This window comes from Coleofasciculus sp. A1-SPW-01 (genome assembly GCF_040217205.1).
In the GTDB taxonomy this organism is placed as follows: Bacteria; Cyanobacteriota; Cyanobacteriia; order Cyanobacteriales; family Coleofasciculaceae; genus Coleofasciculus; species Coleofasciculus chthonoplastes_A.
Genome location: NZ_JAVJNP010000066.1, coordinates 1 through 55262, shown reverse-complemented (window position 1 = coordinate 55262; position 55262 = coordinate 1). Strand labels below are relative to the sequence as shown.

The following is a 55262-nucleotide window of genomic DNA, read 5'->3' as shown; positions in this document are numbered from 1 at the left end:
TGTCTATAAACCAGCCTGGAGGCACGGGGTTATCGTGCAAGCTAAACCGAACTCCCAGATATGTTCAGCTTAGCTTGTTCGATGACTTCAGGGCTACTGAAAACCCAGACCTCAGCCGTTAGGCAGGTCTGGGTAGTTTATACTGGTTAGTCACCAGAAGCTAAGCTAAGCTAACGATTATTAGCTATCCACACTGAGTTAGGGTTATGCTTTATTAGGTTGAGGTAAGGCATGATGGGAAAAATGCCGCTGCTTCTCTATTTGAAGCGTCAGGTGTGGAAATTGCGATCGCGTGAGTGAGAAAGATCCGAACTTAAACCCATGCTGGGGTTTGTTACTCTAGCTTTGAGGTAGAGACCTATTAGCCCAGTTTATCGATTAAATCCTTGGAGTAGAGGAGAAACCCTTCATGGCTGCAACTGACTTTAAAGACTACTATGCCGTCCTAGGAGTGAGCAAGACGGCTAGTGCGGATGAAATTAAAAAGAGTTTTCGACGTCTGGCGCGGAAATACCATCCAGACATGAACCCGGGTGACAAACAAGCCGAGGCTCGATTTAAAGAAGTGAATGAAGCCTACGAAGTCTTGTCTGACCCCGAAAAACGCAAGAAATACGATCAGTTTGGTCAGTACTGGAAGCAAGCCGGAGTTGGTGGATATCCTGGAGGCGGGGGGGCTAATGTTGATTTCGGTAATTTTGATTTTGGTCAATACGGTAGTTTTGACGAGTTTATTAACGAACTTCTAGGGCGCTTTAATACAGCCGCTACAGGGACGCCAGGAGGGACGGGAAGTCGTCGAACCTACACCTATCGCTCTACTCCAGGCGGTGCCACGGGTGCTGGCTTTAATGACTTTAGCAGTGGCTTTGGTGGCTTTAATGATTTCGCTGGCTATGAAAGTGGCAAAGCAGCAGCAGGAGCAGGAGCTGATCGGGAAGCTACAATTACATTGAGCTGGTCTGACGCCTTCCGGGGTACGCAAAAACGGATTAATTTGGGCAGTGAAGTCATCGAAGTGCGGATTCCGCCCGGTGCTAAACCAGGAAGTCGGATTCGGGTTCGAGGTAAGGGTCAAGTTAGCCCATACAACCAGCAACGGGGTGATTTGTACTTAATTGTAGACCTGAAACCTCATGCCTTTTTCCAGTTCGAGGGTGATAACCTCTTGTGTGAAGTGCCAGTGATGCCCGATGAGGCAGTCTTGGGTGCTACGATTGAGGTGCCGACTCCGGATGGTAAAGTGAGTGTCAATGTGCCAGCCGGGATTCGCTCAGGTCAATCATTACGGTTGCGCGGTAAAGGCTGGACTCAACCGAAAGGTGGACGCGGTGATCAACTGGTGCGGATTGTCATTGCTACACCAAAAGATATCACGTCAGTTGAGCGGGAGTACTATGAAAAAATCCGGGCAAGCCGTCATTTCGATCCCCGCAGCTATTTGTCTCAGGTACGTCTTTAGAGCGGTGTGGGGGGGAAGGTGTAAGGTTTGACCTGCTACAAGCCCTTCGCTCCGCTTATCGGGCATAGCGCGTGAGTTTTCTTCCTGGACTTCGCCCCGCTTCGCTAACGTGAACATCTCCCCCATCTCTGGATTTTTCCCAGACAAGGGTAACTGTTTAGACAGATATGATATAATAAAGAGTTTTAGGGTACGCAAATTTAGGGTGCATCCCTTTGGGGTTTGGTAAAGATAAATAAACTTAACCGGATAGTAAATCAAAATACGTAACGGATTTATAACGTTTTTTAAACTTATTCATGGATTCCGTCACAGTAATGGAAATTTGTATTAGCTTATGATTAGATAGCCCAAAAACTGTATGGATTGTCATATCATGTCTAATTGAACCTGTGAATGAGAAACGGACGCAGGAATCTGGAGAGACGGAAACAAGCCGTGTTTTTTTATTGGCAAAGTTTGACATGATATAATCACCAAGTTCAGTGCGTCTGGGAAAAAGAAAAAGTAGAGATAAATGGCGAGCGATAACCAGGTAAGAAAAATCGCTGCGCTTTAGCTTCTCTGAAGACAGGGGAAAAGGGTTTCGGAGCTAGTCTGGAATTTGACAGGAGTGAAGGAGGCTAACTCTTGTCTGAATCTCCCGTCAAAGTTAAATATTTTTTACAGCCATTCCTCTAAAGGTGAAAAAATAAATAATAATTTGAGGGTTATGATCGAGACAATGCCTCAATTGATCATCGAATTGGCATGAGTCAACTTATGAAAAGATTCGATTTAAAAAAGTCCCAATGGATGAACATTGCGAAAAAGAATTATCAGCCTGGAAAATTAACATGGACAGGCAGTAGTCCGGATCAACTAAAATGGATGCGGATATTGTATGAGACACTTCCCTGCATTTATTTCACCCTTAATTTTGATGGGGTGATTTTGGATGTAAGTCAGTTTGGTGCAGCCTATTTGGGGTATGATTTTTGGGAGTTAGTCCAAAAGCCAATTCATCGGCTTTTTGATCCAGAAAGCCAATGCCGATATCAAGCCCTATTGACTCATCTAAGCCAGAATCCGACTGAAATTCATCGCTGGGAAACTCGATTAATTGCTAAAGATGGCAGGATGATTTGGCTTAAGGCAAAAACCCGTTTGCTGCCGATAACCGCCTCGAATTCGGTGATCAGTCTCGTTTGTGAAGAGATGACAGAGGCTAAGTCACCAGCGTCGCTCCCAACTCCCGATCGCAATCATGATGAAGCTGTTTTAATCACCAATGACAACGGTGATTTTACCTATATTTGTCCTAATATAACCTCTATTTTTGGTTATTCTTTGTCGGAAGTCCGCGCTCTGGGTAATATTACTCACCTGCTGGGCAACTTACCCTGGAATTGGCAAGCTTTAGCTGTCGCGGGAAATGTTCGTAATGTTGAAGTAGAAATTACCGATAAGACAGGCAAACCCCGTACTGTATTGGTTAATGTTAAGCCAGTTTCTATCCAGGGAGGAACAATACTTTATCGCTTGCGTGATAGCACGAATCGCCAGTTCGTTGCAGACATATCGCAACCAAAAGCTGATCGGTTAACGCCTAGCATACCCGATCCAACTCCGGAACAACTGAGTGAGAACCCATACACCCAAGACATTCTGCAAGAGAGTGAAGCCCGATTCCGCACGATGGCAGATAATGCCCCTGTGCTGTTATGGATGTCCGGTACAGATGGGTTATGTACGTTTTTTAATCAGGGCTGGTTGCGGTTTACTGGACGCACTCTGGAACAAGAACTGGGTAATGGTTGGGCTGAGGGGGTACATTCTGACGACTTATCATCTTGTTTAGAGACGTATCAGCAGGCGTTTAATGCTCGTCAAGCTTTTTGTATGGAATATCGCTTGCGACGAGCAGATCAAGAATATCGCTGGATTTTAGATACAGGAACGCCTCGATTTACTCCTAGTGGTCAGTTTTTAGGGTATATCGGATCGTGCATCGATATTACCGATCGCAAGCAAACCGAAACAGCCGTGCAACAGCAATATCTGCGGGAGCGGTTAATTGGGGCGATCGCGCAACGGATTCACTATTCCTTAGACTTAGACGAGATTCTCAACACCACCGTCGCCGAAGTGCGGCAAATTTTGGCGTGCGATCGCGTGCTAGTCTTTCGCCTCTATGGAGATGGGAGTGGTGTCGTGGAAGTCGAATCCGTTGACGTGAACTGGAAACCGATTTCTGGAACCGTGATCAACGATCGCTATTTTGCCGAAGACTATATCCACCTTTACCAAAAAGGGCGCGTCCAATCCGTCGAAGATATTTATAACGCTGGGTTAACCGACTGTCATATTGAATTATTAGCTCAATTCCAAGTTAGAGCCAACCTGGTTATCCCCATTGTCCATGAGGAACGCTTGTGGGGATTACTTGTGGCTCAACAGTGCCAAACCCCCCGCAAATGGCAACCGTGGGAAATTGAGTTGCTGCAAAATCTTTCCACTCATACAGCAGTTGCCATTCAACAATCGGAACTCTATCAGCAAGCCCAAACTGAAATCCACCAACGCCAGCAAGCCGAAGCCACGTTGCGACAACAGGTTCAGCGAGAGCAGTTAATCGGCGCAATTACTCAACGCATCCGTCAATCGCTGAACTTAGAGGATATTCTCGAACGCACCGTGGCGGAGGTGCGACAAGTTCTGCAAACCGATCGGGTGATTATTTTACGCTTCAATCCCGACTGGAGTGGTGAGGTGGTTGTCGAATCCGTCGATCCGCGCTGGTGTTCGATTTTAGGTAACCGCATCTATGACCCCTGTTTTGAGAAAACCTACCTCTCACTCTACCAACAAGGTCGAGTCAGAACCCTAGACGATATCTATGCCGCTAATCTGAGCCAATGTTATATTGACTTACTCGCCAAGTTCCAGGTACGGGCTAACCTGGTTGTACCAATTGTCCACAGTACCAAATCCCTACCTATCCCACAGTCCCAAGCCGATGTCCAAACCCCCAGCCAAAGCCCAACCCGCTTGTGGGGACTACTGATTGCCCATCACTGTAGCCAACCCCGGAACTGGCAATCCTTTGAGATTGACTTACTCGACGGGTTAGCCTCTCAGGTGGCTATTGCCATTCAACAAAGTCAACTCTACGAACAGGCAAAATCTCTGTTCTGGCGAGAGCGAGTCCTCAATCAAGTGACTCAAGCCATCCGGCGTTCATTGGACGTAACCACGGTTTTTGAGACAGCCGTCCAAGAGATTGGCGAACTCTTACCCGTGGATCGGGCGGAAATTGTCCAATATGTGCCAGAACGCCAGTGTTGGTTATCGGTGGCAGACTATCGCCGCTCTCTAGAGGATAGCAGTACGCTGGGGCAGGAAATTCCTGATCAAAATCATCCTTTGGCTGAACGACTCAAGCGATTAGAAATTATTCGCATCGAGGATACAAGTGCATTTAACCAAGGTTTAGCTCAAGACTTTCCAGGAGCTTGGTTATGGGTTCCTTTACACTTTAATTCTCAGATATTAGGGAGTTTAACCTTAGGCAAAACCAATCATCCCGACTCCTGGCAAGACTCAGAGGTAGAATTAATCGTCGCCATTGCCGACCAAGTTGCGATCGCGATCGGTCAAAGTCAACTGTACCATCAGGCTCAGTATCACCTCAAACGAGAACAAGCGATCAATCACCTAACTCATGCGATTCGTTGCTCCCTTGACTTAGACACGATTTTTTCCACCGCCACCCAGGAAATTGAGAACCTTTTATATGTTGATCGCGCTCAAATTATCCAGTATCTTCCCGAACGCCAACTCTGGGTGAATGTCGCCGAGTCCTGTCGGGGTGACTGTTTGCCCAAAGCCTTGGGTGTAGAAATTCCTGATGCTAATAATCCCCTGGCTGAACGAATCAAACGCTTAGAAGTAGTGCGGATTAATGATACCCGCTGTTTTGTAGATGAAACCAATACAGCCGTCGCGCAACAGTTTCCGGGGGCGTGGTTGTTGGTTCCTCTGCACTGTGGTAACTCAGTTTGGGGCGCTCTAGGGCTGATGATGGATAATCGAGCCTACAATTGGCAAGACGCCGAGGTGGAGTTGATTTGTACCATCGCCGATCAATTAGCGATCGCACTCCAACAAGCGGAACTCTACGAACAAAGTCGCCAAGCGGAAGCCAAAGCCTTAACCCACGCCCAACAGCTTGAGCAAACTGTCGCCAAACTCCAGAAAACCCAAGCCCAGTTGGTGCAAAGTGAAAAAATGTCCAGCTTAGGGCAGTTAGTCGCGGGAGTTGCCCATGAAATCAATAATCCAGTTAACTTTATTTATGGTAATTTAGTCCATGCCAATGACTATGCTACTGATCTTTTAGGGTTAATCGAACTCTATCAACAGCAATATCCCCAGATCACACCCGAAATCCAGTCCGAAATGGACGCGATCGATCTGGAATTTTTGATAGAAGACTTGCCTAAACTTCTGGATTCGATGAAAGTCGGAGCCGAGCGGATTTGTGAAATTGTCTACTCCCTGCGGAATTTTTCTCGTATCGCTGAAGCGGAAATGAAAGCCGTAGATATTCATGAGGGTATTAATAGCACCCTGATGATTCTGCGAAATCGACTCAAAGCACGAGGCGAGAATCCGGGTATTCAAGTGATTAAAGAGTATGGTGATCTGCCGAAGGTTGAATGTTACGCCGGACAGATTAACCAAGTGTTTATGAATTTGTTAGTCAATGCTATTGATGCCATTGATGAGCAAAACACAAAGCGGTCATTAGACGAACTTAAAGCCAACCCTAGCACAATTCGAGTGCAAACTGAAATTGTAGATAACCAAGAGGTAGCGATCCGAATTATTGATAATGGTCCCGGAATGACGGCGGAAGTTCAGCAACAACTATTTCATCCCTTCTTTACGACTAAACCGGTGGGGACTGGGACAGGTTTAGGATTATCAATTAGCTATCAAATCGTTGTTGAAAAACATGGGGGTCAGCTTTTCTGTCACAGTAATTTAGGACAGGGAACCGAGTTTGTTCTCCAAATTCCAGTGCGTCAACATCTTTCGGGAAATAAGTGAAAGAAACCTGCTGGTTTAGAGAATAGCTAGCTTGTCGGGTCGATTAGTCATGAGATAGTCTGGGAGCATTCCGTTTTGGACAAAGCATTACCCAAAGTAACGCAATTTCAAGGGTTTCAGCCCTATTCAAAGAGCAAACGTGCCAAATTGGGATGCTCCCGATAGTCTGGCGTTGCGACTTCTAGTTTAGTACAAAGGAGCGATTGCGTCTTCCCAGTTTGTTGTCTCAATCGAAGAATAGATCACCATGGGATCAAATAAGTTTGCTTTTTATACACATTCTGTTCACTTTGTCAATGCGTAAGTTCTAAATTAAACTGGCGATACAATCAAACTAAACACCTTTTCGCTCAATCGCTACTATCATGACATCCACGCCAGCTCAAGGTAAAAATCTGCAAGCCCAAGTAGACAGTCTTCTGCAATTACTACATCAAGAGCCATCATTACGCGCATCCCAGGATATCACATCTGTGCAAGCCTCTCTACAAAAAGCCATTTCTCCCATATTTGAGATTGTCTTTGCGGGTGCATTTAGTGCGGGTAAATCGATGCTAATTAATGCACTATTAGAACGGGAACTACTTTATAGTGCCGAGGGACACGCCACAGGTACAGAATGTTATATCGCCTATGCGGATACAGATCAAGAACGAGTGGTGCTGACATTTTTGAGTGAAGCAGAGATTCGGGAACAGGGGGTAGCCCTATGTCAGAAATTGGGATTATCCGCCGCCGCAAAAGCCGCCGCTCATATTCATCAACCGGATGAAATTAACACTTTACGCCAAGGATGTCAAGAGATTATTCAGCAGGAAGGCGGAGAAAGTAAATCAGAACGCGCCAAACAAGCAAAGGCATTGGACTTGCTAATGGCAGGGTTTTTAGCAAACCGCGATCGCGTCCATTCTACCAGCCATGCGACGTATTCGATGGAACAGTTTGATTTTTCTAATCTCCAAGAAGCAGCAGGTTATGCGCGTCGGGGAAGTAATAGTGCGGTTCTCAAGCGGATTGAATATTATTGCCATCATCCCTTATTACAGGATGGTAATGTTTTAATTGATATGCCAGGAATTGATGCACCAGTTAAACAAGATGCCCAGTTAACCTATACCAAGATAGAAAATCCTGAAACCTCCGCCGTGGTTTGTGTGTTGAAACCCGCCTTAGCTGGGGATATGACAACGGAGGAAACGCAACTCCTGGAGACGATTCGTAGTAATCCAGGAATTCGCGATCGCGTCTTTTATATTTTCAATCGTATTGATGAAACCTGGTATAACAGCCAGTTGCGACAGCGACTCGATGATTTAATTCGTCGCCAATTCTGGGATACACCCAAGGTTCATAAAACCAGCGGATTACTGGGATTTTATGGCAGTCAAATTAAGCATACCACAGAACGCGATCGCTTTGGCTTAGATTCTATTTTAGCCCAGGCGGTCAGAGGGATAGGTAGTCAAAATGAAACGCCACAATTCGTGAATGAATTTAATCGGTATTGTGGTTCGGGTAAATTTGTGGGGAGTGAGTTTAAACCCTCTGTCCGCGGGTATGAAACCCCCGAAGAAAACTATGTGCGAATTCTTAGAGAATGGGGACTACCACTCCTGGATAAACTGATTCAAGATAGTGGAATTGAAGAGTTTCGCACATCCATTACTCGCTATCTTACCGAGGAAAAGCGTCCGCAGTTATTTGCCAATCTAGCTGATGACTTACAACCCCTATGCATTAATCTCAAGAAACATTATCTGGGGATTCAGCGAGATTTAGATAGTCAACCTCACGAAATAGAGGCGATGAAAGCCCAGGAGTTAGAACGGCTGAATCAAGAATTACAACAAGTGGGAAGGGAGTTTTGTATTCACATCGCTGAAGAAGTAAATCAGGCGGTAACCAATAGCTGTGATGCCTTTGAGATAGAATTTCGCCAACTTCAAACTCAAATGATTCAACGCCTTGATGAATTACTCAATACATTCTCAGTCGCCCAAGCCTATAGTCGGGCGACTCGCAGCCATCCCCGCAATGCAACCGCCCCCTTAATTGCCGTTTTAGTCGAGGCGCTTTATTATTTAGCGAATCAGTTAGAAGATGTTTTAGTCAAAGCATCTCAAAAGGTAGCCTCTCACTTTTTTGCTTATCTGATGGAACAAGTCCGCCGCAGTGATTATTACAGTCAACTCTATCGATTATTGGGCAATGATGGCGGAATTGATCAACAGTTAAAGGTAGTGGAAAAGCAAGTGTGTCAGGCGTTAGCCAGTGAAGCGCGAACCGAGTGTGACAGATATGTGCGAGAGAGTCCCCGTTTTTATGATGAAGGGACATTTTCAATTTATCAATTCCGGGAAACCTTACAGCAAACCTCTCAAGGGTATGATGCTGAAAGTATGATTGAAGCCGAACCCGCGATTCGACAGTTATTGAAATTAGATTTTGAACCCAAAGTCTCAAAATCTATTCGCCGCAATTTCCGCCAAACGGTTAATCAAACTCTAAAAACAATGTTATTACCAATGACCGATGAACAAGCGGATCGTATTTTACAGCAGTATCCCAATGCTCGTGCGTATTTAGAGCAAACCTTGGAAAAAGAAGCGGAGGATAAGATTCAACAGAATCAGCGAATGCAAGAGGAAGTTGAGCAAAAGATTGAGGTTTATAATCAAGCGGTTGCTGGGATTAATCGATGTTTACAGGCGATGAAATTAGACAGGCATCATCAACTACCGATGATTGAGGAGTCAGATTTAAGTGTAGTGCCAATTTCCGATGACGTGGATAACTTAGCTGAAAATACAGTAGTCTCAGCAGATTCCGATCTACAATAAAACAAAAATAACTTTGCTTAAAAGTAGAGAACTGGCTATGACCGATCAATGAAAATCAATCAGAAAACCAATAAATAAAACACCGCAACTTTCCATATCTTTTAGGGACGCAAGGCTTGCGCCCGCAAAACCCATGAACAGCGGCTAAGCAAAATTTAATTGGTATTTGACATGGACGATGATTTCAAGCTATTGAATCTTAATAATGAAGATGTTTTGTCTTTTGGTGATGATTCATTATTTAAATTTGGTTATTTTAAGGACAAGCTAAAAAATGAAATACAAACTAGAGCAACAAATCAAAACATAATAAATACTCTAAAAAATCAGTTGAAAGCCTGGAGTATAAATCCCTTTAAATTCCAGGGATGTCAGGCAAATGGTATAACTATAAAACTTTTATTGCCCAGTGATGCAAAAGAATGTGAAATTTTAAGATTGGGCTATCAAAGATGGCAAAAAGGAAAACTTCTGGTTGAAGTAGATTTAAACTATAGTGCTGTTTCTGATGAACCTAACAATCAACCACAATGGGAAATTCAGGAAATTAACTTCTATTTTCAGCCTGATGAACCTGAAATTCCTCAGCCAGAATCACCGCTTGATGATCTGCGTCAGAGGATCAACCAAGAAAATCAACCAGAAAACCAATAAAAAACGCCGCGAATTCCCATTCCTTGTAGGGGCGCAAGGCTTGCGCCCGAAATCCCCACCATGTTATCTTTGTAGGGTGGGTTGAGGAACGAAACCCAACTTTTCTGTTTAGCGTTGGGTAACGCTTACGCTCTACCGAAACGACAATCAATAAGGAATTCCAATAGTTTGGATTTAAAGCTTATTAAATGAACTGAATTTATTGCCAATTAATTAGCAAAATTGATTACCTAAATAAAATCAAGGATGAGCAATAAAAATAAATTTAAACCCTTACAGCAAGATGAAATAGTGTCTTTGCATGAAGATTCTTTGTCAATTCTAATTTCACATCCTACGTTTAAAGTAATTGAATTATTAAGAGCAACAATTAATTTGATTTTAAGTTATGATAATGTCCTTAATGATTCAGTCAAGAAAAAAAAACGAGATCAAAAAGAAGTAAATAATTGGTGGAATCAGGGAATACAATGTCAAGTTCTCACCCATGAAGGTAAGGGTTGGCAGAATGGCAAAGTTAGACTCACTCTTGAATTTTGTCCTGATGAACCTGAAATTGAAGAAACATCAGCAAGCAATGAACCTGAAATTCCCCAGCCCGAATCGCCCCTAGATGATTTGCGTCAGAGGATCAACCAAGAAAATCAACCAGAAAACCAATAAACAAAGTGCCGCCAATTCCCATTCCATGTAGGGGCGCAAGGCTTGCGCCCTAAACCCCCAGAAAACCCATGAAAAAAACACCGCGAATTCCCATTCCGCCAGAAGTGAGAAATTATGTCTTTGAACGCGACAATTACCAATGTAAAAGCTGCGGCAAAACCCACCTAGATACCCAACTCCAAATTGATCATATTATTCCCCTTGCCCGTGGGGGGCAAAATGATATTAGTAATTTACAAACTCTCTGCCGTTCCTGTAATCTAAAGAAAAAACATCATCTTGATTCTCGCTTCCGGCGTCACTTCAGTCGCTAAAATGCTTGCTTCTTGAAGAGCGAGTATGACATAAGACATAAGACTAACTACTCAAGGTTTGAGAGTAGCTTCTCCATCTCAGCATTTGGCGATAAGAATGAAAACAAATGTTTAAAGCAGAGTTTGCCTTGTTTATCGATCAAAAACTGAGCAGGTAAAGGCGCTCCAAGTGCCTGACCGACTTGATAGGCTTGAAAAGTTCGACAACTTGAATCACTCAACAGGGGCATTTTTAATCCTAAATCCTTGACCACTGTTTTGCTTTGCTGAAAATCGGTACTCGTTATCATTAACACCTCTACCCCCTTCTGGGTAAATTGCTCGTATTTCTCATTCATTTCCTGAATATGAGGATAGCAAAGGGGGCAATATTGCTTTTCGGTAAAAATGCGGGTAAATGCCAATAGTACAGGTTGCTGTTCTCGGTAACTGGATAATCTCACCTGACGATTATTCGTGATATCCGATAGTTCAAAATCCGGAGTCAGTTGTCCTAATCTCAAAGGATTGGTAGCCGGGATGGGAAAAAAATTACGCAGAAAACGCTCGTTGAATAAACCCCTAAAGTCAGTTGATGTTAGCATTAGCTGAATCTGATCCAACAACTTATTTTATAGTAAAAGGCAGATGGCAAATGGTTTTTTAATCTGTCCTAGCCTTTACAACAACAGTTATAACGGCAAAGGGCGCACGTCGGTCATCCGTGTCAACTTAAGGTGAAAACCAATACTGGCAAGCATTTCACCCTCATCCCCTAACCCCTTCTCCCTTCAAGGGAGAAGGGGAACCGGAATTATTAATTAAACAATGTAGCTGGCTATGTCTGGAATATAACATCTTTCTTCCTCCCCTCCTCCCGTGCAACAAAAGCGAAGCATCATAAGGCTTCCCCCTTTTGAAGGGGGATCTAAAAGGGGGGAACGAGGGGGGTAGGGAGGTAAAGGTTAAACGGCGGAGAAATAAACTTTGGACTTAACGGGATCGGGAACCATTGTTTTATCACCGGGTTGCCAACCTTGAGGGCAAACTTCGTCTGGATGCGCTTGAACGTATTGAATCGCTTTCAGAGTCCGCAACACTTCATCTACATTCCGACCAAAAGAGAGGTTGTTGATGGTCGATTGCTGAATGATACCATCTTTGTCGATAATAAACAATCCCCGTAGGGCTACACCTGCATCGGGGTCAAGAACGTTATAAGCGGTACTGATTTCTTTCTTGATGTCAGAAACTAGAGGATAATTGAGATCACCCACACCACCACTCTTGCGATCGGTTTGAATCCAAGCGAGGTGAGAGAATTCACTGTCCACGGAGATGCCGAGAACTTGAGTCCCAACTTCTTTAAATTCACTAAAGCGATCGCTAAATGCTGTAATCTCTGTGGGACAGACAAAGGTGAAGTCTAGTGGATAGAAGAATATGACTACATATTGACCCCGGTAGTCGGACAGTTTGATGGTCTTAAATTCTTGATCGATGACCGCCGTCGCGTTGAAGTCAGGAGCAGGTTGACCAACTCGCAGACATCCTTCCATGGAATTATCCTCCTTGAGTGTTTTGGTGTATGCGTTCGTTGTATATTATCAGTAAAGTTTTGACAACTCTACCACCGTCAATAAACACAAATTATTTACGAACTGTTACGACTATATCATAATCCATAGTCATAACGATTGTGAGAAAGCATGACGGCTAAAGTACGAATGATGAAGTCGGGGTATTTTATTGACGCCAGTGCAATCTAGGAAGACGCCAATATCCGCTAAACTAGACTATTTTAAGCAACATTTTTGGGTTTTTTGGCTTGATAAGCCGTGTATAAGCGACGCGGAAAGTTCTGCGACAACTGGTTAGGTGTTCTGTTGGGAGAAAAACGTTGTGGTGCATTATTTAGATCGGCGGGAATGGCTGCTCACGAATGGATTAGGCAGTTTTGCTAGTGGTACGGTATGTGATGCTCGTACTCGCACCTATCACGGCTGGTTGATTGCTGCACTCGATCCGCCCCGACAACGGACGTTATTATTCTCTCATTTGGATACCAGTCTAGAGATCGGGGGCAAGATTTGGACGCTTTCGACAAATTTCTGGAATGGGGGTAAGACGATTGATCCGGTAGGCTATCAATTTTTGCGTTCTTTTGACACTGATCCTGTTCCTCACTGGGTTTGGGGATACCAGCAGTGGCAATTGACACGTCAACTGGTTATGCCTTACGGGTTAGTTGAGGATGAGGAAGGGTTTCGGGAAACGCGCCAGTTTTGCCACCGGATTCTGATTCAGTATCGCTATCAAGGTAGTGAGGTGGCAACCTTAAGGTTACGTCCTTTGATTGCCGATCGCAACTTTCATCACCAGCAATTCGACGAAGAAAATTTACAATTCTCTCAATTAATTGGACATCAATGCCTTTACCTGCAAGCCATGCGCCCGGATCAAGTGGGTACGCCTTGGCAGTTGGGTTGGAGTGTAGGAGAGTATCAACCGGATGAATTGTGGTATTGGAATTACTACTATCCTGAAGAAAACCAGCGCGGGTTAGGCGATCGCGAAGATCTCTATAGTCCTGGCTATCTTACTATTTCTCTGGAACCCGGTGCAACAGTTACGTTAGAAGCACGAGTGGGATGTCCTCAAGATACAGCAGCGCTCGAGTTAAATGCTCAAGTGTTTGAGGCGGCGGTGCAAGGGGAACAAGACAGGCAAAATCAGTTAGTGGCTATAGCAGCAGGGGGAGCTGGGGAAGCTGGGGGAGCTGGGGGAGCTGGGGAAGCTGGGGGAGCTGGGGGAGCTGGGGAAGATGAAATTAGATATCCATCTCCGATTCAATCGCAGCAAGAGTGGGAGACGATTTGGCGTCAGTTACTCAAAGCTGGCGATCAATTTATTGCTTGGTGTGCTTCCATTAATAGCCCAACGGTGATGGCGGGTTATCCTTGGTTCAATGATTGGGGGCGGGATACACTAATTGCTTTGCCCGGATTGGCATTAGCGACAGGACGTTTTACTTTAGCTAGGGGACTACTCAAAACCTTTGGCAATTATTGTCGCGATGGTTTAATTCCCAATACCTTTCCCGATGCTGAGACTGATCCGATTTATAACAGTATTGATGCGTCTTTGTGGTGGCTGGAAACCCTGGGACTGTATTTGGAAATCACCCAAGATTGGGATTTTTTGATTGAGCAATATCCAACGGTGCGAAAAATCTACAAAGCTTATACCGCAGGTACTCGTTACAATATTCAAGTTGATGCTGTAGATGGATTGCTAACCTGGGACGCGCCGGATGTGGCGATTACCTGGATGGATGTGGTGCTGGATGGTCAACCGATTACACCTCGTCTGGGAAAAGTGATTGAAATTAATGCACTTTGGTATTCAGCGTTGTGTTGGATTGGTAAATGGACTGAAAAAATGGCAACGGGGGCGGTTAAGGATCGGGTGCGTTTGTTGCACCATACTCAACATTATATCCAGCAAGCACAACAGGTAAAAACGTCGTTGCAGCGGTTTTGGAATCCCGATAAAAAATACTTTTATGACACCATAGAACCCGATGATCACCGCAATTCTCAAATTCGCCCCAATGCGGTAGTGGCGCTGTCTCTGTATCATTGTGGTTTTGCAGAGAATCAAGCGCGACAGGCTTTGCAAGTAGCACGCGATCGCTTGTTAACTCCCTACGGTTTGCGAAGCCTTGATCCGGCTGACTCTGAGTACATTGGTTACTATAGCGGCGATCGCTGGCATCGGGATAGTGCTTATCACCAAGGAACGGTATGGAGTTGGCTGATTGGACCCTTTTGTCGGGCGTGGAAACGTTTCTATCCCACAGAACCGCTTCCCTTTGACTGGAAACCTTTGCTAGATCACCTTCAGCATCAAGCCTGTATTGGGTCTATTTCCGAGATTTTCGATGGAGACGAACCCCATCTCCCCCAAGGCGCGATCGCCCAAGCTTGGTCTGTTGCAGAATTAATTCGTTGCTTTAGGGAATAGGGAAGTAAATAGGTTGTAAAAATTAAAGTTAATGGCGAGGATTGTCATTCGTCATTCGTCTTATGTCATTCGTCTTATGTAGGGGCGGGTTTAGGGACTTCATTCACTTTGTTCCCATTAACTGAACAACAAAACCCGCCCTAACCCCACCATTAACTAGGCATGGCTCAACACAATGCATGGCATTGATATTGATGTCCTAATGACCCTGACGACTGCTATAACTTGAAAACTGCTGTAAGTAAACCTCATTTACAAGCCCAAGAAACCAGGAATAATAGAATTAGGCGTAAATCATTAAAACTGGCTCTAATTCGGGGATTGTACGAACGGGGCTATGAGCGAGAAGATATAATCAACTTATTCCATTTTATAGACTGGGTAATGAGCTTACCTCAAGAGTTGGAAAATGAATTCTGGACAGAATTAGGTCAGTACGAGGAGGAAAGGAGAATGCCTTATATTACCAGTGTTGAAAGGATTGGAATTCAAAAAGGTCGTCAAGAAGGTCGTCAAGAAGGTCGTCAAGAGGGAATCAGAGAAGGATTGTTGGCAGGAATTGAATTGGGCTTAGGCTTGAAATTTGGTAGGGAAGGGTTAAACCTATTCCCGGAAATTTTGCTAATTCAGAATGTGGAAAACTTAAGGGCAATTCTTACAGGACTAAAAACCCTAAATACTCTAGAGGAACTGCGTCCGTTGTGGCATAAGACTGAGGGAATACGGCAAGGACTATTAGAAGGTATAGAAATATGTTTAAGCTTGAAGTTTGGCAGCGAACCGTTAGATATTTTAGCCGAAATCTCGGAAATTCAGGATGTGGAACAGTTACGAGCAATCCTAGCAGCGCTACCAGCCGTCAACACAATTGAGGAACTGCGTCAAGTTTATCAACCTAAATAGCTCACAACGGTAATAAAATAACCTACACCTGTAAGCTCTCCCCACACCCCTGTCACCAATAATTTACTCTAAGCAAGATCCCCGACTTCTTGGAGAAGTCGGGGATCTGTCTGTGTAATATTTTTTAATCATAATATAGATATCATATAATACAATATAGACTTGCAGTCAGTTATTTGCTGTTTGTTTTTACTTTATATCAAATAATAAACAACCATGAAAGTCGCTGTTTTCAATACCAAATCCTACGACCGCAATTTTCTAGAAACTACCAACGCGAATTATAATCATGACCTAGTTTTTTTTGAACCCCGCCTGACTCAAGAAACCACAGCCTTAGCTGTCGGGTTTTCGGCGGTGTGCGTGTTTATCAATGATCAACTGGATAAAACAACCTTGCAAGTGCTGGCTGCACAGGGGACGAAGCTGATTGCTACACGTTCGGCGGGGTTCAACCATATTGATTTAAATGCAGCGGCTGAGTTTGGCATAACTGTGGTGCGAGTTCCAGCCTATTCACCTTATGCTGTCGCTGAACATACCGTAGGACTCATTTTAACCCTTAACCGTAAAATTCATCGCGCTTATAACCGGGTGCGAGAAGGAAATTTTTCCCTGGATGGATTCATGGGATTTGATTTACATGGGCGAACGGTAGGGATTGTCGGTACGGGTAAAATTGGTTTCCTGGTTGCCCAGATTCTGCATGGATTTGGTTGTCAATTACTGGCGTATGATTTGTATCCGAATCCTGATTGTGAAGCCTTGGGCGTCAAGTATGTTGATCTCCAAGAACTCTTCGCGACTTCCGATATTATCTCTCTCCATTGTCCCTTAACACCTCAAACCCGTCACCTGATCAATGCCCAATCATTGGCGCAAATGAAATCAGGTGTGATGCTGATTAACACCAGTCGCGGCGCACTTATTGATACGCAAGCCGTTATTGATGCGCTCAAGTCTCGAAAAATTGGCTATCTAGGTTTAGATGTTTACGAACAAGAATCTAATTTGTTCTTTGAAGATTTGTCTACAGAAGTGATTGAAGATGATGTTTTTCAACGACTACTAACATTTCCTAACGTTTTGATTACAGGTCATCAAGCCTTTTTTACTGAAGATGCTTTGCAAAATATTGCTCAGACAACCTTATCTAACATTAGCGATGTCGAGTCAGGGCGTCCTTGTCCTAATGAGGTCAGCGCCCAACGTGTTGTTGCTACTAAGTCTGGATAAACCGAAAGCGTTGAACCAGGAATCACCGTTAATGGTCAACCCAGACGTGTCATGGTACGTCCCTACAAAAATTAAACGTTTTATGGTAATTAGGTGGGGACAATTAAAGTTAACGGCGGAGAACTCACTCCCTTGAGAAGCAAGCTACGTCATTTGTAAGGGTTTGAGGAACATTCACAAAATTTAACATATTTCGATTTTACGGCTATACACCCAAAGATAAAGAATGACAGCAATTTCTCATGGCTACTGTTATTACACAGGGTTAGAAAGTGCTATATTCGCTCACAACTTGACTTGACCCTGTTCCTTGTTCCTTATTCAGTGACCGCTCAAAAGTCTATCAAAACTTTATGAAGTAAATTTTTCAACAAAATGACTTGTCAGGTCAGATGTCATAGGTTAGGATAGCTTATTCGGGCAGTTTACCCCGACCACAAAAAATTGCCAGACTTCAAGCTCTGGCAGGGTTGTGACATGGGTTATAACTCATTCATGGCTTTACTCTATCAGTAGAGTAATGGTTTATAATCGTGATTATCAGGGCATCTACACGACCTCTTGTCAGGTCATTGGTCATAGGCTACTATAATGAACTGCGAGAGCCTAAATTAACGGGTCTTAGCTATCAATCCATTGGAGCAGGGTTAACCTGCTAGATGCTTTTTAGCGTTTAGAGGTTGAGTCAAAATCGATAACTTAATTGCTCCAACTGACTATTGATATTAACGCTAGAGTTCATTCATGCACATCAGTGAATATACTGAAACTCACAAATTCAACCAATTAAAGGGGAGCGACATGAAAAGGGATAAGCACATTTTACGCTAATATACAGTGTCTTAAGTTCTTATTTCTTGTAAAAATCCCAAAAACAGTCAATCAAACTCACGGTCAATAAAAACGTTTGTCAGTCAATTGATGGACAAACGGGTTTCCTTACTGTTGAACAATTCAATTCTCTTTTGGGGTGCTACCTTCTGATGAAATCTTTAACGGCAACGTTAGGGGTCTATGATCGGCTGCTAACTACGCTTATTGCTGCATTATTTTTCACTGGAACTTCATCGGCTACTGCCCAAGAAATTAAAAATCAAGCTTCAGCGTCCGGTGAGAATTTGCCAGGTTCAGGTATTGTTAACTCTAACGAAACCTCCCTAGTCGCAGGTCAGGCGGCTCTAGAGCTGATTAAAACAGCCGATCGCGCTGCCGCAGAACCGGGAGATACGGTGGTGTATCGCCTCGCCCTGAGAAACAGCGGTGAAGCCGCCGCTGATGATATTGTACTGAGGGATCGATCGCCCTTGGGTGTGCGATTTTTGCCGGAGTCACTGCAAGGTTCGATTACCACAGGCACCAACACAGAACCCGTAACATTACCCTCAGCCGAGCGGGATGGGCGCAATGTCGCGTTTACCTTTCCTCGTTTAGAACCCAATCAAACCCTGAATATTATCTATGCGGCGGTGATCACACCCGATGCGGTTCGGGGCGATGGTCGAAATGTCGCCCAGGAACGAGGAGGACCTGAGGGAGATGAGGGAGAAGGGCGCAGTAATATCGCCAGCTTTTTGATGCGGATTCGACCGGGAATTTTATCCGATTGCGGCACCATCGTGGGGCGAGTGTTCGTGGATAAGAACTTTGATGGCGAACAGCAACCGGGAGAACCGGGAGTCCCGAATGCGGTGATTTACATGGATGATGGGAACCGGATTACCACGGATACCGATGGTTTGTTTTCATTAGCCAACGTTATCGCCGGAAATCGCAGTGGGACGCTGGATTTGAGCAGTTTGCCCGGATACAGCCTCGCTCCCAATCTCTATTTCATCGAAGGGAATAGTCAATCTCGCTTGGTGCGACTTTCACCTGGAGGGATGGCGCGGATGAACTTTGCGGTGACACCGGCTTATGGGGAGGAGCAGTGATGAAGAACACTCAGGATCAGAATAGTTGGGACGATTCGAGTCAAGCCAAACTACTGAGATTCACGCTTTATTTTTCGTTACTCAAAAGTATCGATGATTACAGTGTTACAGGTAAAAGATGGTTGTCTTCGATTTCTGTAGGATTGCTGGTGATTCTAGTCGGGATGATTGGCATCATTCCGATGGCGAAAGCCGATGAATTATTACCGGAAGCAGACACTGAGGGCTGGCAACTGGGTAAGGCAGAAGCCAGAGAAAAGGAGGCAGAAGGGATTGATACTGAGGCTCTCAGCACCTCGAACTTGCCTGATCCGCAGCACGAGATTGCCACTCTAAGTGATGGGGTTGAGGAGGAATCTCAGTTAATTGAAAAACAAACGATAGAGCCTTCTACTTCCAATCTGCTGCCTTCTGAATCTGACAACTTCGCCAATACCCTATCCGAAAGCATTGCCCAATCTCACAGCAGTGAAAACTTGGGCGATATTGAACCAGCCCGGATGGAGTCACCTTTAGCGCCTTTACCCAAGGTGATTCGAGATGAGGGAAATGAGGTACAGCAGAACCAATCTGTAGGGGCGGATTTAACTGATAACCTGTCCCAGGAAACCGATAACTTGAGTCAACCCGCCCAGTTTGATCAATCTGTAGGGGCGGATTTAACTGATAACCTGTCCCAGGAAACTGGGGAAGCAGAAACCGCCGAGTCGGAACTTGAAGCATTCCAAGATGAATTCAGCCGCACGGCGCAACAAACAATTAATAATGGGTTGCAATTGGCTCCCGGTGATATTCGCATTCTCACTCCGGAACCCGGTACAATTGGCGATCGCACAACGGACTTGATGATTCAGTATCACGCCGAGAGTCAGGTTCAGGTGACGATTAATCAGCAGCCTCTCTCGGCTCAAACCCGGACAACAATTGAACGGGATCAGACTCAAGCCATTGTTACCCAAATATGGTACGGCGTCTCCCTCAAAAAAGGCGACAATACCATTACCGTTGCCCCAGATAACGGCACACCCGTTAGTCTAGAGCTTACCGTTGACCCTATAGCTGACCAAACAGATGTCCAAATTACCCTCACCCCAGTCGGCGATCCTCGTGTTCCCGCTGATGGTCGATCGACGATTACGATTGAAGGGAGTATCACCCGAGAAAGCGGGGAACTGATTGAAGAAGATGCAGTTGTCACCCTCACCGCAGCCGCTGGAGAATTTGTTGGCGCTGACTATGACGATGATCAACTCGGCTTTCAAGTTCTGGCGAAAAATGGACAATTTAGCGCCCGACTGCAATCCGGGTTAGACGCCCAAAAAGTCCGGATTCGGGCGGCGATTGAACGACTCGGTGTCCCCGACATCGAACAAATTACTCTAGAAGAGAGTACGCTAGGCGCTGTTTCCACCTTTTCCGAACCCATCCAAGCCTATACCCAAATTGAATTTGTCACCCATCTGCGCCCTTCCTTAGTCTCTGGGGTGATTAACTTGCGGATTGGGGAAGCGGGCACCAACTTTTGGGAAAGTCGCCGCGAGTTTCTCAATCCCGATAGTATTGATGATGGTCTAGAAGCTGACTTAGATAGTGCTATATTTGCCACCGGTCGAATTGGGGAATGGTTATTCACGGGAGCCTATAATAGCGATCGCGCTTTAAACGAAACCTGTGATGGGATTACCCGCCTATTTCGGGGACCCCAATTCTGTGAGAACCAATATCCCGTGTATGGGGATAGTTCTACAGTAGACTATCTCACCCCCTCCAAAGACAGCGTATATCTGCGCTTCGAGCGTTCCTCTCCCGTGATTGGGGCAGAACCTGACTATGCAATGTGGGGGGATTACAATACCACCGAATTTACCCGTGCTTCCCAGGAATTTACGGCTACGGCTAGGGCATTACACGGATTTAAAGGGAATTATAACCTGGGGAATCTGCAAGTTACTGCCCTATTTAGCCCCGATGTCGAAGGCTTTCAACGGGATACCATTCTTCCCGATGGCACCAGTGGCTACTACTTCCTCTCCCGTCGCTTGCTGATTCCGGGAAGTGAAAACGTTTACATTGAAACCGAAGAACTGAATCGCCCCGGTACCGTGATTGAACGCAAAGCCCTCTATCGCGGTCCCGATTACGAAATTGATTATGACCGAGGCTCACTCCTGTTTCGGCGTCCGATGCGAGCCACGGAATTTGACCCCTTTGGTAATACCTTAGTGCGGCGAATTGTGGTGACGTATCAGTTTGAAGCGGATGACGACACCAATATCTATGGGGGACGGTTGCAATATAACTTCTCCCAAGATTTTCAACAAGAACGTTGGATAGGAACCACCTATCTGCGGGAAAACCAAGGGTTACAAAACTTTGAACTCTATGGCGCGGACTTCTTAGTTTCCTTGGGAACGCAAGGACGGGTTGTGGGCGAATATGGTCATTCTACAAATGAGTCTCCCATGGGATTGGTGACGGGGAATGCCTATCGGTTGGAAGCCGTAAATGCATTTTCGGATAGGATTCAAGGGCGGGCGTATTACCGTTCTGTTGAAGAAGGGTTTGCCAATAACGCCACCACCAGTTTTACCCCCGGTCAAACTCGCTACGGGGCTAGTCTGGCGGCGCAACTAAGTGAGAGTACCCGGGTGCAAGCCAGTTATGATCGCGAGGATAACTTTGGTATCGCACGAGACCTCGACATAGATGAGTTTGAGGAGTTTTTTGACCTCTTCAATCCCGATAATAACTTTAATCCCGAACCCGATAGTCGAGTGGATAATAGCCTGACCACATTTCGGGCGGGGGTGCAACAACAAATTGGCACATCTGACCTGACGTTAGAATATGTCAACCGTTCACGGGAAGACAATCGCGGCGATACCTTTGATACCAACGCCAGCCAATTGGTGTCTCGCCTGAATGTTCCCCTGAACGAGGTTTTCACCTTCCGGGCGCAAAACGAATTGAACCTGGATGATAGTGACCCCCTTTATCCTAACCGGACTACCCTGGGTTTAGATTGGGCGGTGGAACCGGGAGTAACGCTGCGACTGGCGCATCAGTTTTTCGATGGCGGACTCTTAGACGATAATTCGATTACCAGTCTGGAAACGATTACCCAATATCAGTTAGGTGAAAATACATCTATTTCCTCCCGATATTCGGTTATTGGTGGGATGAATGGGATGACTGGACAAGCGGCATTGGGACTTAAACATGGTATATTGCTAGCGCCGGGATTGCGGGTTAACTTGGGTTATGAACGCATTGCCGATGATATCTTTGAGTCTACAGCCGCAGGCGATCGCTTTTCTCAACCTTATGCTGTCGGTCAAAGTGCGGCGTCGTTGGGACTCACGGAACGGGATTCCTTTAGCGTCGGGGTTGAATATACTGCCAATCCTGACTTTAAAGCCTCGGCGCGGTTGGAACATCGGGATAGTTCGGCTGGCGACAACACGGTAATTTCAGCGGCGGCGTTGGGGAAGGTTTCTCCTTCCTTAACCGCTTTGTTCCGTTACCAACAAGCGAGTGCAGCCAGTCAACTTTTAGAAGACTTAGACGATACATTGTCGGTCAAGTTGGGATTAGCCTACCGCAATCCTTTTGATGACCGTTTTAATGCCTTAATGCGATACGAATATCGCAAAAATCCGTCTACAATTCCCGATACCTTACTCTTTGGGAGTGGTACAGGTTCCAATGATCATGTCTTGTCTGGTGAAGGGATTTATGCACCCAATTGGCGGTGGGAATTTTATGGGAAATTTGCCCTACGTCGCAGTACCACAGATTTAGCTGACAATTTCAGCAATAGTAGCACCATTTATTTGGGACAGTCACGCATCACCTATCGCTTGGGATACCGGATGGATTTAGCGGTAGAAGGGCGCTGGATTGGTCAACCCTCCGTCGATTTTGATGAATGGGGTTGGGCGCTAGAAACGGGGTACTATGTCACCCCTGATTTACGAGTTGGGGTTGGCTATAGCTTTGGTAGTGTCGATGACCGAGACTTTACCGGGTATCGTTCCGAAGGAGGTCCCTATCTGAATGTCACCTTTAAGGTGAATGAACTCTTTGGCGGATTTGGACGGCAAAAAGTCGCCCCGCCACCCCAGCAAGAGGAATCTCAAGTACAGCCCGTGGCGAATAATGAACCAGCGGCAAATCCCACGAGTGAGGAGTGAGAAATGGTGTTCAATCAAAACTGTGTTCGTGTTCGTAGTCGGCACTTTAGTGCCAGAAGCGCTAAAGCGCTTACTACAAACCCACCCCAGCCAGAAGCGCTAAAGCGCTTACTACAAACGCTAAAGCGCTTACTACAAACTTTGACGTTAGCCAGTGTCTTAACATCGCCAACGTTAGTGACAGCCCAATCCCCGAATTTACGAGTGGTTGTTAATAGCACTCAGGATAGTATCACGCCCGATGAATTTCTCACCTTGCGGGAAGCGATTGAACTAACAAATGGTCAATTGACAGTTAATCAATTAAGTGATACCGAAAGAACGTTAGTTAGTTCCAGTCCTGGACAATCGCCCCAAATTGAGTTTAATTTACCCCCGCAAGACACCACGATTTATTTGACTGAATTATTGCCCCCGTTGGCAAGTCCAGGACTCGTGGTGGATGGGACAACCCAACCGGGATATGATCCGACAACCTCACCCACGGCGGAAATTGCCATTCCTCAACCGATTGTCACCATTACTCCGACACCCGGTCAGTCAATTTTGCGGGGATTAACCATTGTCGCCGATGGTGTCACCGTGCGAGGCTTGAGTATTTATGGCTTTAAAGCCGTAAACGAGACAACTTTAGCCACTCCTCCAGCGGATATTTTTATTTCCCATGCCTCACCGCCCCCGGATATTAGTCAGCAAGAAACCCCCAATTATCGGTTTCCTTTTTATCCGGAGAATGTTGCGCCTCAAGATGTGAACCTTGAGTTTAATTGGTTGGGAATTCCACCGAATGGGGAAATGCCAGAAAACAGGTCAGGGTTTGGAGTGTATGTGTTTAATAGTTTAGGCACAAGAGTTTACCGCAATCGAATTACTGACCATGATGGCAGTGCGATTATTACATCCGTGCAAGCGAATAATTTACAGGTGAGCGAAAATATTATTATCGGGAATGGCATTGATGGAATGCCGGATGCGATTCGCTTGGAAGGGGTGATTAATGATTCAGAAATTACCGGAAATTTAATTTGTGGCAATGATGGCAGTGGCGTGTATTTATTTAAACCGGAAGGGGCGGTACAAATTCGCGAAAACCAGATTATTTTTAATGGTAGACGCCTGCGACGGGCGGCGGTGTATTTGATGGGAAATAATCACCAAGTTAGGGAGAATCAAATCGCTTATCAGCCGGGACCCGGTGTGGTGGTGACGGCGTATCCAGATAGCGATCGCAATGTGATTGAAACCAATCGGTTTGCGGGGTTGGAAGGGTTGAGTATTGACCTGAATGCCCAACAACATGTGGAACCGATTCATTTCCAAATCGGGGATGGTCATAATCCCCCCCGGACTACCAAGTATCAACGCCAGACGACAGGGAACAATGGGATAAATGCCCCTCAGTTTGTCTCCGAGGAATTTGTTCAATTGGGTGATCAGTTAGAAGTATTGGGTCAAGCTGAACCGGGTTCAACAGTGGAACTCTATCGAGTCAGGGAAGCCGCTGAGAGTGTCTATGGTCCCTTGAGTGAACCGATTGCTAGTGCGACAACCGATGCAGAGGGTGAATTTAGGGTTACGCTGACGGGGTTACAGCCTGGGGAGACGATAAGTGCGATCGCGACTCATCCCCAAGACGGGACATCAGAACCCGCCCTGAATGCGGTAGTGAAGTCGTCAGATGGTACAATTCCGCCGAACCCAGAACCACTACCACCCGTGATTCCCCAATGTCTCACCCAAACGTCACCTCCACCCCCCCCAGAACCCACTCCACCCGTTCAACAACCGTTGACGCTGCGGGTGCCTCGGAATGTCCATTTTGCCCTAGATCGGTCTGATATCTCGCCAGAAAGTGCGGCGGTATTGGATCAAGTCGCGGCGGTTCTCAAAGAGTATCCCTTCCTCACCATTGAACTCCAAGGACACACAGATCCCCGCGCCAGTGTCGCCTACAACCAAGCCTTAGCCAGACGTCGGGCGTTATCGGTGCGGAATTATCTATTGCGTCAAGGAATCGATCCGGGACGAATGACGATTCGATCCTTCGGCGAAAGTCAGCGCCGGACAACCGGTAGCGGGGTGGTGGATTACGCACGCGATCGGCGAGTGGAAATTATTTTCCAGGATTTGAGAGGCTTGGAGATTATTTTTGAAGACCAAGAAACCGACTTACAAATTGAATCAAAGTGAGGTAAACGTTAGTACCTTATCTTACATTTCTCCATGACCCATTTCAATTTTAGAGGAAGCAAGTTGTGAACTTCGGACAATTTTTGGCAATCAACACTCAACGTCAGCGTCAAGGATGGTTTGTTTCCAGCCTCGCGCTTATCCTGTGTGCCTGTGGTTACTGGACTCAACCTGTTCGGGCAGAAGGGAGCAATGATCTAACATCTTTTGGCGGTAATCGCCCATACTTATTGTGGAGCGTTGAAAATATAGGTGGAATCCTACATCAACCCATTATTGAAGTTTATGCCCAAGCCGGAGAAACCATAAATCTTGGCTCAAGTGCTGTAGGTATGGGAGGGAGGATTGAAGCAACCAATGGTTCTACTACTATTACTTGTGATGGTTCCACTGGGGGTCAGATTGCCAACCGTGACGAAGAAACAGGTGGTCCAGACAATCCCGATGATACCGGTTACACGCCTTGCCAAGTGAATGTCACGGCTGCTACAGAGGGTATTTGGGAGATCAAATTTATTAGCGCTAATCCAAGTAATATTGGAGTTCCGCCTGTAATCGGTGCAGCAGACGATTGGACTCAAGCGAACAATGTTTCTTGGATCGCCGCCTGGGATATTACCGTCCGTAATGCTAGCGATGAAGACATTAATGGTCGAGTATTTTTAAACCAGTTGCCCTTGAATATGGGAGGCAATAATGCCTCATTTAATTCCAGACTGTTTGTCTTGACAAATGATGGTTTTATCTATCAAATTCAGACAAATCCTGGTCAAATAGCTAATGGGTTTGATCCATTTCGCTTTATATTTTTCTCTAATAATAAAGGATTTAGAGATGGCAATGGTGAGCCAATTTTTAGATCTCTGCAATTTCAAGAACCTCCTGCATTTGTTGGTAATTTACCTCCTGGCTTTTCCGTGCAAAATCCAAATAATGCTCCGGACAGTTCAACAGACTTCACCAACCAAATTTTTATCAATCAACCTGATAGTGCAGCTCTATCAGCCTTAAATCGTCCATTCGCAGTAGCTCCCCCTCCACCCACAAATTTAAAATTCACAGGGGATGAGGGTACAGATAATCAAGCAGGTACCTCACCCCTAGGAGGCACATTTTCCTTTCAGAGTTCTGCGACTGGAAGCTATCGCATTATCATTGATGCGAATCAAGATGGCGTATATGGCAACGCCAACGACCGAATACTTCTTGGCAGTGCCGTTATAGGTACAAACACAATTGATTGGGATGGAAACGATGGCGCGGGAATTCCTCTACCTGCCAGCACTCTCCCCTATCAAAGTCAAATTACCTTATTTGGAGGTGAAGCTCACTTCCCCTTATTTGATCCAGAGCAGGCTCCGGGAGGTATACAAATCCAGCGAATTAAAGAACCTAGTCCACCATCCTCAGTAGCTCCACCTCCGGATACAATCTACTATGATGACCAAAACACAGGTAATCCCGCTGACTTTAGCTTATGTGCGGCTGGGGAAACTGGATCAAATTGTTATGGCACACCACCAAACCCACGCCGCGCCATCGATGGAACTTCCAGTACTGGCGGCGGTCATAGATTCGATAATAATTTTGGCAACTTAAGAGGAATAGACACTTGGGTCTTCTACCCCTCAGAACCAACCCTCTTACAAAATGCTTTTGAAATAAAAGAAGCCGATTTATCAATTACGAAAACAGCGAGTCCGACTGTGGGGATTCCCGGTAGATCCCTTACTTTTACGGTTGTGGTCACAAATAATGGTCCAAGTAACGTTACTGGGGCAAGAGTTATTGATACCATCAGTCCTGCTATTACTGAAGTCACTTGGACCTGTACGGCTTCAGAGGGATCAAGTTGCCCTGCCAGTGGCAATGGGGACATTGATACCACGGTAGATTTACTGAATGGTGGTACAGCAACGTTTACCATCACAGGCACTCTCTCCTCTAACCCTCCGAACCAAATAGCGAATACAGGCACAGTTTTGCGACCGGATGATGTCACTGATCCAGATGACATTAATAGAACTGGTGCTGGCAATAATAGTGCAACCGCTACAGTTCCTATTGGTATCCAGCCCCAAATTTTCAAATCCATTAAATTTATCAGGGATAACGATGGCACAAACACACTAACAATTGGTGATGATGTTGAATACAAGGTTATCGTCCGCAATCCTAACAATACAGGGACGATTAATAACGTCATAGTTAGTGATATTGTCCCCATTCAAATCCAGGTTTTTCGGGATACTATTAACGTTGATTCCCCTCCTAACTCAGGGTTTGCCTTGTCTCCAACGTTACCCAGTGATAATTTTGAAGGTACAGGAACGACGATTCAGTTTACCAATGGTGGAACACTTCCTCCTAACAGCGAGGTCACGATAACCTATAACGCTAGGATTCTACCCGGAGCGTCAAGTCCGATTACTAACCAAGCTTTAGCCAATTTTGCAGGGGATGGGGGCAATCCAATCCGTTCAGATGCTAGCGATTCCACCAATCCCGCTCAAGAAGGGTCTGGAAACAACCCTGGAGACCCGCGTCCTGTTGACCAAGGGGGTGATGTAAACCAACCGGTGGAGGGTCCGGAAACGCCAACGATTCTGAACTTTGTCACACCCGTCAATCCAGCAGGGACAAAATCGGTACGTCTATTTGAAGATGCTGATGGTAGTGGTTCGGTTAGCACTGGGGATATTCTGGAATATACAATTACCTATACCAACACAGATCCGAATACAGAAATTACCAACTTCCAGGCAAGGGACGAAATAGCTAGCGATGCCTTGAGATTTGTTCCTGGCAGTTACAACTTTGAATCGTCTGGATCTGGGACAACGGTGACCGCTAACCTGAACTATAATGGCACAACCAACACGAACCTCAATCAACCTGGCAATCTGGGAAGTAGTGGTCAAGTTGTGTTCACATATCGGACAGAAATCATCGCTGGTCCGGGAATACCGATTCGCAACCAAGCCATTGCCTTCACAGATAATACAGGCAATACCCCTGTTCCTACCGATGCCATTCAAAAACCTGGAGATTTGCCACAAACTAATAATAGTGGTGATCCTTCCGATCCAGGTTTCGATGACCCGACAGTGTTGACAGTCGAAGACCCAATGACGCCAACGCGCCCAGTCGCTAATAAATCGGTGCGTTTCTTGAGAGATAACGATAACAGTGGTAGTCTTACCATTGGTGATGATATTCAGTACACAATTATCACGCGCAATGCCAACCCGACTCAAACGATCAATGAAGTCATTCTGAGTGAAATTCTTCCGGTTCAGGTACGAGTCTTACGTGACAGTTCTAACCCGATTAATGTTAATGCAGGATTCTCCCTTGCTTCCAGCCTACCGATTAGTAGTTTTAACGGTACAGGAAATCCAATTCGGTTCACGAATCCCGGAACATTACCACCAACGGGTGAAGTCGTTCTCACCTTCAATGCCCGAATTTTACCGGGGGCGGCTAACCCAATTACCAACCAAGGGCTGGTCAACTTCGAGGGAAGTGGCGGGAATCCCATCCGCACAGATGCCAGTGATACTACCAATCCCCGACGACCTGGGTCTGGGAATGAGCCAGGAAACCCTGATCCTGTCGATACAGGGGGTAATGTAAACCAACCGAATAATAGTGCTACCGACCCGACAATCTTGAATTTTGTCAGTCCTGTAACTCCCACTGGAAGTAAATCAGTGCGTCTGGTTGATGATGCTGATGGTAACGGTTCGGTTACTACTGGTGATACTTTGGAATACACAGTTATTTACACTAACCCTGAAGCCAATGCTCCCATCACTAACGTCTTAATCACTGACCAAATCGAAGCCGACAAAGTAAGTTTTGTCCCCGATAGTTATAACTTCCGACGTGTAGATGGCAGTGGAACAGCCGGAAATACGACAACCGTAGAAGCTAATCCCAGTTTCAACGGCACCACGGATCAAAACCTAAGTAATCCCAACAATCGAGGACAATTAGGAACTGGTGGTGGTCAAGTCATGATCATGTACAGTGTCCGTGTCACGGCTGGGGCGGGTACACAAATTCAAAACCAAGCTACAGCCCAATCAAGCGGCGGTTCAGTAGACTTCTCTCTCACCGATGCCCTTTCGGGGTTAGGAGATGATGGCACGCCATCGTTGCCGCAAATCAATGATGATGGAGAAGATTTGGGTAACCTTCCCGGTACTGGGGATGATGAGCCGACGATTGTGACGGTTGGTAGTCCTGGCAATCCACGTCTGCGATTAGTCAAGCGAATTACCAATATCACCCGCGACGGTGTATCCATCAGTGGTATTGACTTCAACAGCTTTAACGATGATCCAGCTAATCCCGATGACGATGCAGCAGGTTGGGCGCAACGTCCGCCTGTAGGCATTATCCAGTTGGGACCGGAAAATACCCTGCAAAGCGGTGATAATGTGGAATACACCATCTATTTCCTCTCCGATGGTGGGACAACCGTTAACGGTATTCAGGTTTGTGACGCGATTCCCGAAGGCACGACTTTTATCTCAGATAGTGTTTCACCGGGTCAAGGGATTTTGTTGAATCAAGCGGGAATTGATAACCCTCTGACCAATGCCTTAGATGCAGACTTAGGCACATTTTTCGGAGAGTTAGACCCGGTTAATACCTTCTGTCCCAACCCCAATAATCCTGATGGATCGGTATTAGTGAATGTGGGAAATGTATCAACAATTAGCCCAGATAATATTGGCTTTGTCCGCTTCCGGGTCAGGATTGATTAGGTAAAAGCGGCAGGAGGATGTTAATCTAGTTCATCTGGATTAATATTCTCCTGAAACGGCGCTGATAAGGCGCTAAAGCGCCTACTACGAACGAACAGGTTGTGTTCCTACTGGTTCGATTGGTGTTAATCGAGTTCATCTGGATTAACTCCTAACTCCCGCAACCGCGCCGCCAATCGTTCGGCTCGTTCTTCGGCGAGGGTAGCCCGTTGGTTCGCCGCGATCGCGTCTTCTTCAGGAAGGGGAATTAAGTCTCCTTGACTCGTAAACCAGCGCAACCACAACCGTTCAATTCCTTGATAACATCCCTGCCATAATCCTAAACTTAATCCCAACGGAGGAATCAGCAAACGTCCATCGGTTAGTTCTGCCGATTCATAAGCACCAGCCACCCAGCGAAATGCTTGCAGTTCATTGGTATAGCGACTAAAAATAAAATAATAGGGAACTCGCAGAATCTGTTCGTATACCTGCCACTTAGTCGGAGGTTTCCCCGCTTGACGAATGGTTCGACCCAAATCATCATCTTCTGTCCCTGGAGATAATAATTCCACCACCACAAACGGACTAACCAATTCTTGCCACAACACATAACTTAAACGCAGGTCATGACCTTCATAGAGTCGAGACACACCAACCACCGCAAACCAATCCGGTCGTTTATACCAGTTGGGATGATGTAAATCATAATAGAGATTAATGTCAACACCCACAAAAATTTCCTCTGGATTCCAGTTAACTGGCTGAAACGTTTGTCGCAATAGGTGCGGCTGTAAACTATGAAATTCGTCAGGCAATCCGGGTTCCTCCAGGTGTTCACTCGGTAAATCATACATCGTCGGTAGGGTTTGCCGAGGGGAAAGGGGTGGGTCAGTTTGAGCAGGAAGACGAACCATAGCAATTTTAGGTTTAGAGTTTAGTACAGGCGATATCTGTAGAGACGCGACATTTCGTGTCCCTACTAGGCTAACGAAAATCCCTATAAGCGCTGACGATAACACACCGCTTTATCTACTTGCACCCGTTCAAAGGAGTCATCTAAATTTAAGGTAGTTTCCCCACCGCCTAAAAATAAATAACCGTCCGGCGCGAGAATTGTCCGGATTTTTTCTAATACGGCTTTTTTGGTGGCTAAATCAAAGTAAATCAAAACATTACGCAAAAAAATAATATCCAGTTTATGGAATTGGGTAAATGAATGGGTTACTAAATTAAGTTGCTGAAATTCAATTCGGTGGCGTATTTTATCACAAATTTGCCACTGGTTTCCTTTATGTTGAAAGTATTTATTTAACAAGGAAAGGGGAAGTCCCCGTGTCACTTCAAGTTGACTATAGAGTCCGGCTTTGGCACGGTTGAGGATCTCATTGGAGAGATCGGTGGCAATTAATCGGAGTTTCCAGTTCATTAGTTCGGGAAACTCTTCATGCAGTAGCATGGCAATGCTATAGGGTTCTTGACCACTCGAACAAGCCGCACACCAAATATTTAAGGTTCGTTGCGTTTGCCGTTTGGTTAAAAGTTCGGGCAGAATGACCTTGGCAAGGGCGTCAAAGGGATAGCGATCGCGGAAAAAGGATGTCTCCGTCAACAGCATTCCCTCAACCACCTGGACATGGCGTTGATTAAAGGGTTGCGTTTGCAGATTGGCAATCATTTCCCCCAAAGAACTAAATCCCATTTGCGTCGCCAGAGGGGTTAAGCGCAACTCGGCTAAATAGGCTTTATCTGCATCCAGAACCATGGCGGAATGATGGCGTACTAATTGGCGTAAATAGTTAAAATCTTGATGATGTATTGGCATTGTTTTAAGATTTAATTGTTATGTAGGGGCGGGTTTGACTATTAACGTTTTTGACCTCACAACAGATGTGACTAAACCCGCCCTGACTGAGGAGAAGAGGGCGACCCGAGTCAATTGAGTGGACGGGTGTTGTTAAATGTGAGAAGCGGGTCGCCCCTACAGGTTTCGTGATGCTATGTTCATTTATGGGAGTCTCTTCAGGAATTTCAACGAACCAGTTGGATAATTTCATCGGCGATTTGGTCTAGGGGTAAAATATTATTAGCTAAACCCGCTTGGGCGATAGATTTGGGCATTCCCCACACCACACTACTGGCTTCATCCTGAACCAGAATATGTCCCCCGGCGTCGCGGATATGGTGACACCCTTGCAAACCATCTTGTCCCATACCCGTCAACACCACCGCGATCGCACTCCCTGGAAATGTCTTAGCAACGGATCGAAATAACACATCCACCGCCGGACGACAGGAATGTTCGGGTGGGGCTTGGTGTAAACTCAGGTGTACCGTTTTCCCCCGGCGCACGACAATTCCGTGGAAATCTCCCGGCGTAATCCACGCATGACTCGGACGCAGTTCAGCCCCCTCATAGCCCTCGGCGACGGAAATGTGACATTGATGGGTTAAACGTTCGGCTAAACGTTTGCTAAATAGGGGAGGGATATGTTGCACGATGACAATGGGTAGGGGAAAATCGGCGGGAAACCGGGATAAAAGCGTGGCTAGGGCGTTCGGTCCCCCCGTAGACACACCGATCGCGACAACTTGGGCTTTGGCGAGTTTCAGGCTGGCGGTTTGGCTGGGGAGGCGCGATCGCGCGATCGGTGTATTGTCAGATACGCCTAAGATATCGGCACAAAAGACTTTAATTTTAGGAATTAATTCGCGTTTTAAATAATCGGAAACTGCCTCACCTGTTCCCAATTTTGTTGGTTTAGTAACATAATCCTGAGCGCCGAGAGAAAGGGCTTCTAACGTAGCTGCTGCACCGCGTTCGGTGAAAGCACTAAACATAATCACGGGCAAGTTTGGATAACTTTGGCGAATGGCAGTTAATGTTTGCAAGCCATCCATTTCTGGCATCTCTAAATCTAGGATAATTAAGTCAGGGTGCAGGTGAGGTATTTTAGAGAGGGCAATTTGACCATTGGCGGCAATTCCAACTACGTCTAAAAAAGGGTCTTGAGAGAGGATTTCACTGAGTTTTTGACGAATAATTACCGAGTCGTCAACGATGAGCAGGCGAATTTTACGCATTGTAGGGTAGGGGAGATGTAGAGACGTGCCATGGCACGTCTGTGGTGCGGGGCAAGAGCGATCACTCTCGCTAATGTTAGTAATACATAGCTGCGAAGGGGGATGACAGAGGATGCGGGAGCTTTTGTTTCATGGGAGAAGGGGAACCGAACTCTCTTGCCTCTGGCTCCCCTCTCCCCCGCGTGGGAGAGGGGCTGGGGGTGAGGGGTTTAGTTGACATAGATGGGCGGGTTTAGTCACATTTAGGTGAGGTAAGAAACGATAGTTGTAAAACCCGCCCCTACACAATCAAAACATTCCCTTCACTAATTAATACTTGAACTGATTCACCAAGGCTTGTAATTCCGACGCGAGTTCGGCAAGTTCCGCCGCCGATTTCAACGTATTGCTGGCGAGGGAGGTAGTTTTTTGAGCCGCGTCCGCAACACTATTGATATTTTGGGGAATTTGTGAGGTACTTTGGGCGGCTTCGGCGACGTTGCGAGCCATTTCATTCGTCGTCGCAGTTTGTTCTTCTACCGCACTGGCGATTGTGTTTTGGAAGTCGTTGATTTGATTAATAATCGTGGTAATTTGACTAATCGCTTCCACCGAACTTTTGGTGTCACCTTGAATCGCTTCGATTTTTTGGCTAATGTCTTCTGTCGCTTTGGCGGTTTGTTTCGCCAGTTCCTTCACTTCATTGGCAACAACGGCAAATCCTTTCCCCGCTTCCCCGGCGCGGGCGGCTTCAATTGTCGCATTAAGTGCGAGGAGGTTCGTTTGTTGGGCAATGGAGGTAATTACCTTAATCACATTACCAATTTCTGCGCTACTTTGACCCAATTTGGTAATCGTTTGGTTAGTGCTTTCAGTCATATTAACCGCCGTTGTCGCGACTCGCGCCGCATCCGCCGCACTTTTGGCAATTTCTTTAATACTGGCGCTCATTTCTTCTACCCCTGTCGCCACCACTTGAGCATTGCGGTTGACTTCTTCGGCATAAGCTGACGCAGTTTGGGCTTGTCCGGAGGTATGTACGGCGTTTTCATTGAGTTGTTGACTCACCAGGTTCATGTCTTCCGAAGCTTGAGCAACAGCCGTGGCGACTGAGGCAATTTTACCGACGGATTTGGTTAAATTGCTTGCCATTCGATTGACATTATCGGTCAGTTGTTTGAAGTCGCCTGTGGTTTTTGCAGTAACGTTTTTGGAGAGATCACCTTGAGCAATGGCTGAGGTTAATTGGGTAATATTTTCAACTTCTTCCTTGAGATTTGCCGCCATCTGGTTAATGTTTTCGGTTAAGTCTTTCCAGATTCCGGTAGCCGTTTCCACAACAGCGCGACTACTCAGGTTTCCTTCGACACTAATTAAACGGGCGACGCGGTTTTTCTCATTGGTATATGCCTCGATATTATCCCGCAGTGTATTAATCGTGGTACTCAGGCTTAAAAGATCACCCTTTAACGGCTGATTGTTAATCTCTAGAGGCATTTTACAGGACAAATCACCAGCCGCGATCGCTTTCAGTACATCCTGGGCGGCGAGGGTGGGTTGGGCGAGGGTGTGGATCAGGGTATTAATCGCGGTGGTTGTTGTTGCCCATCCTCCTTTTAAATAGGGGGGTGGAGATACAGGTTCAGCCCCATATAACCAGCGCCCGGCATAATTTTCCCAATCCTTTAATACGGTTGTTTGCTGTTGGCGTCCCAGTCGTTCGGTGAGTTTACCGTCTTGAACAACCTGTTTACTAACTCGGACAATTTCATGGATAACGGTTTGGTTAACACCCATCCATTCATTGAAAACTTGAGCAATTTCGCCCCAGCCGTTTTCCTCAGTGAGTCGGGCATTAAAGTTACCATCTCTGGCACTTTTTAGGGCTTGGAGGAGTTCATTAAAGTTTTCTGGGGATAAGAGAATTCCCTCAATTTCATGGCTTGGCTGCGAAGCTGTCGGCGTGTGTTTAGGTTCAGATACCATGGTTTCACTATGATGATGTTCATTGCTTCCATTGGTCTCTTGATTTTGGAAAAAGACTAAGCGTCCGGGTTTGCTGAGTTTATCGAGGTTCATGGCTTCTCCTAATTTGTGAATTCCTTTGAGATGGTCGAGGTTCATTATTTTTTGTTCTTTGTTCTTTGTCCTTTGTTCTTTGTCCTTTGTCCTTTGTCCTTTGTCCTTCTTTAAGGAATGAGTTTGACGTTTCTGTATTCTTTAGCCCTTGACTTGCTGACGTATACATTATTTAATTCCGAAGAGTTGGTTTAAAAATGGTGAGTTCAACAACTTTGTCGGTATCGAGAATCAGCAGAAGTTGATCGGTAAGTTTATACGCGCCACGAATTAATTGCCGTGCGTTTCCCGTTAAAGTTTCTGGGGATTTTTCAAAGCAATTATCGGAAATTTCTAACACTTCTCCCACATCATCAACAAGCAAACTAATCACCTCATCAGCCGTTCGCACAACCACATTAAGAGGGAGGTGTTCGCTATCTTCATGCAGTTCTGTTTCAACGGGTATCTTAGTGACATTTTGATCTAACTCCAGAAATTGACGTAAATCCACAGCCGGAACAATCTGACTCCGTAGGTTAATTAATCCCCGCACGGCTGGCGGTGCTAAGGGAACGCGGGTAATCGACTGATAGCGAATAACTTCTTGCACGTTTTCCACTTCTAGCCCTAAGAAGAAATGGTCGAGAAAAAAGGTACAAAATTGATGGAATTGAGCCATGATGAGGGAAGTATTTATAATGACGAATGACGAATGACGAATGACGAATGACGAATGACATTAAATTGCTTCGATGTCTAAAAGTTCGGTCACTTGACCCTGAATAACCGCGATCGCCTGCACCCCTGGACGAGTGGCTTCACCTGTGATACAAAGGTCTTCCATGACGATATCCACCATGCGTTGCACCACTAATCCAATTTGGCGTCCACTTTGACAAGCAACGACGACAACTTGCAGCAGATCAGCGTCTAATACGGCTGTTTTGGGGTTAGCAGCGCTAAAGCGCTGACTACTAACAAAAGATACATTGGCAAAATTAACTAGGTAGAGAATTTGGTCGCGATACTGAATCACTTGGCGATCGCCCACTTGTTCGATCGCGGTTCTGGGAAATTCTTCTAAACGCACTACCCGTGACAAGGGAATTGCCATGCGGCTGTTATCTAAAGCTTCAAATAACAGTAACATTTGCACGGTTTCGATAGTGGATTGAGAGGACATTTCTTGCTGAATTAAAGCGTTTGTTTGTTCATCTGAAAGTACCCCCGCCCGTGATGCTAAACTAAATATATCTAAAATTAATGCCACTTTTCCATCCCCTAAAATTGTGGCTCCGGCAAAACAAGGGGTTTCTTTGAGTAGTTTACCTAAGGGTTTAACGACAATTTCTTGAGTATCATTAATTGCATCAACCACTAAGCCAAAGGTAAAATTATCGACTTGCAGAACCACAATGTTCAGCATGATTTCCGATTGCGGATGGGCGGGTTCCGGTTCCCATTCCACTAATTCCAGTTCCCGATTCAAATACACCAGGGGTAATAATTTACCCCGCAACCGATACACAGGGGCTTTGTGGACATATTCGATCCCGTGATCCGCTTGTTCTCCCTGCAAGCGAACTAATTCTAAAAGACTGGTTTGAGGAATGGCGTAGCGATCGCCGCCACTGGTGACAATTAAGGCGGGAATAATTGCCAAGGTTAAGGGAATTTTTAGTTTAAATGTCGTTCCTAAGCCAAGTTGAGTGTGAACGTCTACCGTACCGCCAACCTTTTCTACATCGGTTTTTACTACATCCATTCCCACTCCCCGCCCCGATAAGCGCGTTACACAATTAGCGGTAGAAAAACCGGGAATAAAGATTAAATTAAGGGCATCAGTATCACTTAAGCGATTGGCTTGATTCGGCGTAATTAAGCCTAAGCTTAACGCTTTTTGTTTCAAGCGTTCTGAATCAATTCCCGCCCCATCATCCGAAATTTCAATCGTTACATAACCACTTTCATGGAAGGCTTGCAGACGTAATCGCCCGGTGGCGGATTTTCCCTGAGTTTGACGTATATCTGGGGATTCAATCCCATGATCCACACAATTACGGAGTAAATGCGTTAAGGGATCTTTAATCGCCTCAATAATCGTTTTATCTAGTTCCGTCTCTTCTCCCTCTATCTCCAATTGCACCTGTTTTTCCGTCGCGATCGCAACATCCCGAACTACCCTAGGAAACTTGCGCGTAATTGTACTAATCGGCTGCATTCTGGTTTTCATGACCCCTTCTTGCAACTCTGTTGTCAGTCGGTTTAATTGCTGGGAGGTAGTAACAAAGGCGGTTTCATCTTGCAGCGTGGAGAATTGTTGAATCTGATTGCGAACTAATACCAATTCCCCCACCAAATTCATCAACTTATCCAAAAGATTGATATCGACTCGGATTGACTGTACTGTATTTGGGGTTGTCAACGCCGACATCAACTCCTCGCGATCGCAGGGAAGTTTTGACCCTTCAGGATTTGTAGGGGCGGGTTTAGGGATTTCCTTTTGGCTATTAATGGTAACGTTTGTACAAAACCCGCCCTCATCTCCCCTATCTCTAGATTGCAGTTGATTTAATGTCTGAATTAAGCCAGAATAGTCAACCTCGCCTTCTTGTCCGATCGCGTCTATCTGGGCGCAGATTTGCTGCATGGCGTCTAGGAGTTCCAGTAAGCTGCTGGTAATCTCCGCATTTAGCTGCAATTGTCCATCTCGTAGACAACTAAGCAAATTTTCACCACTGTGGGTAAGGGCTTCTAGAGTGGGAAACGCCATGAAGCCGCAGTTTCCTTTAATTGTATGTAAGGAACGATAAATTCCTTCGAGTAAATCTTTATTGGTGGGATTTTTCTCTAATGTGACTAGATCCGTCTCAATCTGACTAATATTCTCGTAGCTTTCTACCAAAAAGGCTTTGATGTCTTCATCCATGATAGTTAAGTAATGGCTTGCATGTAGTCTGGGACGTTAATGGTTAAAGCTGACAGGAATTATTTCAAGAAAAATACGGCGGAAGTCAGTGGGATTCAATTTCACTGAGTTTCGCCACTAAACCGAGTCTATCTTGGCGCAGGGAACGCTGCTATCGGTGATCCCACCCAACTTGAGAAGGCTGGATGAGAAAGATCCGTGATTTCACCGAATGACATTCTCGGACATTCGCTAGACAATAAAAGACAAGGATGAAACGGTTTTGATGAGTAGGGGCGGGTTTCACTATTATCGTGTTTTTTCATCCTTATGTTACTAAACCCGCCCTGATCAACTGTGCAGATTCGTTGAGAGTTGGGTTTCATACCTCAACCCAACCGACTTGCTAACTTCATTCAACCAACTGTTTAACCGCAAAAAACTGTAACCAAAATCGAGGAAACTATGGCATTAATTCTAATCGTTGATGACGCCGCGTTTACCCGACGGATGATCCGGAAAACCCTTGTCGCGGATGGACATGAAACCCTAGAAGCCACTAATGGACAAGAAGGACTGGATAAGGCGATCGCACATCAACCCGACTGTATCTTAACCGATATGCTCATGCCCGTTATGGATGGCTTTCAACTCCTCGCCGCCTTGCGCGATCGCCAAATTAATACCCCCGTCATTGTGATCACCGCCGATATTCAGGAAAATGTGCGCCAGCGTTGTCGTGAGTTAGGCGGATCAGGCTTTATTAATAAACCCCCCAAAGAAGCCGAATTACGTCGCGTTATTGGTGAAATCTTAGCTTGTCCCCAGGAGACTGTATGAACTTAACTCCCGATCAAATTGACGCGATCCAAGAAATCGTTAATATTGGTGTCGGTCGGGCGGCTAGCGTCCTGAATGAAATGCTGGAAGCCCCGATTCGCCTCCAAGTTCCCTATATTAAAATTGGGTCGCCTCTGGATTTTCAATCTGAAATGGAAACTCGCCTCGGTGGGGAACAAGTTGCAGCAGTTCGCCAAGACTTCTCTGGATCTTTTTCGGGTTTAGCGGAGTTAGTTTTTCCCACCGATAGTGCTTCGATTCTCGCCGCTGTTCTCACGGGTGAAGAATTAGGAACACCGGATTTAGACGCTGTTCGCATTGGTACGTTAAGTGAGATTGGCAATATCTTAATCAACAGCGTGATTGGGTCAATTAGTAACGTCCTCAATCAACGCCTCGACTATGCCATTCCCAGCTACATCGAGGATACTGTCGAAAACTTAATCAACGTCGGCGACAATCAGCAGGAGAATACTATCCTTTTAGCCCAAACCCAATTTTTTATCGAACAACTTCAGATTCGCGGCGATATTATCCTCGTCTTTGAAGTCGGTTCCTTCGACGTGTTGCTGGACGCGATCGCGATGCTAACTACTGTGTAATCTGATTCATGGTTTTGACCAATAACGAATGACCAATGACATAAGACCAATGACCAATGACCCCTTAATCCGTCCATGCATGAGATAGAAATTGCCGCTGAAAAATTTGGTGTTCTTGACCAAATGCCTTTGGGTGTCTGTATTCTCCGATCCGATTTCATTGTCTTATTCTGGAATCGTTGTTTGGAGGATTGGACACACCTATCGAGAGGTCAAGTTTTAGGTCACAAAATTAGTGACTATTTCGCTGATTTAAACCATCCCCGGTACGAAAAGCGGCTGAAGTCCATCTTTTCCGGGGGACCTCCGACCATTTTTTCCGCCCAACTTCATCCTCATTTTATTCCCGCCTATTTACCCGATGGACAACGGCGAATTCAGCGTACCACTGTCACCGCTATACCCGGCTTAACCGAAAAAGACTACTACGCCCTTTTATCCATTCAAGATGTTACTGAACTTAGTCAACAAGTTCAAGACTATCGAAAAATGCGCGATCGCGCTTTAGCAGAAGTCCAAGAACGACAACGCGCCGAAGCCGCTTTACGGTCTCAAGAAGAACAATTACAAGCGGTTTTTGATGCGGTTCCTGGTTTCGTCTCTTGGGTGAATTCGGATTTGCGATATCTGGGGGTTAATCGCCATCTTGCTGATACCTTTAACTTGACTCCCAATCATTTTATTGGTCAAGATGTTGGCTTTATGAAAGCGAGTCCCGGCTTTGCTGACTTTATGCGACAATTTATCGCCAGTCCCGAACCAGCGGCTAGTCAAGTGATTGAGGCTTACGTCAATGATACCACCCGGAGTTACTTAATTGTTGCTCAGAAATACCAACAAGGACGGGCAGCGGTTTCTGTGGGAATTGATATTACCGATCGCAAGCAAGCGGAAGAAGAGGTTCGCAAAGCTTTAGCTAAAGAAAAAGAACTCAGTGAACTCAAATCCCGTTTTGTTACTATGACCTCTCATGAGTTTCGCACACCCCTAACTACTATTTTAAGTTCGGCGGAATTACTGGAACATTATGGTCATAAATGGACACCGGATAAAAAACTCACCCATATCCATCGTATTCAAGGAACGGTTAAACATTTAGTCCAAGTTTTAGAAGATGTCACTCTGATTGGCAAAGCCGAAGCCGGAAAACTTCAGTTGCAGCCTGTCTCTCTGGATTTAGTTGAATTTTGCCACGGCTTGATTGAGGAGTTACAGTTGAGTTTAGGACAGCATCATTCTCTGGTCTTTACCCATCAATGCCCAAACCTTAATGTCTGCATGGATGAGAAGCTGTTGCGGCATATTCTGACGAATTTAATCTCGAATGCGATTAAGTATTCTCCCAATTGTGGAATCGTTACCTTGAACCTCGTCTGTCAGGATTCATCCGCCATCTTTCAAATTAAAGACCAAGGTATTGGGATTCCTTTAGCCGATCAAGAAAAACTCTTTGAGGCGTTTCATCGGGCGCAAAATGTGGGGAATATTTCGGGAACGGGATTGGGGTTAGCGATTGTTAAACGGGCGGTTGATTTACAAGGGGGTGAGATTACGGTAAACAGTCAAGTGGGAGAAGGAACCATGTTTACGGTTACATTGGCTTTATCGGTATAGATTGAATAATTTATTTATAAAATAATGAATTAGGAAGTGCGGGTTTTGCTGTTCAGTTATCGGTAAACAGGTGAATTTAGTCCCTAAACCCGCCCATACAATTGGTTAATTAATTGCCTACTCTATTGCATTTTCTAATAAACATGGTGTTATCATCTCACGTAAATTACCCTGAAAATAAAACCGCGATCGCGACTGAAATCCAAACAGCGGCGCATCAATTTCATGTCCTGGATCAAGTCCCTATAGGCAACTGTGTCCTGCGATCTGATTTAGTGGTTTTATATTGGAATCGCTGCTTGGAAAACTGGACGCATCTCTCCAAACAGCAAATCCTCGGTCAAAAAATTACCGATCATTTTCCCCACCTGAATCATCCCAAATATACCACCCGTCTCCAACAAATTTTCACTGGAGGACCACCCACTGTCTTTTCCTCCCAACTTCATGTCCACCTGATTCCTGCACCTTTAGCCGACGGATCATTACGGATTCAACATACCACCGTTACCGCCGTTCCTAGTGAAAAAGATGGCGAGTATTATGCTTTATTATCGATTCAAGATGTTACTGAACTCACTCAACAAGTTCATAACTATCGCACCATGAGAGATCGGGCGATCGCGGAAATTAAAGAACGCCAACGCACCGAAGAAGAATTAGCCGACTATCGTAACCATTTAGAAGAACTGGTTGAAGAACGAACCGCTGCACTCCAGACAGCTAATGAACAATTAAGCCTGAGTCAAGCTAATTATCGTAGTATCTTTGAAAATGCCGTTGAGGGCATATTTCAACGTACCCCTGATGGTATCTATATCAGTGTTAACCCAGCCTTTGCCCAGATACTTGGCTATGCTTCACCCAGCCATTTTTTAAACTCTATAAAAAATATTGAACAACAACTTTATGTTAATCCGGATGACCATAGACGTTTAACCAAATTAATCCAACAAAAAAAAGCCGTATCTAAATTTGAAATCCAGGTTTATCGCCAAGATGGACAGAAAATTTGGATTCGCAAAAATACCCGTGCCGTCATCGACCTATCGGAAAATATTCTCTATTATGAAGGCTCAATTGAAGACATTACCGAAAGTAAACTCGCTGAAGAACGACTGCGAGAAAGTGAAGAACGCTTTCGCCTGCTAGCCGACACCGCCCCCGTCTTAATCTGGTTAGCCGGAACCGATAGTCGCTGTTACTTTTTCAATAAAACCTGGTTAGAATTTACCGGACGCACCTTAGACAAAGAAATAGGTGATGGCTGGACAGACGGAGTTCATCCTGATGATTATCACTATTGTATCGAAACCTATTCCAACGCATTTAAAGCCCAAAAACGGTTTCGCATGGAATACCGTTTACGCCGACATGATGGCAACTATCGCTGGATTTTAGATACAGGCGTGCCTCGGTTTACATCCACTGGTCACTTTGCCGGATATACTGGTTCCTGTATTGATATTACCGATCGCAAGCAAGTCGAAGAACGACTGCGGGAGAGTGAAGAAAATTATCGTTCAGTGATTGAAAGCGTTAAAGAAGTCATTTTCCAAACCGATGCAACGGGGGTATGGACATTCTTAAATCCCGCGTGGACAGAGATTACTGGCTTTACCTTAGGCGAAAGCATTGGCACAAATTTCTTAGAGTATATTCATCCCGATGATCGCCAACGCAACGTAGAGTTATTTCAACCCTTACTGGAACGAAAAAAAGACTATTGCCAGCATGAAGTCAGATATCTGACCAAAGATGGCGGATATCGCTGGATTGAAGTTCATGCCCAATTAACCTTTGCCCCCGATAATACAATCACCGGAACCTCTGGCACACTCCGGGATATTACTCACTACAAATGGGCAGATGCACAACTCAAAGCCAGCGAACAAAAGCTTCGCCAGGTGATTGATTTAGTTCCCCATTTCATCTTTGCTAAAAATAAAGAAGGTCAGTTTATTTTAGTCAATCAAGCCGTCGCTGATACTTACGGAACTACCGTTGAAGCCTTACTGGATCAACCTGAAACAGAGGTTGCCCCATCAGTAGACGATGCCCATCAATATCGAGAAGCAGACTTGCACGTTATTACCAGTGGAGAAACTCTTTATATTCCCGAAGAAACGATTACCAATGCTAAAGGCGAGACTCGAATTCTGCAAACTACAAAAATACCCTTTTGTGTCGCTGACTCCGATGTTCCCGCCGTCTTAGGAGTATCCATTGATATTAGCGATCGCAAGCAAGCCGAGATCGCGCTTCAGCAACAATTAATGCGAACCGTTCTGCTAAAGCAAATCACCCAAGAAATTCGCCGCAGTTTAAACACCAAAGAAATCTTTCAAACCACCGCTACCCAAATTGGTCAGGCTTTTGGCGTCAATCGCTGTGTGATTCATACTTACCTGACGGAACCGACACCAGCCATTCCCTTTGTGGCAGAATATTTAGAAACAGGATATGAATCCATTCTCCAGTTAGAAGTTCCCATTCGGGGAAATTCTCATGTTCAACAGTTATTAAAACAAGACAAGGCAATCTCCTCACCAGATGTCTATGCCGATCCATTGTTGTTATGCTGTACCCAAATATGTTGTCAGATTGGATTAAAATCGATGCTGGCAATTCGCACCTCCTATCAAGGGGAACCGAATGGGATTATTGGCTTGCATCAGTGTGATTCCTATCGCCATTGGTCAAGTCATGAAATTGAGTTACTCGAAGCCGTTGCTGATCAAGTGGGGATTGCGATCGCCCAGGCGCATTTGTGGGAACAGGAAACTCGCCAACGTCAACAGTTAACCGAACAAAATGTAGCCTTAGAAAAAGCCCGACAAACCGCCGAAGCCGCCACCCAAGCCAAAAGTGAATTCTTGGCAACGATGAGTCATGAAATTCGCACACCGATGAATGCCGTGATTGGGATGACGGGGTTACTGCTGGATACTGAATTGACCTCAGATCAACGCTATTTTGCCGAAACGATTCGCAATAGTGGGGATGCCCTACTGACGATTATTAACGATATTCTGGATTTCTCAAAAATTGAATCGGGGAAAATGGAGTTAGAGGAACAACCCTTTGAACTCCGCACCTGCATTGAAGAAGCGCTGGATCTCCTCACCACCAAAGCCGCCGAGAAAAATCTAGAATTAGCCTATTTAATTGACTCCCAAACCCCCAACTGGATTGCCGGAGATGTGACGCGGTTGCGTCAAATTTTAGTGAATTTAATTAGTAATGCGGTTAAATTTACGCCAACTGGGGAGGTTTTGGTTTCCGTAACCGCCCAGATTTTGGCAGATGAGGAAGATAGGGGAGATCGCTATCAGTTACAATTTGCCGTAAAAGATACAGGAATTGGTATTCCCGTTGATCGGATTCATCGCCTGTTTAAATCCTTTAGCCAGGTTGATTCGTCCACCTCTCGCCAATATGGGGGAACAGGATTAGGATTAGCCATTTGTAAACGCCTGTGCGAAATGATGGGAGGTCAAATGTGGGTAGAAAGTGGCGGATCAGTCGCCGGAAATCCGCCTGCGGGATGGATAGCCACTGATAGCGGAGAAGAGAGTTCGGGAGGTTCAACCTTTTACTTCACAATTCTATCTGAATCAATCCCCGATTCAGCCGTAGTCGAACAACCCATCTGTGCCACTTACCTAGCCGGAAAACGGCTATTAATTGTCGATGATAATACGACAAACTGCCAAATTCTAATCCGACAAGCCCAGTCTTGGGGGATGGAATCACAAGCCACGGAATCGGGTCAAGAGGCGTTAGCATGGCTGTCTCAAGGTGAACAATATGATATTGCCATTCTGGATATGCAGATGCCAGGAATGGACGGGATTACCTTGGGGGAACAAATCCGTCACCAGTTTAAGGATAAAGAATTCCCCTTATTAATCTTATCGTCCATGGGTAAACCTGAGATTGCCTCTGGAGTCGTGGAAGCGAATTTTGCTGCCTTTTTAAGTAAGCCAATTAAGCAGTCGCAACTCTACAACCTGTTAACGCAAATCCTGAGTGGACAACCAACAAAAATCAAGCGATCGCCTGTAGGTTCACCCTCTCTTGATCCCACTTTGGCGCAACGGATACCCCTGCGAATCTTAGTGGCGGAAGACAACAAAGTCAATCAACAATTAGCCTTGCAGTTATTGCAGCGCATGGGATATCGCGCCGATGTCGCCGGGAATGGATTGGAAGTAATTGAAGCCCTGCGCCGTCAGCCTTATGATGTCGTATTCATGGATGTACAAATGCCAGAAATGGATGGTTTAGACGCCACCCGCCATATTTGCCAGCAATGGTTACCCGCAAACCGCCCGCGAATTATTGCCATGACAGCCAACGCTATGCAAGGCGATCGCGAAAAATGTTTGGAGGTAGGAATGGATGACTATATCAGCAAACCAATTCGCGTCAATGAATTAGTTCGGGTTCTGTCTCAGAGTCAGCCGACAGAGGAACCCCCAGAACCCGCACTCCAAACTGAGTCAGCCCTTGACCCCCAAGTCTTACAAACCTTTCACGACATGATGGGCGAGAGTGCGACGGAAATGCTGCGTCAATTAATTGATATTTATTTAGAAGATACCCCCGCCATGTTGGAAACGCTTAAAATAGCCCTGCAAGAGAATAATTTACCCACTTTGCAACACACGGCTCATACCTTAAAATCATCGAGTGCGGCATTAGGGGCGATTAAATTCTCCCAGCTTTGTCAAGACTTAGAAAATTTAAGCAAGTCTCAAGTTACAACAGGTTTATGTGAACTCGTTGCCCAAATTGAATCTGAGTATCAACGAGTCAAGCAAGAGGCGATGAATTATAAGTTATAACCCATTGTATTGGCGTGGCACACCTTATTTGATGAATTAGAATGGGAGAGCCGAAACCGTAGGGGCGCAAAGACTTGCGCCCGATTCAATGGTCTAATCTAATCCACAATTTTAGCTGTGTCAGTCCAGTATGTTATGGCATGACAGTGAAATAGATTGTAGGTTGGGTTGACGAAGATTTGAGCCTAGAACTAAAGTTCTGGCTAAAAGCTTAAACCCGTTAAAACGGGTTGAAAGACTGACCCAGTTGCATTATCCACAGAAGGGCGGGTTTTGTTGTTCATTTATTGGTGGATATCTGAATTTAGTGGCTAAACCCGCCCCTACAGTACAGACGTTCCATGGCACGTCTCTAAATGACTGTTAACTGGGGGTAATTAACCACTAATCTAACCACTCAGCCAATCGGCGTAGTTATATTAAGAAGTTTTACGGAAGTCTTGACTGGGGGATGTAGTCGATAATCAAAATAACCATCACAAGCTGTATTGAGGCACTGTTCGATGAATATACCGTCCCTGCTGATTCTGGCGATCGCTCTTGTCGCGGTTTACATTCATACCCATGTCGCAGAGGAATTAGTGCAAGTAGGGGCAACTATCATCGCGTTACTTTGTCTGGTGTTGAATCTGATTTTAGCGCCACTCGCGATAAAACTGCTCATTGTCGGGTCTATTTTACTCACAGCAAAACGGGCTTCATTAGCACTTTTTAATTCCCTGCTCCAGTAAACAGTAGAAATGGAACGGGAAAAGATAAGATGTCCTCTGTCTTCTAGTGCAAGAAGGCAGAAATAACTGAACAGCTAATATCTCCCCCAGCTCCCCCAGCTCCCCCAGCTCCCCCAGCTTCCGAAGCTGCTCAAGTATTTCCAAGGGCGATGCACTAGGACGTTGTAGCTTTAGCGATCGCAGACAACTTTAACCAGGATGGATAACTCCCCTCTGCCTTAATCTGCTGGATTTGCTCCTGGGAAATCGGTAAATTGAGACGCCCTGCTACCGCCTGGACAATATCGCCTCGGTCAATAACACCCGCGATCGCGCCTGCGGGAGAAAGTACGGTTAGATGCTTTAGCTGACAAGTTTCCAGAGTATTAATTACGTCTATTAACGGAGTTTTCTCCTCAACTGTGGCAATTTCCGATAACGGGTGAACCAGACTCTCCAGGGACTCCATTTCCCAGCGACTGCGTTCGATTGTTTGTAAATCTTGAATCTTAACTAAACCGCGATAACGTCCCTCCGACGCGGCATAATACGGCTTATTCGTCTGAATATCTGCCAGAATGTACTCATCCGCAAAAGACCGTAAGCTCATGGTGGCATCCAGGACACGAAAATCGCGGGTCATGGCGTCGGAAGCTTGAAGCTGAAGTAAGGCTTCTTGTAAGATGGTCAGGCGATCATAAGCATTGGCATTGCGATACACAAAAGAGCCGATCAACGCCAACCACAGGATTGTCCATACTCCAGTTAACAAAGTCAGTCCTACGGATACCGCGATCGCTAAAGAGCCAATCACTTTACCCCCCTGTGCTGCCCAACGTACCCCTTGCAAGCGATTCCCCGTCAGCTTCCAGATTGCCGCTTTGAGAACTTGTCCACCATCGAGGGGTAATCCAGGGATTAAATTAAACAGGGTTAATACAAGATTAATCCGTGCCAGATCCGCCGCCACCACATATCCCAGATTGTCCGTAGGCAGTACCTGAGTTAACCCATAGAATAGACCAAACAGGCAGAGGCTAACCCCAGGACCTGCGATCGCGACTTGGAACGCATCACCGGGAGTCTGAGATTCACGGTCAATCGACGCCACGCCGCCAAAGATAAACAGAGTAATCGAATTGACTTTAATTCCCTGCGATCGCGCCACTAAACTATGCCCTAGTTCATGCAATAACACCGAAGCAAACAATAATAGCGCCATCACCAACCCCAGACTCCAGGCGGAAATTGACTGAAAACTCGGATCGAAATTCCCCGCCTTGAGTAAGGTCACCAAGGCTAAGATAAAAAACCACGACGGGTCAATAAAGAAAGGTATTCCGAATAATGAGCCAATTCGCCAATTTGACTGTATCAAGGTTTTTGCTTCCTATGACGTTTACCTGGACTAGGGGTAATTGACAGTATTCGTATTCTACGATATCAGCTTTTAGATCCCCAGCTTCTTCAAGAAGTCGGGGATCTCAGAAGGGAAGAAGGGATCTCGAAATCCCGACTTAGAGTGCCCCGGCGTTACTCAGTCCCAAGATCACACCAGCGCCAACCAGGTGTCCCAAGCTAGCCGTTGCCAACAGTTCGGTCACACCGAAACGCTTGAAAATGGCGGGTTTTGGCAGGGGTAAATCCGGTCCCACACCCGGATTTTGAATCGCGTAGTACCCTGCAACCAGTACCACCAAGTTGCAGATAATCATCACTAGCCCCACAGTGGGAGTCCAGCTAGGGGTTGAGGGTACAAACGATTGCACCGCCGCGAATAAGGTTGTGTTAAGCATTGTATATTCTCCTGGTCTTGATAAACAGATACAAGTGAAAAAATAATAAAGAATTATCGGGATAAAATTCATAAAATGTTGTAATATTTAACAATTTAACGAAAAAACAAGAATGGGGCTATCGATGCGGGTTAAAATTTGTGGCATTACCAAACCAGAACAAGGACAAGCGATCGCGCAAAAGGGTGCAACCGCCCTGGGATTCGTATGTGTAGCAGCTTCCCCCCGGTACGTCACCCCCAATCAAATCGGATTGATCCTAGACTCATTGACGATATCGATGGATACTATCGGCGTATTTGCCAACGCTTCCGTTGAAGACATCTGCGCCACGGTTACCCAAGCCAAATTGAACGGCATTCAACTTCATGGAAATGAATCCCCCGAATTTTGCAGCCAATTGCGGCAATTTCTGCCTGAGATTGAATTGATCAAAGCGTTGAGGGTGAAAACGCCGGAAGATTTACAGGTAGCCGATCGCTATGTCAGTTGTGTCGATACCTTGTTACTCGATGCTTATCATCCCCAAATGCTAGGGGGTACGGGTAAGACACTCGACTGGGAAAAGCTAGCTGAATTTAATCCCCCTTTGCCGTGGTTTCTGGCTGGCGGCTTAACCCCAGAGAACATTGGCGAAGCGTTGAAACGATTGCACCCCAATGGGATTGATCTATCCAGTGGCGTTGAGCGATCGCCGGGGGATAAAGATTTGGATAAAGTGGCTTTACTATTCCAACAGTTCAGATTATGCTAAATCGAAGAGTAAAATTTCAGTATCGGTTGTCGCCGCTATTGTCACATCCGTTTCCTCACTCAAAGCTGCACCATCACCTGACTCTAAGGCTAACCCGTTCACCGTAATCGTACCTCGCGCTACCTGTAGCCAGCCATAGCGTTGAGGTGGGAAAGAATGAGTGATGCGATCGCGCTTTGTCAAGACGGCTGCATATACGTTTACATCTTGATGAATCGTCAGGGAGTTTTCTCTGCCATCACCTGAAGCAATTAAATGAAATTGTCCAGGATTCTTGGCGATGCCAAAGTTATTCTGTTCATAGCTAGGATTATGTCCATTTTTATCGGGCAAAATCCAAATCTGCAACAAGTGAACCGATGCCGTTTGTGAATGATTAAATTCACTATGACGAATCCCTGTTCCCGCACTCATCCGTTGTACATCACCGGGATAAATCACGGAACCATTCCCCATATTATCTTTATGTTCTAGCGCCCCATCTAAAACATAAGTAATAATTTCCATGTCCCGATGTCCGTGAGTACCAAATCCTGCACCGGGGCTAACCCGATCCTGATTAATAACCCGCAGGCTACGAAATCCCATCGCGTTTGGATCATAATAGTTTGCAAATGAAAAGGTGTGATAGGTGTCTAACCAACCGTAATTAGCATGTCCTCTGTCTTGAGATTTGCGAAGTTTAATCATTTGTCATTCGTCCTTTTTCCTTTGTTATCCCTATAACCATCGGACTGGGTTAGGTATTCCCAGGAAGCATCCCAACAAAATATAGGGCTAAAGCCCTTACTACGAACCCAAGCTAATCTATCAAATTAGGTGTGCCACGCCGCCATCGTGTGTTAGCGTAGCGTAACGCACCTTAACCAATATATATGGTGTGGCTGCGTAAGTCCTGATAGTTCAACTATAAAACCCATACCACTATTATGGGAAGTATGCACTTGAAAGTAAGCTAGTTACCAAAACGATACTATGGCAACCAAACGCGCCGAGAGTGAACGCGCCAATTGTCCTGTAGAACGTACATTAGAGGTTATTGGCGGTCGATGGAAAGTCTTGATTCTGCGGGAATTATTGGCAGGGGTGAAGCGTTTTGGTCAGTTACATCGGGCTTTACATGGTATTACCCAGAAAATGCTGACGCAACAGTTACGAGAACTGGAAGCGGATGGTATTGTTCATCGGGAGGTTTATCTGCAAGTTCCGCCAAAGGTTGAGTATTCTTTAACACCATTAGGTGAGAGTCTTCAACCGATTCTTGAAGCGATGCATGAATGGGGGATAAAACATTTGGATTGGGATGATCAAAAATAAAATATAGCCGGAAAATAAATTTCCGCGTCAAAGCTAAAGTAGTTTAATTCAATTGAATATCACCTAGATTAGCTTAAGCCTTGAACTCAAGTTCTGGCTAAAAGCTATAACACGTTAAAACGGGTTCTAAGATTTAATCAAGGCGAGCGTTTATAGCGCTAAAGCGCTTACTACGAGCGGGGCTTAAGGAATGGCTTCAGCTAACCCCATGCTAATCAACCTAAAGGCAATGTGTTGAACCTGTTCTACCGGAAACTTGAGATTTTTGGCAATGGTATAAAGCGATACAGCGTCTTTACTATACTGCCAAATTTGCCATTCTAATGTATCTAGTCGATAGGAAGGATAACCCGCAATTTTACGGAGTAAATTCTGATTTGGATCTGGTAATTTACCCGCCAAATTATCCCAATGGGCTAAAACGCGCAATCCCATTAAGGTGGCTTCTGTCGCCGGAATACTTAACCCGGTCATTTCTTGAGTAGGAATTACCGCCAAGGAATCAAATCGAAAAGAACCATCTTGCAGTTGAAAAAGCACAGACAATTGCTGCAACAGTTGAATTTGAAACAGTTGTTCTAAATTTAAGCGCGTTAAAACACCTTGTTGTTTGAAACAGACGCCTAATGGTTGATTGACAGGACAACACCATTGAACCAGTTTAGTTAACACGCGATCGCTAACTAATTTACATTTCCCAATCAGGGAGATTAAACCTTGCCCATCTCGCCGATTCGCTGCCGCGACAATGTGACCCTGTTTAACCCATAAGTAGTAAGTTCCGGTAGCTGGTGCCAAAGCCCGAACTGTCAACAGTCCTGTTCTTTTGCCCTTTTCAATTAACTGAAAAATCTCTGGTAATGATACGTCGCTTAAAGTACCGATAATGCCCATCATTATAATTACTAAGGTATTTGCCCTATCAACTTGTTTCTTGCAGTTTGCCGTTAGTCCCAAAATAATACAACGCAAGATCACAAGTTAAGTTCACAACTTAACCACTGACTGGGTGATGTTGATGGCAAAGTTGGCTGGTTCAGGCAAAGCGTTCACCGTTTTTTCACGGTTTTAGTTTAGAATGAACAATTTGAACAAATTCTGGCTCTTAACCGAATCTTAATCTGAATGTCACCAAAACATCAGCCTACCAAGCGTCAACGGGGAGTTCTTCTTTCCGTTCAAGGTTGGCAGCGCCTAAAAGCCGCGCAGCGCAAGTTAGCCTTTCAAGATAATCGGGGAAAACCCTACACCCTGGAACAATTAAGCGAACGTACCCATTTAAGTCCAAACACCCTGATCAAGGTACGACGGCGGACAATACCTGTCGATCGCAAAACGTTGATGTCCTATTTCAGCGCCTTTGATCTGACGCTTAATCCTAATGATTATACCAAAGCAGACAGCAAATTATCTGATTATGAGCAAGTTCCACTCAAAAGTCCAGTACCTCTCAATTCTCCCTTTTATATCGAACGTCTACCCATTGAATCCCTGTGTCACGAAACTCTTATAAAACCAGGAAGTTCCATCCAAATTGTTGCCCCCAAGCAAATGGGTAAAACCTCTCTGATGACGCGAATCTTGCAGCAGGCTAGGGCGGAAGGCTTTTATACAATCCTTTTAAACCTGCAACTGGCAGAGTCTTCGATAGTCTGTGATTTAAATCGATTCCTGCAATGGTTCTGTGCGGTAGTGACACGGGGCTTAGATTTACCGCATCAAGTGCCAACCTATTGGGATGATATCTATGGCGGAAATGCTAACAGTACGTATTATTTTGAAACTTATCTCTTACCGAAACTTGATAATCCTTTGGTTTTAGCCTTAGACAACGCTGATCTACTGTTGAACTATCCAGAGATTGCTCAAGAATTTTTTAGGTTACTGCAAAGCTGGGGTGAAAAAGCTAGCTATGGGGATAGGTGTAGCCAGATGTGGCAAAACTTGCGCCTCGTGATTGCGAATTCAACTGAAATTTACGCCATGTCTGGGGTAAATTCCATTGAGTTTACAGCAGAATTATCGATTCAGTTACCTGAATTAACCGGGGAACAAGTCCAAGATTTAGTGATTCGCCATGGATTCAATTGGCAACCGCAACAGGTCAAGCAATTGTATCAGTTTTTAGGGGGTCATCCTTATCTGATTCAGCTAACTTTAAATGCGATTAAAACAGAAAATATTTCCATTGATCAATTCTTAGCAACCGTTACCGCAGAAGCAGACATTTATCGGGAGCATTTGCACCAGTGCTTATGGCATCTCCACCATGATTCAGGACTCATGAATGCTTTGATTCAAGTGGTCAATTCATCAACCCCTGTAGAATTCGAGCCAATTCTTACCCGTCGCTTGCAGAATCTGGGACTGGTGCAGGTAGACCAAGGCAAGGTTAGGCTGCGGTGTCAATTGTATCACCAATATTTTCGCGATCGCCTCAAACCCCTAAGCTTAAAGTTCCCCCCCGAAACCCGCCAAGCTAGCATGGTGGTGATTGAGGGCGTCAACTTAACCGCTAACCTGCTGGCTCATCCGGAATCGACGTTTAATCAACTCTATAAAGACCTGCAATTGTTTGTCCAGCTTGCTCAAGAATTTGACGGGAAAATTATCAAATCTATTGACCAAGGAATGTTAATTGTGTTTCCCAGTGCCCTACAGGCGGTTAACTTTGCCCAAGAGATTCAATTAACACTTCAATCCGCCGTTCAACGGGACTCAAATTCAGAACTCTGTTATCGGATTGGCATTCACTGGGAAGATGTTATTTTTTGTTACACGGGCGTAAGTGGACCCGGCGTCAAAATTGTCCACCATCTTACCGCAGAAGCCCCTCCTGGCGGTATTTGTATATCTCATAGCGTTTATGAGGCGATCGCGAACCATTTACCCCAGCCACCGCAACCGATGGGACAGTGGCAATTTGAGGACAGTGAACAACCAATTGTCCTTTACCAACTAAAATAAGCATTTTGGTAGCGCCAAAACCCTTGATATACCGTAGGCATTGCCCACCAGCCTTAATATTACTGTTCATTGAGTCAAACCCCTACGGGTTTCCTCGTCTGGGGTTTCTGTTGAGTCGGTGACATTCGCGATCGACGAACTATACCAATTGTTTTTGGCAAAACCCCAACTAACTGAGCAATCACCTCATCTGAGAGTTCATCAATAAGCTGGGCGTCGAAATATTTATAGAGTAAACTCAATAAGATTTTGGCACGGTGTAGTGGTACATAAGTTGTCATGGCATGTTGAGTGAACAAAATCCAGCGCTGCCGTAATTGATACGCTTTCTGGCGTTCGTACCGCGATTCAGGATACACTAACGAAAGCGTACCAATGGGAATCACTCGCGTGCAATCTACATCGAAAAGTCCACCAACGGCAGCACCAGAACCCGCCAGTTCTGCATGATGACGGTGTATTATGATTAATGCATTACCACGAGTACTATTCACCCTGAGGAGTTGTCCTGTCTGTAACTGACTCAGGATTTCAGTGGGTTGAATAATGGGTTTGCGGATTAGGGCTAGCTCTGTCATGACACCTCACAAAAACCGGGTTATTATCTCTGATGATTAGGGGTAGATAGTTAAGGAATAATATTTTGTTGAAATTGTAACGCTGTTAACCAGAGCAGACATTGAACCTACTCGATTTTGCCTCCAAAGCGACAAATTACACTTTAGAAATTAATTGGCATTTAATCTTTATTCAACAGATATAGTAGTAGACTGTTGATGTTACTAAGCGCCTGTGGATTTAAACGACCTACCCAGATTTGAGTAAAGGGATACAGAGAACAGGCAATAGTTAATTTAAATGTATCTTAGCCGAGCATTCCCCCACACTATCAGAGAAAATGACTTCAAAAACACTGTAATTTTAGATCAGGATTAATGGTAAATGACGAGAAATTACTGATAGTAGTATTGAGAATAAAATTAACTTTTTCATAAAGCTAATTTGGCTTAGTTTGAGCGTTCTCCGATATTTACCCAGATTGTCATTTTGATTGATTTGAATGAGTATAACGACCTATTTATTATTTTAAGCCACACTTCACTAAAGAATTGGGAAATTTCTGAATTCTCATGTAAAGAGTTGATGAAGAAGGCAGGAGGGGAGCAGGGGAGCAGGGGGAGCAGGGGAAGCAGGGGAAGCAGGGGGAGCAGGGGAGACAAAATTTCTATAACCCATTAACCTATTGCATATTCCACACCGAGCGAAGTCGAGGTGTTGCCTATTGCCTATTGCCGAGCGCGTAGCGCTATAACCAATAACGAAATTCAACAGCAATAAACTACCCAGACCTGCTAAGAGCTGAGGTCTGGGTTTTTAGTAGCCCTAAAGTCATCGAATAAGCTAAGCTGAACATACTTAATAGTTCGGCTTAGCTTGCACGATAACCCCGTGCCTCCAGGCTGGTTTATAGACAGCCCCACAAGTGCAATATTATTGGCTCCATTAAAGTCGGCATCTCCATGCCAACCACAATGCCCACA

Annotated in this window: 34 protein-coding genes and 1 pseudogene; 21 read left to right on the top strand and 14 right to left on the bottom strand. The window is 45.3% G+C overall.

Annotated elements, in window-relative coordinates:
* Positions 1 to 409: 409 nt before the first annotated feature.
* The 6 genes from RH949_RS10830 to RH949_RS10805 all read left to right on the top strand — a co-directional run bounded on the left by RH949_RS10830 (position 410) and on the right by RH949_RS10805 (position 11027).
* Positions 410 to 1462, top strand: coding sequence for a DnaJ C-terminal domain-containing protein (locus tag RH949_RS10830; RefSeq protein ID WP_006104102.1), 1053 nt, complete (start codon positions 410 to 412; stop codon positions 1460 to 1462).
* Between the two features lie 795 nt (positions 1463 to 2257).
* Complete coding sequence (locus RH949_RS10825; protein ID WP_446353025.1) at positions 2258 to 6556, top strand: GAF domain-containing protein; 4299 nt, start codon at positions 2258 to 2260, stop codon at positions 6554 to 6556.
* 365 nt (positions 6557 to 6921) lie between these two features.
* Positions 6922 to 9396, top strand: a complete 2475-nt coding sequence (locus RH949_RS10820) for a dynamin family protein (RefSeq protein ID WP_446353023.1) — start codon at positions 6922 to 6924, stop codon at positions 9394 to 9396.
* A gap of 171 nt (positions 9397 to 9567) precedes the next feature.
* On the top strand, positions 9568 to 10050 hold the full coding sequence (locus RH949_RS10815; RefSeq protein WP_044209735.1) for a KGK domain-containing protein: 483 nt from the start codon (positions 9568 to 9570) through the stop codon (positions 10048 to 10050).
* A 246-nt stretch (positions 10051 to 10296) separates the two neighbouring features.
* Positions 10297 to 10713: a KGK domain-containing protein gene (locus RH949_RS10810; RefSeq protein ID WP_006104203.1), complete on the top strand. Its 417-nt coding sequence runs from the start codon at positions 10297 to 10299 to the stop codon at positions 10711 to 10713.
* A gap of 68 nt (positions 10714 to 10781) precedes the next feature.
* Positions 10782 to 11027 (top strand): HNH endonuclease, encoded by a 246-nt coding sequence (locus RH949_RS10805; RefSeq protein WP_006104129.1) that lies wholly within the window; start codon positions 10782 to 10784, stop codon positions 11025 to 11027.
* A 47-nt stretch (positions 11028 to 11074) separates the two neighbouring features.
* Here RH949_RS10805 and RH949_RS10800 read toward each other — a convergent pair whose 3' ends face one another.
* Positions 11075 to 11611, bottom strand: a complete 537-nt coding sequence (locus tag RH949_RS10800; RefSeq protein ID WP_446353020.1) for a peroxiredoxin family protein — start codon at positions 11609 to 11611, stop codon at positions 11075 to 11077.
* Between the two features lie 360 nt (positions 11612 to 11971).
* Positions 11972 to 12565: a peroxiredoxin gene (locus RH949_RS10795; protein ID WP_006104089.1), complete on the bottom strand. Its 594-nt coding sequence runs from the start codon at positions 12563 to 12565 to the stop codon at positions 11972 to 11974.
* Positions 12566 to 12911: 346 nt separating this feature from the next.
* On the opposite strand from RH949_RS10795, the gene RH949_RS10790 reads away from it, so the two are divergent.
* From RH949_RS10790 to RH949_RS10760, 7 genes are all read left to right on the top strand, one after another.
* Complete coding sequence (locus RH949_RS10790; RefSeq protein ID WP_446353027.1) at positions 12912 to 15032, top strand: amylo-alpha-1,6-glucosidase; 2121 nt, start codon at positions 12912 to 12914, stop codon at positions 15030 to 15032.
* Between the two features lie 225 nt (positions 15033 to 15257).
* On the top strand, positions 15258 to 15935 hold the full coding sequence (locus RH949_RS10785; protein ID WP_446353018.1) for a hypothetical protein: 678 nt from the start codon (positions 15258 to 15260) through the stop codon (positions 15933 to 15935).
* 216 nt (positions 15936 to 16151) lie between these two features.
* Positions 16152 to 17171, top strand: a complete 1020-nt coding sequence (locus tag RH949_RS10780) for a 2-hydroxyacid dehydrogenase (RefSeq protein WP_446353016.1) — start codon at positions 16152 to 16154, stop codon at positions 17169 to 17171.
* Positions 17172 to 18154: 983 nt separating this feature from the next.
* Entirely contained in the window at positions 18155 to 19102 is a 948-nt protein-coding gene (locus RH949_RS10775) for a hypothetical protein (protein WP_446353014.1), read from the top strand.
* Positions 19102 to 23295, top strand: a complete 4194-nt coding sequence (locus tag RH949_RS10770) for a hypothetical protein (RefSeq protein ID WP_446353012.1) — start codon at positions 19102 to 19104, stop codon at positions 23293 to 23295. Before RH949_RS10775 ends, RH949_RS10770 begins: the two co-directional genes overlap by 1 nt.
* 3 nt (positions 23296 to 23298) lie before the next feature.
* Positions 23299 to 25485, top strand: a complete 2187-nt coding sequence (locus RH949_RS10765) for an OmpA family protein (RefSeq protein ID WP_446353010.1) — start codon at positions 23299 to 23301, stop codon at positions 25483 to 25485.
* Positions 25486 to 25550: 65 nt separating this feature from the next.
* The gene (locus RH949_RS10760; protein ID WP_446353008.1) at positions 25551 to 30260 is read left to right on the top strand and encodes an isopeptide-forming domain-containing fimbrial protein; all 4710 of its coding nucleotides are present in this window, start codon (positions 25551 to 25553) and stop codon (positions 30258 to 30260) included.
* Positions 30261 to 30385: 125 nt separating this feature from the next.
* On the opposite strand, the gene RH949_RS10755 is transcribed toward RH949_RS10760, so the two are convergent.
* The 6 genes from RH949_RS10755 to RH949_RS10730 form a co-directional block, all read right to left on the bottom strand.
* Positions 30386 to 31156, bottom strand: a complete 771-nt coding sequence (locus tag RH949_RS10755; protein WP_446353006.1) for a Uma2 family endonuclease — start codon at positions 31154 to 31156, stop codon at positions 30386 to 30388.
* 83 nt (positions 31157 to 31239) lie between these two features.
* Positions 31240 to 32064, bottom strand: a complete 825-nt coding sequence (locus tag RH949_RS10750; protein ID WP_006104125.1) for a CheR family methyltransferase — start codon at positions 32062 to 32064, stop codon at positions 31240 to 31242.
* 206 nt (positions 32065 to 32270) lie between these two features.
* A complete protein-coding gene (locus RH949_RS10745) occupies positions 32271 to 33323 on the bottom strand; it encodes a protein-glutamate methylesterase/protein-glutamine glutaminase (RefSeq protein WP_446353004.1) in 1053 nt (350 codons plus the stop codon).
* 309 nt (positions 33324 to 33632) lie between these two features.
* Positions 33633 to 35426, bottom strand: a complete 1794-nt coding sequence (locus RH949_RS10740; RefSeq protein ID WP_232231785.1) for a methyl-accepting chemotaxis protein — start codon at positions 35424 to 35426, stop codon at positions 33633 to 33635.
* Between the two features lie 127 nt (positions 35427 to 35553).
* Complete coding sequence (locus RH949_RS10735; RefSeq protein WP_446353002.1) at positions 35554 to 36042, bottom strand: chemotaxis protein CheW; 489 nt, start codon at positions 36040 to 36042, stop codon at positions 35554 to 35556.
* A 60-nt stretch (positions 36043 to 36102) separates the two neighbouring features.
* Complete coding sequence (locus RH949_RS10730; protein WP_446353000.1) at positions 36103 to 38292, bottom strand: chemotaxis protein CheA; 2190 nt, start codon at positions 38290 to 38292, stop codon at positions 36103 to 36105.
* A gap of 444 nt (positions 38293 to 38736) precedes the next feature.
* Here RH949_RS10730 and RH949_RS10725 point away from each other — a divergent pair, with 444 nt between their 5' ends.
* The 5 genes from RH949_RS10725 (at position 38737) to RH949_RS10705 (ending at position 46908) form a co-directional block, all read left to right on the top strand.
* Positions 38737 to 39111: a response regulator gene (locus RH949_RS10725; RefSeq protein ID WP_446352998.1), complete on the top strand. Its 375-nt coding sequence runs from the start codon at positions 38737 to 38739 to the stop codon at positions 39109 to 39111.
* Positions 39108 to 39713 carry a chemotaxis protein CheC gene (locus RH949_RS10720; RefSeq protein ID WP_006104199.1) on the top strand — a complete coding sequence of 202 codons (606 nt, stop codon included), beginning with the start codon at positions 39108 to 39110 and terminating at the stop codon, positions 39711 to 39713. Before RH949_RS10725 ends, RH949_RS10720 begins: the two co-directional genes overlap by 4 nt.
* A 75-nt stretch (positions 39714 to 39788) precedes the next feature.
* Positions 39789 to 41327, top strand: a complete 1539-nt coding sequence (locus tag RH949_RS10715; protein WP_006104127.1) for a sensor histidine kinase — start codon at positions 39789 to 39791, stop codon at positions 41325 to 41327.
* Between the two features lie 143 nt (positions 41328 to 41470).
* Positions 41471 to 46177, top strand: a complete 4707-nt coding sequence (locus RH949_RS10710) for a PAS domain S-box protein (RefSeq protein WP_446352995.1) — start codon at positions 41471 to 41473, stop codon at positions 46175 to 46177.
* Between the two features lie 503 nt (positions 46178 to 46680).
* The gene (locus RH949_RS10705) at positions 46681 to 46908 is read left to right on the top strand and encodes a hypothetical protein (protein ID WP_006104191.1); all 228 of its coding nucleotides are present in this window, start codon (positions 46681 to 46683) and stop codon (positions 46906 to 46908) included.
* Between the two features lie 154 nt (positions 46909 to 47062).
* Here RH949_RS10705 and RH949_RS10700 read toward each other — a convergent pair whose 3' ends face one another.
* A complete protein-coding gene (locus RH949_RS10700) occupies positions 47063 to 48262 on the bottom strand; it encodes a site-2 protease family protein (protein WP_044209798.1) in 1200 nt (399 codons plus the stop codon).
* A 142-nt stretch (positions 48263 to 48404) separates the two neighbouring features.
* Complete coding sequence (gene psaK / locus RH949_RS10695; protein WP_006104148.1) at positions 48405 to 48683, bottom strand: photosystem I reaction center subunit PsaK; 279 nt, start codon at positions 48681 to 48683, stop codon at positions 48405 to 48407.
* A gap of 124 nt (positions 48684 to 48807) precedes the next feature.
* Here psaK and RH949_RS10690 point away from each other — a divergent pair, with 124 nt between their 5' ends.
* Positions 48808 to 49437, top strand: coding sequence for a phosphoribosylanthranilate isomerase (locus RH949_RS10690; RefSeq protein ID WP_044209741.1), 630 nt, complete (start codon positions 48808 to 48810; stop codon positions 49435 to 49437).
* On the opposite strand, the gene RH949_RS10685 is transcribed toward RH949_RS10690, so the two are convergent.
* On the bottom strand, positions 49429 to 50127 hold the full coding sequence (locus RH949_RS10685) for a pirin family protein (RefSeq protein ID WP_446352992.1): 699 nt from the start codon (positions 50125 to 50127) through the stop codon (positions 49429 to 49431). The two genes, RH949_RS10690 and RH949_RS10685, sit on opposite strands and share 9 nt — an antisense overlap.
* Positions 50128 to 50412: 285 nt before the next feature.
* Here RH949_RS10685 and RH949_RS10680 point away from each other — a divergent pair, with 285 nt between their 5' ends.
* Positions 50413 to 50754, top strand: a complete 342-nt coding sequence (locus RH949_RS10680; RefSeq protein ID WP_446352990.1) for a winged helix-turn-helix transcriptional regulator — start codon at positions 50413 to 50415, stop codon at positions 50752 to 50754.
* Positions 50755 to 50937: 183 nt separating this feature from the next.
* Here the strand turns inward: RH949_RS10680 and RH949_RS10675 are convergent, their stop codons facing one another.
* Positions 50938 to 51651 carry a DUF4388 domain-containing protein gene (locus tag RH949_RS10675; protein ID WP_446352988.1) on the bottom strand — a complete coding sequence of 238 codons (714 nt, stop codon included), beginning with the start codon at positions 51649 to 51651 and terminating at the stop codon, positions 50938 to 50940.
* Between the two features lie 228 nt (positions 51652 to 51879).
* Here RH949_RS10675 and RH949_RS10670 point away from each other — a divergent pair, with 228 nt between their 5' ends.
* Complete coding sequence (locus RH949_RS10670; RefSeq protein WP_446352986.1) at positions 51880 to 53721, top strand: AAA-like domain-containing protein; 1842 nt, start codon at positions 51880 to 51882, stop codon at positions 53719 to 53721.
* Between the two features lie 74 nt (positions 53722 to 53795).
* Here RH949_RS10670 and RH949_RS10665 read toward each other — a convergent pair whose 3' ends face one another.
* Both RH949_RS10665 and RH949_RS10660 read right to left on the bottom strand, forming a co-directional pair.
* Positions 53796 to 54299 (bottom strand): hypothetical protein, encoded by a 504-nt coding sequence (locus RH949_RS10665; protein ID WP_446352985.1) that lies wholly within the window; start codon positions 54297 to 54299, stop codon positions 53796 to 53798.
* A gap of 774 nt (positions 54300 to 55073) precedes the next feature.
* Positions 55074 to 55262 (bottom strand): annotated as a pseudogene (locus RH949_RS10660) (RNA-guided endonuclease InsQ/TnpB family protein); the annotation flags it as partial.

What these genes read in the sequence shown, in the direction of transcription:
- RH949_RS10825 (WP_446353025.1), top strand. Translation starts at nt 2,258, where the DNA reads ATGAACATTGCGAAAAAGAATTATCAGCCTGGAAAATTAACATGGACA.
- RH949_RS10670 (WP_446352986.1), top strand. Translation starts at nt 51,880, where the DNA reads ATGTCACCAAAACATCAGCCTACCAAGCGTCAACGGGGAGTTCTTCTT.
- RH949_RS10750 (WP_006104125.1), bottom strand. Translation starts at nt 32,064, where the DNA reads ATGCCAATACATCATCAAGATTTTAACTATTTACGCCAATTAGTACGC.
- RH949_RS10810 (WP_006104203.1), top strand. Translation starts at nt 10,297, where the DNA reads ATGAGCAATAAAAATAAATTTAAACCCTTACAGCAAGATGAAATAGTG.
- RH949_RS10745 (WP_446353004.1), bottom strand. Translation starts at nt 33,323, where the DNA reads ATGCGTAAAATTCGCCTGCTCATCGTTGACGACTCGGTAATTATTCGT.
- RH949_RS10715 (WP_006104127.1), top strand. Translation starts at nt 39,789, where the DNA reads ATGCATGAGATAGAAATTGCCGCTGAAAAATTTGGTGTTCTTGACCAA.
- RH949_RS10770 (WP_446353012.1), top strand. Translation starts at nt 19,102, where the DNA reads ATGAAGAACACTCAGGATCAGAATAGTTGGGACGATTCGAGTCAAGCC.
- RH949_RS10805 (WP_006104129.1), top strand. Translation starts at nt 10,782, where the DNA reads ATGAAAAAAACACCGCGAATTCCCATTCCGCCAGAAGTGAGAAATTAT.
- RH949_RS10730 (WP_446353000.1), bottom strand. Translation starts at nt 38,292, where the DNA reads ATGGATGAAGACATCAAAGCCTTTTTGGTAGAAAGCTACGAGAATATT.
- RH949_RS10675 (WP_446352988.1), bottom strand. Translation starts at nt 51,651, where the DNA reads ATGATGGGCATTATCGGTACTTTAAGCGACGTATCATTACCAGAGATT.
- RH949_RS10780 (WP_446353016.1), top strand. Translation starts at nt 16,152, where the DNA reads ATGAAAGTCGCTGTTTTCAATACCAAATCCTACGACCGCAATTTTCTA.
- RH949_RS10710 (WP_446352995.1), top strand. Translation starts at nt 41,471, where the DNA reads ATGGTGTTATCATCTCACGTAAATTACCCTGAAAATAAAACCGCGATC.
- RH949_RS10685 (WP_446352992.1), bottom strand. Translation starts at nt 50,127, where the DNA reads ATGATTAAACTTCGCAAATCTCAAGACAGAGGACATGCTAATTACGGT.
- RH949_RS10705 (WP_006104191.1), top strand. Translation starts at nt 46,681, where the DNA reads ATGAATATACCGTCCCTGCTGATTCTGGCGATCGCTCTTGTCGCGGTT.
- RH949_RS10680 (WP_446352990.1), top strand. Translation starts at nt 50,413, where the DNA reads ATGGCAACCAAACGCGCCGAGAGTGAACGCGCCAATTGTCCTGTAGAA.
- RH949_RS10795 (WP_006104089.1), bottom strand. Translation starts at nt 12,565, where the DNA reads ATGGAAGGATGTCTGCGAGTTGGTCAACCTGCTCCTGACTTCAACGCG.
- RH949_RS10740 (WP_232231785.1), bottom strand. Translation starts at nt 35,426, where the DNA reads ATGAACCTCGACCATCTCAAAGGAATTCACAAATTAGGAGAAGCCATG.
- RH949_RS10815 (WP_044209735.1), top strand. Translation starts at nt 9,568, where the DNA reads ATGGACGATGATTTCAAGCTATTGAATCTTAATAATGAAGATGTTTTG.
- RH949_RS10765 (WP_446353010.1), top strand. Translation starts at nt 23,299, where the DNA reads ATGGTGTTCAATCAAAACTGTGTTCGTGTTCGTAGTCGGCACTTTAGT.
- psaK (WP_006104148.1), bottom strand. Translation starts at nt 48,683, where the DNA reads ATGCTTAACACAACCTTATTCGCGGCGGTGCAATCGTTTGTACCCTCA.
- RH949_RS10665 (WP_446352985.1), bottom strand. Translation starts at nt 54,299, where the DNA reads ATGACAGAGCTAGCCCTAATCCGCAAACCCATTATTCAACCCACTGAA.
- RH949_RS10690 (WP_044209741.1), top strand. Translation starts at nt 48,808, where the DNA reads ATGCGGGTTAAAATTTGTGGCATTACCAAACCAGAACAAGGACAAGCG.
- RH949_RS10735 (WP_446353002.1), bottom strand. Translation starts at nt 36,042, where the DNA reads ATGGCTCAATTCCATCAATTTTGTACCTTTTTTCTCGACCATTTCTTC.
- RH949_RS10720 (WP_006104199.1), top strand. Translation starts at nt 39,108, where the DNA reads ATGAACTTAACTCCCGATCAAATTGACGCGATCCAAGAAATCGTTAAT.
- RH949_RS10725 (WP_446352998.1), top strand. Translation starts at nt 38,737, where the DNA reads ATGGCATTAATTCTAATCGTTGATGACGCCGCGTTTACCCGACGGATG.
- RH949_RS10800 (WP_446353020.1), bottom strand. Translation starts at nt 11,611, where the DNA reads ATGCTAACATCAACTGACTTTAGGGGTTTATTCAACGAGCGTTTTCTG.
- RH949_RS10820 (WP_446353023.1), top strand. Translation starts at nt 6,922, where the DNA reads ATGACATCCACGCCAGCTCAAGGTAAAAATCTGCAAGCCCAAGTAGAC.
- RH949_RS10755 (WP_446353006.1), bottom strand. Translation starts at nt 31,156, where the DNA reads ATGGTTCGTCTTCCTGCTCAAACTGACCCACCCCTTTCCCCTCGGCAA.
- RH949_RS10775 (WP_446353014.1), top strand. Translation starts at nt 18,155, where the DNA reads ATGAAATCTTTAACGGCAACGTTAGGGGTCTATGATCGGCTGCTAACT.
- RH949_RS10830 (WP_006104102.1), top strand. Translation starts at nt 410, where the DNA reads ATGGCTGCAACTGACTTTAAAGACTACTATGCCGTCCTAGGAGTGAGC.